The sequence below is a fragment of the Caulobacter sp. 602-2 genome (assembly GCF_011043625.1).
In the GTDB taxonomy this organism is placed as follows: Bacteria; Pseudomonadota; Alphaproteobacteria; order Caulobacterales; family Caulobacteraceae; genus Caulobacter.
Genome location: NZ_JAAKGT010000002.1, coordinates 452,931 through 508,779 on the forward strand (window position 1 = coordinate 452,931; position 55,849 = coordinate 508,779).

At 69.1% G+C, this 55,849-nt stretch carries 51 protein-coding genes and 1 pseudogene (2 of these 52 only partly in view); 18 read left to right on the forward strand and 34 right to left on the reverse strand.

Annotation, left to right across the window (positions count from 1 at the left end; genetic code table 11):
- Positions 1-882 carry the 3' portion of a sensor histidine kinase gene (locus G5B46_RS06490; RefSeq protein WP_165257105.1) on the forward strand. The gene continues 483 nt to the left of window position 1, outside the view, so the window shows 882 of its 1,365 coding nt (coding positions 484-1,365); its start codon lies beyond the left edge, outside the window; the stop codon is at positions 880-882.
- On the opposite strand, the gene G5B46_RS06495 is transcribed toward G5B46_RS06490, so the two are convergent.
- Genes G5B46_RS06495 through bcsA form a run of 5 tightly spaced genes read right to left on the reverse strand, consistent with a single transcriptional unit; the run spans position 879 to position 11,064 of the window.
- A complete protein-coding gene (locus G5B46_RS06495) occupies positions 879-1,202 on the reverse strand; it encodes a hypothetical protein (protein WP_165257107.1) in 324 nt (107 codons plus the stop codon). The two genes, G5B46_RS06490 and G5B46_RS06495, sit on opposite strands and share 4 nt — an antisense overlap.
- 32 nt (positions 1,203-1,234) lie before the next feature.
- The gene (locus G5B46_RS06500; protein ID WP_165257108.1) at positions 1,235-2,239 is read right to left on the reverse strand and encodes a glycosyl hydrolase family 8; all 1,005 of its coding nucleotides are present in this window, start codon (positions 2,237-2,239) and stop codon (positions 1,235-1,237) included.
- A gap of 10 nt (positions 2,240-2,249) precedes the next feature.
- On the reverse strand, positions 2,250-2,723 hold the full coding sequence (gene bcsD, locus G5B46_RS06505) for a cellulose biosynthesis protein BcsD (protein WP_165257110.1): 474 nt from the start codon (positions 2,721-2,723) through the stop codon (positions 2,250-2,252).
- On the reverse strand, positions 2,720-6,682 hold the full coding sequence (locus G5B46_RS06510; RefSeq protein WP_165257112.1) for a cellulose biosynthesis protein BcsC: 3,963 nt from the start codon (positions 6,680-6,682) through the stop codon (positions 2,720-2,722). Before G5B46_RS06510 ends, bcsD begins: the two co-directional genes overlap by 4 nt.
- Before the next feature lie 14 nt (positions 6,683-6,696).
- Positions 6,697-11,064, reverse strand: a complete 4,368-nt coding sequence (gene bcsA / locus G5B46_RS06515) for a UDP-forming cellulose synthase catalytic subunit (protein WP_165257113.1) — start codon at positions 11,062-11,064, stop codon at positions 6,697-6,699.
- A gap of 497 nt (positions 11,065-11,561) precedes the next feature.
- Here bcsA and kdgD point away from each other — a divergent pair, with 497 nt between their 5' ends.
- The 3 genes from kdgD (at position 11,562) to G5B46_RS06530 (ending at position 15,135) form a co-directional block, all read left to right on the forward strand.
- Complete coding sequence (gene kdgD, locus G5B46_RS06520; protein WP_165257115.1) at positions 11,562-12,479, forward strand: 5-dehydro-4-deoxyglucarate dehydratase; 918 nt, start codon at positions 11,562-11,564, stop codon at positions 12,477-12,479.
- Between the two features lie 124 nt (positions 12,480-12,603).
- Entirely contained in the window at positions 12,604-13,512 is a 909-nt protein-coding gene (locus G5B46_RS06525) for a LysR substrate-binding domain-containing protein (RefSeq protein ID WP_116487740.1), read from the forward strand.
- Between the two features lie 57 nt (positions 13,513-13,569).
- Entirely contained in the window at positions 13,570-15,135 is a 1,566-nt protein-coding gene (locus tag G5B46_RS06530) for a carboxylesterase/lipase family protein (protein ID WP_165257116.1), read from the forward strand.
- A 191-nt stretch (positions 15,136-15,326) separates the two neighbouring features.
- Here the strand turns inward: G5B46_RS06530 and G5B46_RS06535 are convergent, their stop codons facing one another.
- The 4 genes and pseudogenes from G5B46_RS06535 to G5B46_RS06545 form a co-directional block, all read right to left on the reverse strand.
- Positions 15,327-16,841, reverse strand: a complete 1,515-nt coding sequence (locus tag G5B46_RS06535) for a NosD domain-containing protein (RefSeq protein WP_165257118.1) — start codon at positions 16,839-16,841, stop codon at positions 15,327-15,329.
- A gap of 57 nt (positions 16,842-16,898) precedes the next feature.
- Positions 16,899-16,969, reverse strand: a pseudogene (locus G5B46_RS24300) (hypothetical protein); the annotation flags it as partial.
- 16 nt (positions 16,970-16,985) lie between these two features.
- On the reverse strand, positions 16,986-18,830 hold the full coding sequence (locus G5B46_RS06540) for a hypothetical protein (RefSeq protein WP_165257120.1): 1,845 nt from the start codon (positions 18,828-18,830) through the stop codon (positions 16,986-16,988).
- Positions 18,830-20,146: an MFS transporter gene (locus tag G5B46_RS06545; protein WP_165257122.1), complete on the reverse strand. Its 1,317-nt coding sequence runs from the start codon at positions 20,144-20,146 to the stop codon at positions 18,830-18,832. Before G5B46_RS06545 ends, G5B46_RS06540 begins: the two co-directional genes overlap by 1 nt.
- A gap of 340 nt (positions 20,147-20,486) precedes the next feature.
- On the opposite strand from G5B46_RS06545, the gene G5B46_RS06550 reads away from it, so the two are divergent.
- Positions 20,487-23,273 (forward strand): TonB-dependent receptor, encoded by a 2,787-nt coding sequence (locus tag G5B46_RS06550; protein ID WP_165257124.1) that lies wholly within the window; start codon positions 20,487-20,489, stop codon positions 23,271-23,273.
- 105 nt (positions 23,274-23,378) lie between these two features.
- Here G5B46_RS06550 and G5B46_RS06555 read toward each other — a convergent pair whose 3' ends face one another.
- The 3 genes from G5B46_RS06555 to G5B46_RS06565 all read right to left on the reverse strand — a co-directional run bounded on the left by G5B46_RS06555 (position 23,379) and on the right by G5B46_RS06565 (position 25,388).
- Entirely contained in the window at positions 23,379-23,939 is a 561-nt protein-coding gene (locus tag G5B46_RS06555; protein WP_165257126.1) for a hypothetical protein, read from the reverse strand.
- 182 nt (positions 23,940-24,121) lie between these two features.
- On the reverse strand, positions 24,122-25,030 hold the full coding sequence (locus G5B46_RS06560; protein ID WP_165257128.1) for a M56 family metallopeptidase: 909 nt from the start codon (positions 25,028-25,030) through the stop codon (positions 24,122-24,124).
- A complete protein-coding gene (locus tag G5B46_RS06565) occupies positions 25,020-25,388 on the reverse strand; it encodes a BlaI/MecI/CopY family transcriptional regulator (protein ID WP_058349304.1) in 369 nt (122 codons plus the stop codon). Before G5B46_RS06565 ends, G5B46_RS06560 begins: the two co-directional genes overlap by 11 nt.
- A gap of 98 nt (positions 25,389-25,486) precedes the next feature.
- Between G5B46_RS06565 and G5B46_RS06570 the strand changes: the two genes are divergently transcribed.
- The 7 genes from G5B46_RS06570 (at position 25,487) to msrQ (ending at position 32,218) form a co-directional block, all read left to right on the forward strand.
- Positions 25,487-28,375: a bifunctional [glutamine synthetase] adenylyltransferase/[glutamine synthetase]-adenylyl-L-tyrosine phosphorylase gene (locus tag G5B46_RS06570; RefSeq protein WP_240903358.1), complete on the forward strand. Its 2,889-nt coding sequence runs from the start codon at positions 25,487-25,489 to the stop codon at positions 28,373-28,375.
- Positions 28,376-28,558: 183 nt separating this feature from the next.
- Entirely contained in the window at positions 28,559-28,966 is a 408-nt protein-coding gene (locus G5B46_RS06575) for an EF-hand domain-containing protein (protein ID WP_165257132.1), read from the forward strand.
- A 34-nt stretch (positions 28,967-29,000) separates the two neighbouring features.
- Complete coding sequence (locus tag G5B46_RS06580; RefSeq protein WP_165257134.1) at positions 29,001-29,561, forward strand: RNA polymerase sigma factor; 561 nt, start codon at positions 29,001-29,003, stop codon at positions 29,559-29,561.
- Between the two features lie 31 nt (positions 29,562-29,592).
- Positions 29,593-30,036 carry a hypothetical protein gene (locus G5B46_RS06585; RefSeq protein ID WP_165257136.1) on the forward strand — a complete coding sequence of 148 codons (444 nt, stop codon included), beginning with the start codon at positions 29,593-29,595 and terminating at the stop codon, positions 30,034-30,036.
- Positions 30,033-30,551: a periplasmic heavy metal sensor gene (locus G5B46_RS06590; protein WP_165257139.1), complete on the forward strand. Its 519-nt coding sequence runs from the start codon at positions 30,033-30,035 to the stop codon at positions 30,549-30,551. The genes G5B46_RS06585 and G5B46_RS06590 overlap by 4 nt, the downstream gene beginning before the upstream one ends.
- Before the next feature lie 21 nt (positions 30,552-30,572).
- Positions 30,573-31,523 (forward strand): protein-methionine-sulfoxide reductase catalytic subunit MsrP, encoded by a 951-nt coding sequence (msrP, locus tag G5B46_RS06595; RefSeq protein WP_165257580.1) that lies wholly within the window; start codon positions 30,573-30,575, stop codon positions 31,521-31,523.
- On the forward strand, positions 31,523-32,218 hold the full coding sequence (msrQ, locus tag G5B46_RS06600) for a protein-methionine-sulfoxide reductase heme-binding subunit MsrQ (RefSeq protein ID WP_165257140.1): 696 nt from the start codon (positions 31,523-31,525) through the stop codon (positions 32,216-32,218). Before msrP ends, msrQ begins: the two co-directional genes overlap by 1 nt.
- Positions 32,219-32,368: 150 nt before the next feature.
- On the opposite strand, the gene G5B46_RS06605 is transcribed toward msrQ, so the two are convergent.
- The 3 genes from G5B46_RS06605 to G5B46_RS06615 form a co-directional block, all read right to left on the reverse strand.
- Positions 32,369-33,589, reverse strand: coding sequence for a dipeptidase (locus tag G5B46_RS06605; RefSeq protein WP_165257142.1), 1,221 nt, complete (start codon positions 33,587-33,589; stop codon positions 32,369-32,371).
- Between the two features lie 98 nt (positions 33,590-33,687).
- Entirely contained in the window at positions 33,688-33,849 is a 162-nt protein-coding gene (locus G5B46_RS06610; protein ID WP_165257144.1) for a JAB domain-containing protein, read from the reverse strand.
- Positions 33,850-34,498: 649 nt separating this feature from the next.
- Positions 34,499-35,281 (reverse strand): transglutaminase family protein, encoded by a 783-nt coding sequence (locus tag G5B46_RS06615; protein WP_165257146.1) that lies wholly within the window; start codon positions 35,279-35,281, stop codon positions 34,499-34,501.
- 254 nt (positions 35,282-35,535) lie between these two features.
- Here G5B46_RS06615 and G5B46_RS06620 point away from each other — a divergent pair, with 254 nt between their 5' ends.
- From G5B46_RS06620 to G5B46_RS06635, 4 genes are read left to right on the forward strand one after another with little or no spacing between them, the layout of a single operon-like run.
- Entirely contained in the window at positions 35,536-35,790 is a 255-nt protein-coding gene (locus G5B46_RS06620) for a hypothetical protein (protein WP_109101321.1), read from the forward strand.
- Positions 35,791-35,812: 22 nt separating this feature from the next.
- Positions 35,813-36,094 (forward strand): hypothetical protein, encoded by a 282-nt coding sequence (locus tag G5B46_RS06625; RefSeq protein WP_233247650.1) that lies wholly within the window; start codon positions 35,813-35,815, stop codon positions 36,092-36,094.
- A 27-nt stretch (positions 36,095-36,121) separates the two neighbouring features.
- The gene (locus tag G5B46_RS06630; RefSeq protein ID WP_109101322.1) at positions 36,122-36,304 is read left to right on the forward strand and encodes a hypothetical protein; all 183 of its coding nucleotides are present in this window, start codon (positions 36,122-36,124) and stop codon (positions 36,302-36,304) included.
- A gap of 41 nt (positions 36,305-36,345) precedes the next feature.
- Positions 36,346-36,552, forward strand: coding sequence for a hypothetical protein (locus G5B46_RS06635; protein WP_109101323.1), 207 nt, complete (start codon positions 36,346-36,348; stop codon positions 36,550-36,552).
- A 357-nt stretch (positions 36,553-36,909) separates the two neighbouring features.
- Here G5B46_RS06635 and G5B46_RS06640 read toward each other — a convergent pair whose 3' ends face one another.
- The 16 genes from G5B46_RS06640 to G5B46_RS06720 all read right to left on the reverse strand — a co-directional run bounded on the left by G5B46_RS06640 (position 36,910) and on the right by G5B46_RS06720 (position 51,138).
- Positions 36,910-37,926 (reverse strand): HWE histidine kinase domain-containing protein, encoded by a 1,017-nt coding sequence (locus G5B46_RS06640; RefSeq protein ID WP_165257148.1) that lies wholly within the window; start codon positions 37,924-37,926, stop codon positions 36,910-36,912.
- A 258-nt stretch (positions 37,927-38,184) separates the two neighbouring features.
- The gene (locus G5B46_RS06645; protein WP_165257149.1) at positions 38,185-38,379 is read right to left on the reverse strand and encodes a DUF3606 domain-containing protein; all 195 of its coding nucleotides are present in this window, start codon (positions 38,377-38,379) and stop codon (positions 38,185-38,187) included.
- Positions 38,380-38,412: 33 nt separating this feature from the next.
- Entirely contained in the window at positions 38,413-38,586 is a 174-nt protein-coding gene (locus G5B46_RS06650) for a hypothetical protein (RefSeq protein ID WP_165257151.1), read from the reverse strand.
- Positions 38,587-38,653: 67 nt separating this feature from the next.
- On the reverse strand, positions 38,654-38,908 hold the full coding sequence (locus G5B46_RS06655; protein WP_165257152.1) for a helix-turn-helix domain-containing protein: 255 nt from the start codon (positions 38,906-38,908) through the stop codon (positions 38,654-38,656).
- Between the two features lie 455 nt (positions 38,909-39,363).
- The gene (locus G5B46_RS06665; RefSeq protein WP_165257154.1) at positions 39,364-39,591 is read right to left on the reverse strand and encodes a DUF2274 domain-containing protein; all 228 of its coding nucleotides are present in this window, start codon (positions 39,589-39,591) and stop codon (positions 39,364-39,366) included.
- Positions 39,592-39,604: 13 nt separating this feature from the next.
- Complete coding sequence (locus tag G5B46_RS06670; RefSeq protein WP_165257155.1) at positions 39,605-40,810, reverse strand: TrbI/VirB10 family protein; 1,206 nt, start codon at positions 40,808-40,810, stop codon at positions 39,605-39,607.
- The gene (trbG, locus tag G5B46_RS06675) at positions 40,807-41,784 is read right to left on the reverse strand and encodes a P-type conjugative transfer protein TrbG (protein ID WP_165257156.1); all 978 of its coding nucleotides are present in this window, start codon (positions 41,782-41,784) and stop codon (positions 40,807-40,809) included. The genes G5B46_RS06670 and trbG overlap by 4 nt, the downstream gene beginning before the upstream one ends.
- Positions 41,781-42,548: a conjugal transfer protein TrbF gene (trbF, locus tag G5B46_RS06680; protein WP_165257157.1), complete on the reverse strand. Its 768-nt coding sequence runs from the start codon at positions 42,546-42,548 to the stop codon at positions 41,781-41,783. The genes trbG and trbF overlap by 4 nt, the downstream gene beginning before the upstream one ends.
- Positions 42,549-42,551: 3 nt before the next feature.
- A complete protein-coding gene (gene trbL / locus G5B46_RS06685; protein WP_346764881.1) occupies positions 42,552-43,910 on the reverse strand; it encodes a P-type conjugative transfer protein TrbL in 1,359 nt (452 codons plus the stop codon).
- Between the two features lie 15 nt (positions 43,911-43,925).
- Positions 43,926-44,651, reverse strand: coding sequence for a P-type conjugative transfer protein TrbJ (gene trbJ, locus G5B46_RS06690; RefSeq protein WP_165257158.1), 726 nt, complete (start codon positions 44,649-44,651; stop codon positions 43,926-43,928).
- On the reverse strand, positions 44,648-47,080 hold the full coding sequence (gene trbE, locus G5B46_RS06695; protein WP_165257159.1) for a conjugal transfer protein TrbE: 2,433 nt from the start codon (positions 47,078-47,080) through the stop codon (positions 44,648-44,650). The genes trbJ and trbE overlap by 4 nt, the downstream gene beginning before the upstream one ends.
- Entirely contained in the window at positions 47,074-47,355 is a 282-nt protein-coding gene (locus G5B46_RS06700; RefSeq protein WP_165257160.1) for a VirB3 family type IV secretion system protein, read from the reverse strand. The genes trbE and G5B46_RS06700 overlap by 7 nt, the downstream gene beginning before the upstream one ends.
- Positions 47,352-47,699, reverse strand: coding sequence for a TrbC/VirB2 family protein (locus G5B46_RS06705; RefSeq protein ID WP_205691510.1), 348 nt, complete (start codon positions 47,697-47,699; stop codon positions 47,352-47,354). Before G5B46_RS06705 ends, G5B46_RS06700 begins: the two co-directional genes overlap by 4 nt.
- The gene (gene trbB, locus G5B46_RS06710) at positions 47,699-48,700 is read right to left on the reverse strand and encodes a P-type conjugative transfer ATPase TrbB (RefSeq protein WP_165257162.1); all 1,002 of its coding nucleotides are present in this window, start codon (positions 48,698-48,700) and stop codon (positions 47,699-47,701) included. The genes G5B46_RS06705 and trbB overlap by 1 nt, the downstream gene beginning before the upstream one ends.
- The gene (locus G5B46_RS06715) at positions 48,697-49,095 is read right to left on the reverse strand and encodes a CopG family transcriptional regulator (protein WP_165257163.1); all 399 of its coding nucleotides are present in this window, start codon (positions 49,093-49,095) and stop codon (positions 48,697-48,699) included. The genes trbB and G5B46_RS06715 overlap by 4 nt, the downstream gene beginning before the upstream one ends.
- Before the next feature lie 9 nt (positions 49,096-49,104).
- On the reverse strand, positions 49,105-51,138 hold the full coding sequence (locus tag G5B46_RS06720; RefSeq protein WP_165257165.1) for a conjugal transfer protein TraG: 2,034 nt from the start codon (positions 51,136-51,138) through the stop codon (positions 49,105-49,107).
- Between the two features lie 977 nt (positions 51,139-52,115).
- Here G5B46_RS06720 and G5B46_RS06725 point away from each other — a divergent pair.
- Complete coding sequence (locus G5B46_RS06725; RefSeq protein WP_165257167.1) at positions 52,116-52,931, forward strand: DUF3313 family protein; 816 nt, start codon at positions 52,116-52,118, stop codon at positions 52,929-52,931.
- Positions 52,932-52,977: 46 nt separating this feature from the next.
- On the opposite strand, the gene G5B46_RS06730 is transcribed toward G5B46_RS06725, so the two are convergent.
- Positions 52,978-53,613: a ChrR family anti-sigma-E factor gene (locus G5B46_RS06730; RefSeq protein ID WP_165257168.1), complete on the reverse strand. Its 636-nt coding sequence runs from the start codon at positions 53,611-53,613 to the stop codon at positions 52,978-52,980.
- Entirely contained in the window at positions 53,610-54,170 is a 561-nt protein-coding gene (locus G5B46_RS06735) for a sigma-70 family RNA polymerase sigma factor (RefSeq protein ID WP_346764882.1), read from the reverse strand. Before G5B46_RS06735 ends, G5B46_RS06730 begins: the two co-directional genes overlap by 4 nt.
- 191 nt (positions 54,171-54,361) lie before the next feature.
- Here G5B46_RS06735 and G5B46_RS06740 point away from each other — a divergent pair, with 191 nt between their 5' ends.
- Positions 54,362-55,591, forward strand: a complete 1,230-nt coding sequence (locus G5B46_RS06740; protein ID WP_165257172.1) for a cyclopropane-fatty-acyl-phospholipid synthase family protein — start codon at positions 54,362-54,364, stop codon at positions 55,589-55,591.
- 154 nt (positions 55,592-55,745) lie between these two features.
- Here the strand turns inward: G5B46_RS06740 and G5B46_RS06745 are convergent, their stop codons facing one another.
- Positions 55,746-55,849 carry the 3' end of a pyridoxamine 5'-phosphate oxidase family protein gene (locus G5B46_RS06745; protein WP_205691511.1) on the reverse strand. It continues 403 nt past the right edge of the window, so the window shows 104 of its 507 coding nt (coding positions 404-507); its start codon lies beyond the right edge, outside the window; its stop codon occupies positions 55,746-55,748.

Below are 55,849 nucleotides of genomic sequence, written 5' to 3' on the forward strand. Positions count from 1 at the left end.
TTCAACTTCATCATCCTGCCGTTGCTGCTGGTGCTGGTCGCCGCGGCCCTGGTGATCCCGGCCGTGACCTGGGGCCTGGCCCCCTTGCGCAGCCTGACCGCCGACCTGACCCGCCGCGCCCAGTCCTCGCGGCCCGACTTCGCGCCGGTGCGCGACCTGGACGCCCCGGCCGAACTGTCGCCGGTGGTGGCGGCCTTCAACCACCTGATGCCCAGCCTGGAGCGCTTCACCAAGGCGCTGGAGCGGTTCTCGGCCGACGCCTCGCACCAGCTGCGCACGCCGCTGTCGGTGATCATCGCCAACCTGGCCCTGGTCGAGCGCTCGATCGAGACCGAGCCGCAGAAATCGCTGCTGAAGGACTCGATGGCGGCGGCGGCCAACCTGCGCCAGGTGCTCAGCCAGCTCCTGGCCCTGGCCCGCTCGGAGGCGGCCGCCGTCGAGGGGCAGAGCGACCTGCGGCTGCTGGTCGAGACGATCGCCGCCGAGGTGGCGCGAGACTATCCGGACGTGATCTTCCGCCGCCGTCTGCCCGAGACGGCCACCGCCGCCGGCAATGCGGTGCTGGTCGGCGAACTGCTGCGCAATCTGGTGTTCAACGCCTGCGCCTATGGGCGGGGCGCGGTGTCGCTGGTGGTCGCCGCCGAGAACGCGGGGCTCAGGCTGACGCTGTGGGACCACGGCCCCGGGGTCGAGCCCCAGGAGATCGGCGCCATCTTCAGCCCGTTCTTCCGGGGCAAGAGCAAGGCGGCGACCAACGGCGCCGGGCTTGGTCTGGCGATCGTGCGCTCGATCGCCCAACGGCTCGATATCGGCCTGGCCGCGCGCACGCGCTCGCCACGGCCCGGCCTTGTGGTGGAACTGAGGTTCGCCGCCGCCGACTAGGCGGTGGCGATCATGCGGCGGAAGATGTCGTCCAGGCGCGCGCCGGCCGGCTTGGCGGCGACGGGGGCGGCCGGGACGGGCGCCGGCTCGGGCTCGCAATAGGCCTTGAGGAAGCCGGACTCGACGGTCACCGCGTCCTCGTTGGCGGCCGGGGGGCAGCCGAAGACGTTGCGCAGGGCCAGGGCCATCGCCTCGCCTTCGCTGAGGGCGGCCTGGGCCTCGACCACCGGGGCTGCGTCGTCGAAGACCTGCTCGAACACCTGGTAGGGCAGGTTCGCCTGGTTGATCATCGAGAAGAGACGGTTGACATCACCAGCCATGGCTCGGCTCCACCGCTTCCAGCGGCACGGGGTTAAGGTCGTTTGCCTCCCTTCTCCCGACCCGCCATTTCGGCGAGCAGGACAAGGGCCGAAGAGTAGTACGTGCGATCCTGCGACGCTCCCCGCAGCGCCTGGATCGACGGGTCGTTCAGCGCCAGGGCGGCGATGGCGACACCCCCGCCAGATAGCGGAAAGTCGGCTTCATGACCGTCGGACATATTGACCCATGCCGGTGGCGCTTTTTGGGCTTGAATCTTTCCGCGCCAATACGCGGCGGTCTCGCGCGCCAGCGAATCTTCTCCCCCCCAGGCCAGATACAGGGGCACGCGAATGGCGTCGAAACCGAATAATGGAGGTTTTTCAGGCGCTAAGGCCAAGCCACCGTCAGCCCGCACCAGAAGCCAGTCGGGAGGCAGTTTCTGAGCGCCGAACCGCCCCTCCCGAGCCAGTTTCACCCCATCGGCGACCAGGGTGCGCCAAGGCGCCGCAGGGCCATCCTCGGCGGCGAAATCCTTCAGCGCCGGCAGCACGAAATAGGACGGGTTGACGACCACGCCCGCCGGGCTGCGGAAGCCTTCCAGGCCCGGCAGCAGCACGGTTCGGCCGCCCACCTCGACCACCAGCCGCTCGGCCACCGCCTCGCGCATGACCCTGGAGGCGGCCAGGTATTCCTCGCTCTTCCACCGCCGCCCGGCCCGCAACAGCGCCCAGGCCGCCAGGATGTCGCCGTCCGAGGCGTTGTTCTCGTCGGCGACGGCGGGCGTCGCACGAGGATCGTAGCGCCAGGCCAGCAGCGGCGCGTTCTTGCGGACGAGATTGGCGCGGGTCCAGCCCCAGGCCTTGTCGAAGACCTCGCGGTCGCCGTGCCCCTCGGCCAGCAGCATGGTCCAGCCCTGGCTCTCGCTGTGGCTGACGCCGCCGTTCTCGGGATCGATGGTGCGGCCGTCGGGCTGCACATAGGCCGTCTTGAACTGCGCCCAGCCGTCCGGCGGCCGCGCGCAGGCCCCCGAACCGCCGCCCGCCGCGACCAGCGCCACGATCAGCAGCCTAGACCCGGTGCTCGAACACCAGCGGCGAAGCCAGGGGATCACGGCAGGTGGTGACCCCGCCAGGGCTTCCCTGCGCCGCCAGCCAGGCGCCGTAAGCGCCCGCCAGAAGCTCGGCCATGAGCGGAGGCCAGGCGCGCTTGTCGTCGTCTTCGAGAACATTCGGACAGGCCCCATGGGTGATGAGGATGTGGTCTTCGGCCACGGCGAGCTGCACCCAGCCCCAGTCCATGGCGTCGAGGATCTCGTTCAGCCGCCCCTCCAGCTCGTCCAGCGTCTCGAGCTTGGGCAGGGCGTGGCGGCGGGCCATCCGCTCGCCCGTGGCGCACAGGAAGCGCTTGACCGCGCCCTGGTCGCCGACTGCCGCCAGCTCGTCGGCCAGCGACGCCAGGAACGGCGCCCACTGGCCGCTGACCCGCCGCCGGCGCAGGTAGCCGAGGTCCTTGGACCGAGGATCGAACTCGCTGGCGCTCATCGGCCGCCGTCTCCGCCGAGGATCTGCTTCACGCCCACGCTGACCGCGGTCTCGTTGTAGACGCCGAAGGTGTTGAAGTTGACCGCGCCGCCGATGCTGGCGCCGGGCCGGAACTGGTAGTCGGCCGACAGCCCGCCCGAGATCCCGAAGCCGCTGGCGCTCTGGGCCAGGTAGCGCGGGAAGACGTCGGCGTCGGCCTGGGCCAGCGTGGTCAGCTCGCCCTGCAGCGCCGGGTCCATCGGGAAATAGGCCGCGCCGGCCTGGTTGTAGGTCTGGTAGCCGGGCGCGATGGCGCCCTTGAACTTCCACGGCCCCTGCCTGGCCGTCACGCTGATCGGCGCGGTCAGGCTGGTGAAGGTCTTGGGGCTGAAATAGCCGCCATGACCCAGGCTGAAGAAGTTCTGGTTGTTGTCGAAGCCCTGCTGGTTGAGGTTGAAGCCGACCTGCACCTCGGTTTCGCCGCGGCGATAGGGCCGGATGTAGCCGCCCAGATTGACCTGGTAGCCGTCGTTGTCGGCGACGTGCTCGCCGTCATAGTGGCTGTAGCTGGCGTCGCCATAGAGGCCCGAATAGCCGTCGTCGTAGGACAGGCTGACCCCGCCGCCGGTGCGCATCACCTTGCCCCAGCGCTGGCCGGTGACCGGGTCGCGGGCGCCGGCATAGGCCACCACGCTGTCGGTGACCGGGCGACGCTCGATCCAGGCCTTGCCCTGGCCATTGGAGCCCAGGCGCGGCGAGAAGGTCACGCCGCCGGCGACGTCGACGTCGCCAAAGCCGATCGGGGTCGTGCCGATGTCGGCCTTCAGCGGTCCAGCTTCCATGGCTAGATTCACCGCCGCGCCCGAGGCGCTCTGCGGCGAGGCGGCGCGATAGACCGGCGCGAACTCGCCGACGATGGCGCGGGCGTTGACGATCTGGTTGCCGCCGTAGCGCTGCTCGGCCGAGCTCGAGGGCGTGCCGCCGTCGATGCTGACCGGCGAGACCGAGGCGGTGAACCGCACTTCGCCCAGGTTGGCGGATGCCGAGGCGGTGGCCGACAGCTCGTGCAGCCGGCCAAGGCCCGCCTCGCCCGAGCGGGTGCGGATCTGGGCCGAGCCGGCGACCTGCGCGGCGGTGCGGGCGGTGATCTCGGCGATCTGGCGATCGATGTCGCCGACCACCGGATCGCGAGCGGCCGGAGCGACGAAGGGATTGCCCGGCGCGGGCGCGACGGTGCTGGCCGGACGCGGCGAGGCCGCTTCGCCCGCGCGGCCGTTGCGGCCGGTGAACGGGAAGGCCAGGCCCGCGAAGTTGCGCTCGCCGTTGGTCGAATAGGTGGGCGCGGACGCCGGCGCCGCCGGGGTCAGCACGCCCGCCAGCTGGTCGCCGCCCGAGGCCACGTCGACGCCCATCAGCGGCGCGGCGGCGGCCGAGCCCATCAGGTCGTAGCGGCTGGCCGCCACGGGCAGCACCGGCGAGACGCGGGCCGGGACGCCGCCGCTGGTGAAGGGATTGGGGCCCAGCCCCCCGCCCGGCGTCGCATTGGAGCCGCCCGGCGCCAGCACCGCGTCGAGGCCCGAGCCGAAGGTCGGCCGACGTTCGCGCAGCAGCTTTGCAGTGCGCAGGGCCTCCAGAGCGCCGCGCTCGTTGCCGGCCTGCCGCTCCACCCTGGCCGAGGCCAGATAGAGGTCGGCGTCGCGCGGCGAGGCGGCGATGGCCTGGGCCAGGGTGCGGCGGGCGCCGGCCAGGTCTCCCCGGCCGGCCGAGGCGTCGGCCAGGCCGATCAGGGCCTCCTTGTCGCCCGGCTTGGCCCGCAGCAGCGCGCCATAGGCCTGGGCGGCCTCGTCGTACATCCGGCCGTCGACATAGACGCGGCCCAGCGGGGCGAGCAGGCGGGTGTTCTTGGGGGCCACGGCGAAGGCGGCCGACAGCACGTCGAAGGCGCTGGCCAGGTCGCCGGACGCGCGCAGGCGGTCGGCCCGCTCGGCGCCCAGGGTGGCGGTCAGGTCGGCGACGGCGCGGGAGCCCTCGGGCGAGTTTCCGGCGCGGGTGGCGGCCTGGCGGATGATGGCGGCGGCCTCGGCGTCGCGGCCGGCCTTGGCCAGCACCGCGACCATGCCGTCATAGCTGGCCGGCGTCTCGGTGACGCCCTCGACCAGGGTGCGCTGGGCGATCGAGAGCGCGGTCTGGCGGTCGCCGAGGTCGTAGAGCGCCGAGGCCAGCCGGCCCTCGGCGTCGACCGACAGGCCCGGACGGGCCGCGAGCGCCCGCAGCGTGGCGACGCCCCCGCCCTCGCGCGCCTGGTCGATGGCCGCGTCGATCTCCAGCCGGCCGCGCAGGGCCGTCATCTCCGGCGTCATCCGCCCGACCGGCGCGCGGTTCAGCTGAGCCAAGGCCTCGGCGGGCCGTCCCTGCTGGTCGGCGAAGACGGCCGAGGCGTGGATCTGCTCCAGCGAGGTTCCGGTCGCGACCTGGGACATCAGCCCCTCGGCGGCCTGGGCCTCGCCCTGTCCGGCCAGGAAGCGGGCGAAGTCGAGCCGCACCCAGGGGTCGCTCGGCGCTGAGGCCAGGGCGCTCTCGAAGGCGGCGTTGGCGCCCGACAGGTCGCCGTTGGCCCACAGCTGGTTGGCGCGCTCGTGGTCGATGCGGCCGCGCAGCACGTTCTGGCCGCTGGCGTCGGGGGCCAGGGCCGGCGAAGCGGCGGCGACGGTCTCGGCCTCGGCGGTGCGGCCCTGGTCGAGCAGCACCTGGACCAGCCCCTGCTGGGCCTCGGCCTGGGTCGGGGCGGCGGCCAGGATCTGGCGATAGACGCTCTCGGCGTCAGCGGCCTTGCCCTGCCGGCGCAGCGACTCGGCCAAGAGGTTCGAGGCCAGCAGGCGGTCGGGATAGGTCTGGGCGGTCAGCGGCCGCAAGGTCTGCTCGGCCTTGGCGGCCTGGCCCTGGTCGAGCGCCGCCTGGGCGGTCTGCAGGCCGGAATAGAAGCGGGCGCTGGTCAGGGCCTCCTTCCAGCGGCCGGCGCTGGCGGGGCTGGCGCGGCCGGCCCGGGTCAAAAGGTCGGCGGCCTCGGTGAACTGCTGGGCCTGCAGGCGCACCAGGCCAAGCCCGCCCAGGGCGTCGGCGTCGCCCGACCGGCGCGCCAGGGCCGCCTGGAAGCGGCGCTCGGCCTCGGCGGCGTCGCCGGCCTGCAGGGCCTGGAAGCCCTTGGCCCGGTCGCCGGCCGACGGATCGACGGGGGCTGCGGCGCTGGCCTTGGGCGCGGTCCTGGCGGCGGCCAGCTTGCGCGAGATCTCCGCATCGTTGGGACGGGCCGCCAGGTAGTCGCCGAACAGGTCGGCGTTGCGCGGGCTGTCGTCCATCCAGGTCAGGGCCTGGCGCCAGGCGCTGGCGGCCTTGCCCGACACCGCGCCGCCGCCGCCCGCCAGGCGGGCCAGCAGGGCCACGCCCTCGCGGCGGCTGCCTTCGCGATAGGTCAGGGCCTGGCCCAGGGCCAGCTGCACGTTCTGGTCGCCGGGCTTGCGGGCGGCCAGGGCGCGCAGGCCCGCCTGGGCCTGGGTCGCGCCGCCGGGGGCGCCGGCCAGGGTCTGGTAGTATTCGAGCGCCACCGCGTCGGGCGGGGTCGCGCCGCCGAACGCCTGACGATAGGTGGCCGCCGCCGCGGCGCTGTCGCCCTTCTGGGCCAGGGCCCGGGCCCGGGCCAGGTCGCCGCCGCCGGCCGCCGCCGGGGCGCTGGCGCCCGGACGCTGCGGGGCGTCCAGCGCCGCCAGGCCGCGCTTGGCCGCGGCGTTGCCGGGATCGGCGGCCAGGGCGCGCTTGTAGGCGTCGGCGGCCAGGTCCTTGCGGCCCTTCTGGCTCCAGAAGTCGCCCTGGCGCACCAGGGCCGACACCGCCGCCCCGCCGGACGCCCCGCCCGTCTGGGCCTCAGCCACGCTCGCCGTCCCGCCCGCCATCAGGATGGCGGCCAGGGCGGCCTCTACGGACATGCGACGCAGGGTCTTCACTTGTGGCTGCCCCCTTCGAGGCGACGGCGCGCGATGGACTTCAGCGCGAAGATGAGCGGGAACGACAGGGCCAGACCCACGCCGAAGATCGAGACGGCCAGCAGCAGCGGACGCTGGCTGAGCCACCACATCATGTAGACCCACCACGGCAGGTCGCCGGTGTGGAACTGCTTGCCGACCTGGAAGCTGGAGAAGCCGTCCTCGGTGACCACCGCCAGGTCGCCCTGCACGCGGGCGTTCTGGGCCGGGTCGTCCAGGCGCGCGAGCACGGCGGGCAGGCGGGCCGGATCGCTGGCCAGCACCGCCACCACCGCCCGGTCGCCGTCGTAGGGCGAGCGGAAGCTGACCAGGCCCTCGAAGCCGTCGCCGGCCACCAAGAGGTCGTCGGCGTGCTCGCGGGCGGCGGACGCCTCGCCGTCGGCCATCAGGAACACCCGCTCGGCCAGGGCGGCGGTCTTCAGGCGCAGGCGGTCGGCCTCGAAGGCCACCGGCGCGCCCGCGAACAGGCCCGGAAGGCGCCGCGCCGTCTCCGGCCGGCCGATCACCAGCACGTCGCGCCCCTTCAGCGCGGCCTCGTCGCCCCCGCGCGAGATCGCCACGCGAGTCACCGGCGCGCCGGTGACGTCGCCGAAGCGGCCCATCAGGTTCAGGAACGCCTCGATGTCGGCCAGCGCCGGGGCCGCGTCCAGCACCACGGTGGTCTTGTCGAGGTCGGCGTTGCGGGTGAACGGGAAGCCGGCGCTGGCGAAGAAGGCCAGGTTCGGCAGGGCCGCGAAGTGACGGCCGCCGCTGAGATCGATGGTGCTGTCGGGATCGACGCCGCTGTGGACGTTGGTCGGCAGTTGGCCCTGGCAGGCGCCGGTCTTGTTGCTCTTGATGTCGAAATAGAACTGCAGCTGGCTGGCGCCGAACAGCAGGTAGGGCGGCAGGTCCAGGCTGTGCTCGTTGCGGGCGAAGCGGTTGAACAGGCCGCGCACCTCGGCGGTGCGGTCCTGGGCGCTGAGCCGGTAGGAGCGCAGGTACTGGCCGTTCAGCGACACGTCCAGGCGCGACTGCTCGCGGTCGAACCACGGCCCCTTCGGATAGCGATAGCGCACGCGCATCGGCGCGCCCTGCACCGGCCACAGGAAGAGGTCGGGCGCCACGCGGAACGGCACGTTTACGGGGGCCGGCGACAGGCCCGGCGCCTGCAGCAGCTGGGCGTCGACCAGCTCGCCCATGCGCACCGGACGGTCCATGCGCAGCCAGCGCGGCGCGTCATAGGGCGCGCGCGGGGCGATCAGGGCGGTGTCGACCTGGGCCATGGCGCCGCTGAGGCCGCCCTGCGAGATGCTGAGCGCCAGGGCGGCGCGGCGGATCTCCGAGGAGTCGCGGCCGATCACCAGCAGCAGGCGGCGGTCGGGCGCCAGCGGATTGGCGACCACCGCCAGGGTGGGACCGCCCACCTGCGGCAGGGTCAGGCCGTCGATCGTCTGGCCCGACTGGCCGAACACCACGCCCTCGCCCTGCGGCAGGGCGCCGATCAGGGTCGGGAAGGAAAAGCCGCGATAGCTGGCCCGCATGCCGAAGTACGAGGCCGCTGCCCCCGCCCCGCGCAGCACCGCGTCGGACGGCGTCTCGGCGAACACGAACGGCAGCACCAGCTTGCCGCCGCCCTTGTCGAAGAACGGCCCGGGCAGTTGCGACAGGTCCGGCTGGCCCGGCAGGCGCGAGACGGTCAGCTCCAGGCGCGAGCGCTGGTTGCTGACGTTCATCCACAGCGACGAGTGCTGCGGGTCCTCGCAGGCGCGGGTGTAGTGGCCGATGAAACGGAGATTGAGGTTGTTGTCGCGCAGGAACAGGGCCGGATCGATCGGGATCGACCATTCGGTCCCGGCCGCGCGGTCGGGGGTCAGCATCACCGTGCCGGCGGGCTCGCCGTTCAGGGTGACGGCCAGCTGCGACAGGTCGCCCAGCAGCGACGGCGAATAGGCGCCGTTGACCACCAGGCGCGCGCCGGTGACGACCTCGTCGCGACGCAGGGTGAAGTCGACGCCGGCCTCGCCCTGAACGCCGCGCAGGCGCAGCGACTGGCCAAAGCCCAGGTCCTTCAGGGTCAGCACCCGCACCTGTCCGGCCGGCGCGGGCGCGGCGGCCTGGACCGGAACCTGGGCCTTGGCCTGTCCGCTCCAGCCCACGGCGCCGGCCAGCAGGGCGCCGGCCAGGATCACCGCCGCGCCGCCCTCGGGCCCGCCGGTCCGCGCGCGCGGCGTCAGCGAGGCCGGCTTGGCCGCCCGCCACCAGAACAGGATGCTGGCGCTGGCCCGCACCAGGCCGGCCAGGGCCGCCAGCGGCCGCACCGGCGCCCAGTGGGCGTTGGGCTGCCAGGCGTCGGCGCGGCCGACGACGTTGCGCACCAGGTCGCGGCGTTCGGCAAAACCGAGCGGCAGGAACTGCACTCTCAAGACCCCCTTGTCGAACATGACGGCGCGGGCCTTGAACTGGCGGGCGCGCTCGTCCTGCAGGAATTCAACCGTGTCGATGTGGCGCTCGTTCCCCCAGAAGCCGTCGGGAACGATCGCCGAAAGGCCGCCCATCGAGACCTCGCGGGTCTCGACGTCCAGCACCTCGCCGTTGGTCAGGCGCAGGCGGGCCGGCAGCAGGGCCTCGATGCGGACGTGCTGGCGCACCTGGCGGGTCTCGCGGCCGACGGCGATGGCGGTCAGCAGCACCAGCAGGCTGAACAGCGTCCAGAAGGTGTTGAGCACCAGGGTGCCGACCAGCACGAAATCGGGCTCGGCGGTGACCAGCTTCCAGACCCCCCAGCACATGCCGGCGATCAGCAGGCCCGCGACCACCACGTGCGGCCACATCAGCGACCAGTCGAAATAGCCCTTCTCCAGCCGCCCGCCCTTGTCGGTGACGTTGAACTTGCCGCGCTTGGGCGCGAACAGGGTGACGATGGTCGGGGCCACCAGATGGAAGGCCAGCAGCGTCTCGTAGATCTCGCCCCAGAACGCCATGCGTTCCTCGCCCTGCATGCGGTTGTTGGTGACGATCGAGTGCACCAGGTGCGGCAGGGCGTAGACGAGGATCACCGGCGCCGAGGCGCTGATGATGTTGAACCCCAGCAGCAGGAAGGCCAGCGGCGAGGTCAGGAACACGATGCGCGGCAGCGGGAATTGGAAGTGCAGCATCGCGTTCAGGTAACAAAGCCGCTGGGCCAGGGTCAGGCCCTTGCCCATCAGCGGATTGTCGACCCGGAAGATCTGGGTCATGCCGCGCGCCCAGCGGATGCGCTGGCCGATGTGCAGGGCCAGGCGCTCGGTGGCCAGGCCGGCCGACAGCCGGATTTCCAGGAAGGCGGTGTTCCAGCCCTTGCGCTGCAGCTTCAGCGCGGTGTGGGCGTCCTCGGTGACGGTCTCGTGGGCGAAGCCGTGGGTCTCTTCCAGCGCCGAGCGGCGGATCACCGCGCACGAACCGCAGAAGAAGGCCGCGTTCCACAGGTCGTTGCCCGGCTGGACGACGCCGTAGAACAGGTCGCCCTCGCCGGGGATGTCCTTCACCGTCTGGATGTTCCGCTGCACCGGATCGGGCGAATAGAAGTGGTGCGGCGTCTGCAGCAGGGCCAGGCGCTGGTCCTCCTGGAACCAGCCCAGCGTCATCTGCAGGAAGGCGCGCGTGGGAATGTGGTCGCAGTCGAAGATGCAGACCAGCTCGGCGTCGGTCTGCTCCAGGGCGTGATTGAGGTTGCCGGCCTTGGCCCCGAAGTTGTCGGGGCGGGTCATGTAGATCGCGCCGGCCTTCTCGGCGAAGGCCTTGAACTCAGGGCGGCGGCCGTCGTCCAGCAGGTACACCTTGAAGCGGTCGCGGGGGTAATCCATGCCCAGCGCGGCCAGCACCGTGTCCTGCACGATCTCCAGGCTCTCGTTGTAGGTCGGGATGTAGACGTCGACCCGCGGCCAGGTGTTGGGCGCGCCCTCCAGCGGCCGCACCGGGCGCTGCAGCGGCCAAGCCGTCTGCAGGTAGCCGAGCAGCAGGATCAGCCAGGCGTAGATCTCGGCCAGGTAGAGGCCCGTGCCGAAGAACGCCTCGCCGGCGTTGCGGAAATGCAGGGTCTCGGTCGTGCGCCACCACAGATAGCGCGTGCTGACGATCACCGAGACGATGCACAGGGCGATGGTCAGGTGCTTGGACTGCGACAGGCGGTTGGCCACGACCACGCCGACGATGGTCGCGCCCGCGAACAGCGCCTGGTCCTTGAAGCTGAGCGGCACCACGATCGCCACGACGGCGACGGCCAGGAACGCCGCGATCAGCAGCGCCACCCCCGCGCGGAGCATCGCTCGTTCCAGGAACGACTTGGGCGAGGTCCCTGTCGTCATGCCAGCGCTCGCGAGTCTTGGCCCTCGATCGACGGCCATGGCTGCATTGCTGTCATCGCCGAAGAACCTTCCACTCTTATAGTCAAGCTTCCCAACGGGCGCGGACCGCCGATGCTATCTGTTACGCGTATGGGCCTACAAGCGAGGCCGTATGACTGATTGAGCAGCAGTTCCAGAGGGTGTCGCCGCGACCAAAGGCCGCATTACTTCTCATCATGGGAAGATGACGGTGTTGATAAGTGAATTACGTCTCGGATAGCCGCGGTATACTTTGCGGCAACTCCATCCACGAGTTCAGACCAGCGCTCACTCTCGAAGGTAGAATCCACCGCGAAGGGGGCGTTCGGGGAACGGTTTTCAGCGCCCGGGCATCGAGCCAATTCCGGTATCGGTCGATAGCGCCTTTGGCTTAGACCCCGGCAGGCCGGCTCTCTACCGTCAGCCTCAAGAAACGGCCCCCGGCGTTCGGGAACAGGCCGTCGCTCGGAGAGGACTTCATGAGCCAGATGTCGCCGACGGACGTGGCCCGCCAGCTCGGCGGCGGCCTGCTGTCGTTCCCCGTCACCCATTTTGACGCCCAGCACCAGTTCCTGGAAGCGCCCTACCGCGAGCACTGCGCCTGGATGCTGGACCACGAGCTGGCCGGCCTGTTCGCCGCCGGCGGCACCGGAGAGTTCTTCTCGCTGCGTCCGGACGAGGTGGGCAAGGTGGTGCGCGCGGCGGTCGCCGAAACGGCCGGCAAGATCCCGGTCATCGCCGGCTGCGGCTACGGCACGGCCATCGCCACGGACCTGGCGCGCGACGCCGAGGCGGCCGGCGCCGACGGCCTCCTGCTGCTGCCGCCCTACCTGACCAACGCCACCCAGGAGGGCCTGGCCGCCCACATCGAGTCGGTCTGCAAGGCCACCAGCCTGGGCGTCATCGTCTACAACCGCGACAACGCCATCATCAACGAGGACACCCTCGAGAAGCTGTGCGACCGCAACCCCAACCTCGTCGGCTTCAAGGACGGGGTCGGCGACCTGGAGCTGATGATGCGGGTCTATGCCCGCATGGGCGACCGCCTGACCTATATCGGCGGGCTGCCGACGGCCGAGACCTTCGCCCTGCCCTATCTGGAGATGGGCGTGACGACCTACTCGTCGGCGATCTTCAACTTCCTGCCGCAGTGGGCCCTGTCGTTCTACAAGGCCGTGCGCGCCCGCGACCGCGAGACGGTGATGACCGGCCTGCGCGACTTCGTGCTGCCCTACATAGCCCTGCGCAACAAGGGCAAGGGCTACGCCGTCTCGATCGTGAAGGCCGGCATGAAGGCCGTCGGCCGCGACGCCGGCCCGGTGCGCCAGCCGCTGACCGACCTGACGCCGGCCGAGTTCTCCGAACTGCAGGGCCTGATCGCCCGCGTCCAGGGCTGACCCTCTGAACGCGCTGACCCCCGTCCGGCCGCCGGCCCTTCTTCCCGGGAAGAAGGCGCTGGCGATCGGCCCCAACGAACGTCTAGCCTCGCGACTCCAGGGTGTTGTCGACGGGCGCTTTCCGATGTTCGAACTCAGCCAGCTTCGCTGCTTCGTCGCCACGGCCGAAGAGCTGCATTTCGGCCGTGCGGCCCAGCGGCTGAACATGACCCAGCCGCCGCTGAGCCGGCAGGTGCAACTGCTTGAGCGCATCCTGGGCGTCACCCTGCTCGACCGCACCAGCCGCTCGGTGCGCCTGACGCCGGCCGGCCGCGCCTTCCTGCTGGAGGCCCGCCGCATCCTGCGCCTGGCCGAGAGCGCCGCCCTGGCCACCCGCCGCATCGCCAGCGGCGACGCCGGCCAGATCGCCATCGGCTTCACCGCCGTCTCCGGCTACAGCTTCCTGCCGCGCCTGGTGATCCTGTCCAACGCCCGCCTGCCCAACGCCGACCTGACGCTGCGCGAGATGGTCACCCGCGAGCAGGTCGAGGCGCTGCTGACCGGCCGCATCGACATCGGCCTGGTGCGCCCACCGATGGACCGCGCCGAGTTCGCCACCGCCCGCGTGCTGTCCGAGCCCCTGGTGGCCGCCCTGCCCAACGGCGACCCGCGCCTCGTGAAGGCCAGCCTGACCCTGGCCGACTTCGACGCCGGTCCGCTGATCATGTATTCGCCCGAAGGCGCGGGCTATTTCTACAACATGCTGACGACCCTGTTCGACGCCCACGGCGTGGCCCCGAACTACGTGCAGCACGTCACCCAGATCCACTCGATGCTGGCCCTCGTTCACGCCGGCCTGGGCGCGGCGATCGTGCCGGAGTCGGCCATGAGCCTGCACTTCGACGACGTGCAGTTCCGCCCCGTCGAGACCACGCCCGACCGGCCGGTCGAGCTCTACATGGCCTGGCGCAAGGACAACGAGAGCCCGATCCTGCAGACCTTCATCGACCTTTGCCTGGCCGAGGCATCGCCGGCGGATCCGGACGAGCGCTGACGCGCCCTCCTCCCGTCGGCCGTCCCACGGCCCAACGATAAAAGACGGGAGAACGCCATGACCCTCGATCGACGCGCCGTGCTGGGCGCCGCCGCCGTGCTGGCCATGCCGCTGCAGGTGAACGCCGCCGGCCGGGCCGCGCCGGTCGCGACGACCACGGCGGGCCGGGTTCGCGGCGCCGAGGTGGACGGGATCAAGGTGTTCAAGGGCGTGCGCTACGGCGCCGACACCTCCGCCCGCCGCTTCCAGCCGGCGCAGGCTCCCCAGCCCTGGAAGGGGATCGCCGACGCCCTGGCCTATGGCCCCGCCAGTCCACAGCTGAAGACCGACGAGCCGACCAGCGAGGACTGCCTGTTCCTCAACGTCTGGACGCCCGGCGTCGCCGACGGAAGGAAGCGGCCGGTGATGTTCTACGTGCATGGCGGCGCCCACGCCAACGGCTCGGGCTCCAGCCCGCTCTATGACGGAACCTGGCTGGCCCGGACCTATGACGTGGTGGTGGTGACCGTGAACCACCGCCTCAACGCCTTCGGCTACAGCTACCTGGCGCGGCTGGGCGGGGCGGAGCTGGCCGATAGCGGCAATGTCGGGAACCTGGATCTGATCCTGGCCCTGCAGTGGGTGCGCGACAACATCGCAGCCTTCGGCGGAGACCCCGGCAACGTCACGACCTTCGGCCAGTCGGGCGGCGGGGCCAAGTGCGTGACCCTGATGGCCATGCCGCGCGCGGCGGGCCTCTACCACAAGGTCGCCACCATGAGCGGCCAGCACGTCACCGCCATGGGGCCGATCCACGCCACGATCCGCGCCCGCGCCTTCATGGACAGGCTGGGCCTCAAGCCCGGCGAGACCGACAAGCTGAGGACCCTGCCCGCCGCCCAGCTGGTCGAGGCGCTGAAGATGCGCGACCCGCTGGAGCGCAAGGGCGGCGTCGTCTTCTGGTCGGTCGTGGACCACGGCGTGCTGCCGCGCCACCCGTTCTATCCCGACGCCCCGCGCGAAAGCGGGCATATCCCGATGATCATCGGCAACACCCACGACGAGACCAAGGCCTTCCTGGGCGGTGATCCGAAGAACTTCGCCCTGACCTGGGACGAGCTGCCGGGCAAGCTGGAGAACGAACTGGTCCTCGACATGTCGCCCGAATACCTGGTCGGCCGCTATCGGGCGCTCTATCCGCAGGCCTCGCCGTCGGATCTCTTCTTCGCCATCACCACCGCCGGACGCTCGTGGCCGGGCCATCTGATCCAGGCCGAGCAGAGGGCCCGCATCGGCGCGCCGGCCTGGATGTACCAGCTGGACTTCGGCGCCCAGACCGACCCGAAGATGGGCGCCTACCACAGCTACGACATCGCGCTGGTGTTCGGCACGCTGGCCGCCAAGGGCTCGATGACCGGCACGGGACCGGCGGCGATCAAGGTGCGCGACCAGCTGAGCGCGGCCTTCGCGGCCTTCGCCCGGACAGGCGATCCCAACTGCGCGGCGATCCCCGCTTGGGAGAAATACACCCTGCCCCGCCGGCCGACCCTGGTGGTCAACGAGACCTCGGCGATGGTGGACGATCCGCGACGGGAGGAGCGCGAGATCTTCGCGGTCGCGCCGTTCATGAAGGAAGGGACGTAGCTTCGCTCAAGGAACCTCCCCCTGTGGGGGAGGCGATCGCATAGCGATCGGTGGGGGGAAGTTGCTGATAACTCCCCAACGCCCCGGCAGCTGAAAACGTCCCCCCTCCGGCCCTCCGGGCCACCTCCCCCAGAGGGAGAGGATCCAAGGCGGCGGGAGCTGTCGCGGAGCGACTGAGAGGGGTCTTCCCCCTACCGCCCCAACCCCACCGCCGGCGAAAACGCCGAAGTCGCCCCCGCCGCCGTGGTCGTGGTGGCGGTGATCGCCGAGCCGGCGGCCGCGCCGTCGACCTGGCCTTCGAACACGGCCCGGCCCTGGCCGTCGGCCACGCCCTTCACCACGCCCAGATAGCGCTCGCCCTCGGTTCCGCCCTTGGGGCTGGCGAACAGTTCGACGAACACCACCCCGCCGGCCGGGGCGGCCGCCTCGCCCTTCACGGCGGTCTTGCCGCCCACCGCGCGCGCCGAGATCACCTTCGGCGGCAGGAGCCCGAACTGCGGCGTCGCGTGGCACTTCTCAGGCGTGTTCGGCGCCGTGCAGACCTGGGCCGCGCCGGCCTTGTCGAACACCACGCCCATGCCGCGCGAACCGACGAAGCTGGCGTGCTCCAGCCCCGGCGGGCCGATCACCACGCCGCCGCGCGCCATGGCCGGGTCGCACGAGCCGCCGGCCGAGCACAGCATGATCGGCTTGCCGTTGCCGGCGATGGCGTTCTGGCTGATGCGGTTGGCGGCGACCTTGGCCTCGGGGCGCACGGCGACGCCGATGCCGTTCCCGCGGATCTCGTTGCCGGCGATCATGTTGTCGGCGCCGCTGACGCTGATCCCGAAGGCGTTGCCGGTGAAGACATTGGCGCCGATGTAGTTGCGCGCGCCCCAGTTCAGCTGCAGCCCGTCGGAATAGTTGGAGAAGCGGTTGCGCACGACGGTGTTGTCGTTGCCCCACAGGATCTCGATGCCCTGCGAGGGCTCCAGGTTGTCGGTCCCGCCGTCGAAGCTGTTGTCGGCGATCAGGTTGAAGGCCGCGCCCCGCGTCAGCTCCAGGCCGTCGCCGTTCTCGACGAAGGCGTTGCGCAGCACCTTGTTGTCGAGCGTGGTGTGCGAGGTCGAGCCGCCCTTGCCGTCGTCGCCGCTGAGCATCACGCCCGCGCCGCCGATGTTCCGTACGATGCGGTTGTCGGCGATCACCGCGTTGGAGGTGCGCAGCACCAGCACGCCGATGCAGAAGCCCCGGATTTCCAGCCCGCGCAGGCTGACGCCCCGGGTGTCGACCAAAGCAAAACCGGGATTGCTGGCGGTGCGGACATTGGTCCCGTACTGGCCCTGCACCATGCCGGGACACGACTTCAGGTCACGCGGCAGATAGCCCGAACCGTCGATGACGTTGTGACCCCCGGACCGGGCGAAGGCCTGGCCCTCGATGGCGACCGGCCCCTTGATCGGCGGCAGGGCCGATTTCAGCACGATGGCCGGCGCGGCGATCTCGATGCGATAGCGGCCGGGCTCGGCGTTGCTGGTCTCGATCGCCCAGCGCAGCGAGCCCTTGGCCCCGTCGTCGGCATCGCGATCGACCAGCAGAAGCTCGGTCGCCGTCGCGCCCTGGGCCGGCCCGCCGGCGGCGACCGCAGCGATGGGCTTGGGGTCCTGGGCCAAGGCGGGCGAAGCCAGCAGGGCCGCGACGATCGCGGCGGACGCTACACGAACCATCGGTCCCTCCATTCAAAGTCCACAACAGGCGTCATCCCGGAAAGCCCGCAGGGCTTATCCGGGACCCAGGGGCGGCGTAGTGCGGTTGCCCCTGTGTCCTGGCTCTCCGCTTCGCTGCGGCCGGGATGACGAACAATGGGGGCTCTACCCCACCCTGTCCCACGGAAAGCTCAGCGTCGGCTGGTTGACGTGGCGCTTCATCTTCAGGGTCAGGCGCGCGCCCGAGCCCGGCGCCAGGCGCAGGGTGAAGGCCGAGGCGTCGACCGCCTGGGGCGCGCCCTCGCCGATCGCCGCGCTCTGGATCTGGTGCTCGCCATAGGCGCCGCCCTGGATCGTCACCGAGCGCGAGGCGACCTGGCTGAGATTGACCAGGCTGACCACCGTCTCGTCGTCGCTCAACCGCTCGACCAGGGCCGCGACGTCCTGCGGAACGCCGGCCCGGCGGCGCTGGGGATCGAAATAGCGCAGGCGCGCGTAGTGCAGCGCGCCGCCCTGCGAGGGCGACGACTTCGACCACGGCGGCCGGGCGATGTGGATGCCGCCCTCCATCAGCTGGATCAGAGCGGTGACGCTGGCCGGATTGATGTCGAGCGCGGCGTCGGCCAGGCGGGTGTCGGGGGTCGAGGCGTCGTCGCGCTGGGCCTGGGCGCGGGCGCGCACCCGTTCCAGGTCGCCGCGCAGCGTCTTGGCAGGATAGGAGGCATCCTTTCCATCCAGCCAATCGAGCCATGGATGGGCCGCCGCGCGGGCGCGGTCGGACGGCTTCATCGACAGGTACCAGATCTCCAGCCCGTTCAGCTGGTACTCGCCGGGCGCGAAGCTGTACCAGCCCTTGGCCCCGTACATGCGCGGCGTCGTGACCTTGCCGCCCTCGACCTTCTTCTGGGCGTTGATGACGTCGTTCTGGCGCCGCCACACGTCGAGATACTTGTCGTCGCCGGTCAGCAGGTAGGCGTTCATGAAGCCGACGATGGCGCGGGGCACGCGGTTGCGGTCCTCGCGATGGCCGGCCTGCGGCACGACGGGACTGAAGCCCCAGCCGTAGGTTCCGCTCCACCAGCGGTCCTTCGGGACCTTGCCGTCCAGGCCGACCTTGCTGGGGATCACGTCGCCGTTGGCCCGCGCCCGCTCGATCCAGCCGTCGACATATTTCAGGATCCAGTCGCGGTACTTGGCCTCGTGGTCCAGCATGTAGGCGTTCATCACCAGGCTGGTGGCCTGCAGGTTCAGCGGGCTGTCGCCGACCACGTCGCCATACTCGTCGTAGTGGCGCAGGGTCTCCTCGTACGAGCGCTCGCCGTGCTCCATGAAGAAGTGGGTCACGTCGAAGGGGTCGCCGGCCCAGTCCAGGGGCGTGGCCTTGCGCAGCATCGGCCCCCGGCTGCCGGTGATCATGCTGCGGATGATGTTGAGCTTGGGATCATAGTTGGGCGTGGACGGATCCTCGCCGGTGTAGAAGCCCGAGAACCTTTTCGCCCGCTCGCGGAAGCGCGGATCGTCGGGCGCGGACAGCCCCAGCAGGTTGAACACCGACAGCCCCTCGGACAGGTGCTGCCAGTCGCTCATGACCGGGAATTCCTTGTAGTACATGCCCTCGCGCGCGAACGGCACGTCCTTGGTCCTGGCCGCCGTGTACTGGCGCACATTGCCCTCGAAGGCCTTCTGGGCCAGCGCCAGCACGCGGTCGCCGGCGCCCAGGGCGTGCAGGGTCGGCCAGTCGTTGACGTTCTCGATGGCGTCGTCGGGACCATCGTTGGCGCCCCAGCGCTCGAAGGCCAGGAGGTAGCCGCGCTCGTCGAAATAGCGGGCGAAGAAGGCCTCGCAGGCCTCCTCGTTGGCCTTGAGCAGTTCGCGCTGCAGCAGGGCCCATTCGGGCGCGACCATCGGCGTCGTGACGGCCAGGGCGGCGGGCGCGGCGCTGGCCTTGCGGCCGAGGCCCGCGAGGACCAGGGCCGAGGCGCCGGCCAGGACATGGCGTCGAGAAAGCATCAGGCCGCCTTCAGCTGCAGGCGCTGGATCTTCCCGACGATCAGGAAGTAGGCCAGCACGGCGATCAGGCAGTGGGCGCCGACGAAGATCAACGCCCCGTCGAACGAGCCGGTGGCTTTCACGATGTAGCCGATGACGATCGGGGTCACGATGCCCGCCGTATTGCCGAAGGTGTTGAAGACGCCGCCCGTCACCCCGGCCATCTCCTTGGGCGAGGTGTCCGACACCACCGCCCAGCCCAGCGAGGCCACGCCCTTGCCGAAGAAGGCCGCGGCCATGATCACGATGACCAGCCACTCCTGCTCGACGTAGTTGCAGATGACGATGCAGGTGGCCAGGATCATGCCCAGCAGCAGCGGCGTCTTGCGGGCGATGTCGAGATTGCCGGTCTTCTTCAAGAGGTGGTCGGAGATCATCCCGCCCAGCAGGCCGCCGGCGAAGCCGCACAGGGCCGGCAGGGCGGCGGTGAAGCCCGCCTGCAGGATCGACAGCCCCCGCGCCTTGACCAGGTAGATCGGGAACCAGGTGACGAAGAAGTAGGTCAGCACGTTGATGCAGTACTGGCCGATATACACACCCAGCAGCATGCGGCTGGTCAGCACCTGCTTGACGTTGGCCCAGGTGAAGGCCGCGCCGGCGTTGGCGGTCTTGTCCTCCATCCGCACCAGGCCGCCGCCGGCCTCGATGTAGTCGAACTCGGCCTTGCTGATCTTCGGGTGCTCGACCGGGCTGTGGATCAGCTTGACGAAGAAGAAGGCCGCCACGATCCCGATCGCGCCCATCACGAAGAACACCGACCGCCAGCCGAAGTCGTGGGCCAGCCAGCCCATCAGCGGCGCGAAGGCGACCAGCGAGAAGTACTGGGCCGAGTTGAAGATCGCCGAGGCGGTGCCCCGCTCCGAGCCCGGGAACCAGGCGGCCACGATGCGGGCGTTGGCCGGGAACGACGGCGCCTCGGCAAGGCCCACCAGGAAGCGCATGAAGAACAGGGCCACGGCCGCCGCCAGGCCGGTGAAGATCCCCGAAAAGCCCTGCAGCAGGGTGAAGCTCGACCACAGCACCAGGGCCGCGGTGTAGATCTTCTTGGAGCCGAAGCGGTCGAGCAGCGCGCCGCCAGGGATCTGGCCCAGCACGTAGGCCCAGGCGAAGGCCGACATGATGTAGCCCATGGCCACCGGATCCAGGCCCAGCTCCTTCGACGCCGACTGGCCGGCGATCGAGAAGGTGGCGCGGTCGGCGTAGTTGATCGTCGTGATGATGAAGAGCGTCGCGATGATCAGCCAGCGCACGCGGGTACGCCTGGTGGTGTCGGTCATTGACGCTCTCCCTTGGTCGCCGCTCTGTCGTCGGCGCTTTGGAAGGACGCTAAGGGGCGTTGGGGCCCAGGTCTAAGTCAAATCGCCTATGGACCGATCCACGGGCGACATGGATCGAACCGCGGTACGCATCGAAACCCAAGGCTGTCAAAGGATCGCCCGCGCGCGAGCCGACAGGCGCCGCTGCGGAAACCTGTGGATCGGTGCACATCGCGCATAGGTCCATACCTGATTGGGATTGGCCCTCCGTTCGAACCCGTCCCTATGGTTCAGGCAACGAAGAAGCAGGCTCGGCCGGCTTCCAAAAGCGGCCCGCGCAGACGGGCATCGGGAGGGACAGATGACGTCCAACAGGAATCCGCGCCTGCGCGCCGTGCTCGGCGCCAGCGCTTCGGCCTTCACCATTCTCGCCGCCGGCGCCGCGATGGCCCAGGAGGCCCCGCCGCCGGCGGCCGAACCCGCTTCGGACGAGGTCGAGGCCATCGTCGTCACCGGCTTCCGCGCCAGCCTGCAGAGCGCCATCAACCTCAAGCGCAATGAAAGCGGCGTGGTCGACGCCATCAAGGCCGAGGACATCGCCCAGTTCCCCGACCTGAACCTGGCCGAGTCGCTGCAGCGCATCCCCGGCGTGTCGATCTCGCGCATCAACGGCGAAGGCCGCCAGATCACCGTCCGGGGCCTCGGCTCGGAATACACCCGCGTCCGCATCAACGGCATGGAGGCCATCTCCACCACCGGCGGCACCGCCAACAGCGGCGGCACCAACCGCGGCCGCGGCTTCGACTTCAACGTTTTCGCCTCGGATCTCTTCAACAGCATCGCCGTGCGCAAGACCGCCTCGGCCGACGTCGAGGAAGGCTCGCTGGGCGCCACGGTCGACCTGACCACCGCCAAGGCCTTCGACAGCGGCAAGCCCCAGCTCGTGCTGTCGGCGGGCGCCAGCTACAACGACCTGGCCCAGAAGACCACGCCGCGCATCTCGGCGCTGGGCAGCCGCACCTTCTTCGACGGCAAGCTGGGCGCCCTGCTGTCGGTCGCCTACGAGGAGCGCCGCCTCAAGGAGGAAGGCGCCAACATCACCCGCTGGGCCACCGGCGCCAGCAACGGCGGCTTCAACAGCGCCTCGACCATCCCGGGCTACACCCTGGCCCAGATCAACAGCGCCGACCTCTTCGCCCCGCGCATCCCCGGCTATGTCAGCTACGACATCGAGAACAAGCGCCTCGGGGTGGCCGGCTCGCTGCAGTACAAGCCCAGCTCCGACACCCAGATCACCTTCGACGCGCTGTACGCCTATCTGGCCGGCACGCGGAAGGAAGCCCAGCTGCAGGCCCTGGGCCTGTCGCGCAGCGGCGCCGGCAAGCCGCAGACGATCATCCGCGACGGCGTCGTAGAGAACGGCAACCTCGTCTACGCCCGGATGGACAATGTCGATCTGCGCACCCAGGCCGCCTATGACGAGCTGAACACCGAGTTCAAGCAGTTCACCCTGGCCGGCACGCACGACTTCAGCAGCAACCTGCGGGTCGGGGCCCTGATCGGCTACGCGGACTCGACCTTCACCCAGCCGATCTCGACCATCGTCACCTTCGACCGGGCCAACAGCCAGAACTACGTCTACGACTTCCGCAAGGGCCGCGCGCCGCAGATCCTGCTGGGCTTCGACGCCACCGACCCGGCCAACTGGTCGGCGGTCAACGGCACCTCCGAGGTGCGGATCCGGCCGCAGTTCGTCGAGAACCAGTTCTCGACCGCCAAGGTCTATGGCGAGTGGGACCTGAACGACAACCTGCGCCTCAAGGCCGGGGTCGACTGGCGCAAGTTCGAGTACGACAGCTACGGTGCCTATCGCGCCAGCGAGACCACGGTTCAGACCCTGACGCCCGCCCAGCTGGCTTCGGTCTCGCGCGTGTTCAGCGGCCTGGGCCGCAACATGGACCTGCCCGAAGGCAACTTCACCGCCTGGCTGGTGCCCGACATCGACAAGTACGCCGCCCTGCTGAACATCTACAGCAACCAGGGCATCTACGCGATGACCGACACCAACAACACCTCGGCCCGCGGCCAGTACGGCGCGGTCGAGGAGCAGGACTACGGCGCCTACGTCCAGGCCGAGTTCAAGTTCGACGCCTTCGGCCTGCCCTTCCGCGGCGACGCCGGCCTGCGCCGGGTGCACACCAAGCAGGAGTCGGCCGGCTACGCCGCCGTCGCCGGCGCGATCCAGCGGGTCGAGGTCAAGCGCGACTACGACCTGACCCTGCCCTCGTTCAACCTGGCGGCCGACGTCACCGACACCATCGTGGCCCGCGTCAGCGCCGCCCAGACCATCGCCCGTCCGGGCATCGGCTCGCTGTCGCCCGGCGGCGACGTGGCGGTGCAGGGCGCCAACCGCAACTACAGCTCGGGCAACCCGTACCTGAACCCGACCAAGTCGGACAATCTGGACCTGTCGCTGGAATGGTACCCCTCGCAGGGGGCGATGATGGCCGTCGGCGTGTTCTACAAGCGCATCGACACCTTCGTGGCCACCCTGCGCCGCGAGGCCGTCTACAACACCCTGGGCCTGCCGGACTCGCTGCTGACCGGCACCGGCGCCAACTCCGGCGAGGTGTTCCAGGTGACCCAGCCGGTGAACAGCGACGGCGGCGACCTGAAGGGCTTCGAGGTCAACGTCCAGCAGCCCTTCACCTTCCTGCCCGGCTTCTGGCGCAACTTCGGCGTGGTGGCCAACTACACCTTCGTCGACTCCGAGATCGACTATCCGACCTCGCAGACGGGGGCCACGCCGCCGATCCGGGAATCGCTGATCGGCCTGTCCAAGCACGCCGCCAACCTGACGCTCTACTACGAGACCCCGACCTGGAGCGTCCGCGGATCGCTGGCCTATCGCGACGGCTACCTGTCGCAGGTGCCCGCCAGCGACGCCAACATCGTCCAGGGCACCAACGAGACCCTGAACGTCGACATGCAGGCCAGCTGGAACATCCGCGACAACCTGAAACTGTCGATCGAAGGCGTGAACCTGACCGACGAGTTCAACGACCAGTACGTCGGCTACAGCGACCGACTGAACGTCTACACCCACAGCGGCCGTCAGTTCATCGTCGGCCTTCGCTACAACTTCTAGGCGCGATCCTACCTCCCCCCGGCGCCTAGACAGCCCGCGTCGCTCTCCTTCCAGGGCGGCGCGGGCCTTCTTTTTGGGGGATGGGGACAAGCCCCGGTCCGCCCCCTACTCCCTCGGCATGGTCGTCGCCTGGCGGCGCACCACCCGGCAGCGGGTCTGGCCGAACTTCGTGGCGCAGAAGCCCGTCTCGTCAGAGCCCTGGCGGATCACCGCCCAGCGGTCGCGGTCGCACTGATGCCAGGTCTCGCGGAAGGCGCCCTTGTCGTCATAGGCAAACACCGGCGTGTCGCCTTGCGTGTAGAACCGGGTCATGCCGGTGAAGCCGCCGAAGCTGGTCTTGCCGTTGACCACGCCGCACACCCGGCCGGTGCGCATCATCCACACGCCGCCGAACTCCAGCTCGCGCGACTGCTTGAGACGGGCGACCAGGGCGGGATGCACCACCGCCCAGCGTCGGGCGGCCTGACGACGGGCGGGCTCCAGCGCCCCACCCTTGGCCTGGGGCAGCGGCCCCATGGCCCGCTCGAACCGGATGAAGTCGAAGATCCCGTAGGCCAGCGCCGCCAGCAGCGAGACGACCATGACCAGGCCCAGGATCCGCCAGGCCAGCGCCGCGCCGCGCTTGCGGCCGACATGGGCGTCGGGAACGGGCAGCACGAACGACATGGTGATCTTCCCCCCTCTGACCGAAGGAAAGATTACACGCGTAGTTTTAAAGTTCAAGTGGACGCGCCCTGCGTCCTTCGAGGCCCGCTGCGCGGGCGCCTCAGGATGAGGGATTTCAGTGCAAGACAGTCCTCATCCTGAGGTGCGGGCCGAAGGCGAGCCTCGAAGGACGCAACGAGCCCCTACCGCGCCTCGGCGCTGCGGTTCAGCGGCGGCGGGGTGACGCCGTCGACGAACAGCCGGGCGCTGGCGCCGGGGATGCGGGTCGAGGGCGGGGCCGGCCCGCGCGGCGCCAGGCTCCAGACGCCCATGACGATCATCACCGTCAGCGCGCCCAGGGTGACGGCGGCCGTCAGCCCCTCGCTCGAGACCGGGGCCGGGCCGGCGATGACCCGAACCCGCGACAGCAGCGGGTGGCGGCCGAAGGCGCAGGCCAGCGGCGAGGCGGCGGTGAAGGCGTGGGCCTTCATCAAGGTCTCGGCGTAGCGCTTGCGGGCCTTGGGGTGCAGGGCCACGACGTCGCCGTCGCAGGCGATCTCCTGGTCCAGGCGGGCGACGGCCGCGCCCAGATGGACGACAGGGTTCAGCCAGCCCAGCGCCTGGCAGGCCGTGATGATCAGGTTGCCGCGCGGGTCGCCGCGCCGCATGTGGGCGCGCTCGTGGGCCAGAACCAGCTCACGCTCGGCGGCGGTGAAGCGCTGGGCGAAGTCGCGCGGGATGACCAGGCGCGGGCAGAACACGCCCATGACCGCCGGACCTTCCAGGCCGGCGCGGGCGCGCTGGCGGAAAGCCCGCTCCGACAGGGCGATGAAGCCGGCCAGGCCGACGACGCCGGCCAGCCAGACGACCAGGAAGGCCACGGCCAGCAGGCGCTCGGGCGGCTGTTGCGCCGCGCCCGCGCCCAGGGCGTCCGACAGGCTGGGGAAGACGCTGGCCAGGGCCGCCGCCGGCGCCAGGCGCCACAGCTTGTAGGCGGCTTCCGATCCGACCAGGCGACGCACCGGCACGCGCAGCGCCAGCACGACCAGCACGCCGACCGCGGCGGCCAGCTGCGCCCGCAGCAGGGTTATGGCCAGCAGTTCAATCAGCATCGTCCAGCTCCGCGATCAGCTGCTTCAGCTGCTTGACCTCGTCGGGCGACAGCGAGCGGTGCTTGGCGAAATGGGCGACCAGCGGCGTCAGGCGGCCCTCGAACAGGCGGTCCAGCAGGCCCTGGCTCTCGGTCTGCAGATATTCGGCGCGGCTGACGATCGGCACGTAGCGGACGCGGCCGTCGATGCGGCGCGACTCGATGGCCTTGCGCTTGAGCAGGCGGTTGATCAGCGTCTTGACCGTCGCCTCGCCCCAGCCCTGCGGGCCGGCGACGGCCTCCAGAATCTCCTCGACGGTCAGGGGGCTCTGGCTCCAGAGCGCTTCCATGACGTGGCTTTCGGCGTGGGTGATGCTCATGGCTGTCCGCTGCTCTACTGACCTGAATGATTACGCCCGTAAATGAAGCCGTCAAGCGATGCTTGGCGGACGCCGCCGGTCGTTTAAGAGTGCGCACCATGACTCTTCTGCTCGCCCCTCGCCTCGCGCCCTGCGGTCCGGTCGTCGATCCCAAGGCCGCCGAGCGCGCCCACGAGATGATCGCCAAGCGGGCCGGCGAGCGGATGAGCGTCGTCGACGCGGCCTGGCCGGCCCTGGCGCCGGTGTTCGCCGCCAGCGCCTATCTGGCGGGCCTGGCCCGGCGCGACGGCGTGCGCCTGCCGACCATCCTCGACAGCGATCCCGAACAGCGCCTGGCCCAGATCCTGGCGGCCGCCCACGCCGTCGCCGCCGAGCCCGACTTCGAGACGGCCCGCAAGACTCTGCGCGAACTCAAGGCCGACCTGCACCTGCTGACCGCCCTCGCCGACCTGGGCGGGGTGTGGGACCTCGACGCGGTCACCGGGGCCCTGACCCGCTTCGCCGACGCCAGCCTGCATGCGGCGCTCGCCCAGGCCGCCCGGGTCGAGGTGGCGCGCGGCGCGCTGACCCATGTCGGCGACGGCGCCGACGGCCCGATCCCGGGGCTCTTCTGCATCGCCATGGGCAAGCACGGCGCCTACGAGCTGAACTATTCCAGCGACATCGACTTCTCGATCTTCTACGCGCCCGAGACCCTGCCGGTGTCGGAAGGAACCGAGCCGCAAGGGGTCGCCGTGCGCCTGACCCAGCACCTGGGCCGGATGCTGGCCGAGCGCACCGCCGACGGCTACGTCTTCCGCATCGACCTGCGCCTGCGCCCCGATCCGTCGTCGACCCCGCCGGCAATGCCCATCGACGCGGCCCTCGACTACTACGAGAGCGTCGGCCAGAACTGGGAGCGCGCGGCCCACATCAAGGCCCGCATCGCGGCCGGCGACATCGCCCGCGGCGAGGCGTTCCTGGCCGAGCTGCAGCCCTTCATCTGGCGGCGCAATCTCGACTTCGCCGCCATCGCCGACATCCACTCGATCAAGCGCCAGATCCACGCCTACAAGGTGGACGAGCGACTGGAGGCCAAGGGCGCCGACCTGAAGCTGGGCCGGGGCGGCATCCGCGAGATCGAGTTCTTCGTCCAGACCCAGCAGCTGATCCTGGGCGGCCGCCATCCCGACCTGCGCAGCCCGCGCACGCTGGACGCGCTCTCCGCCCTGCGCGACGCCGGCCATGTGACCCCGGAAGACTGCGCCTACCTGACCGCCGCCTATCACGACCTGCGGGCCCTGGAGCACCGGGCCCAGATGATCGCCGACGACCAGACCCACAAGCTGCCGGAGTCAGACGCCGACCGGAAGAAGGTCGCCGCCCTGTGGGGCCAGGGAAACCTGCGCAGCTTCGACGCCGCCGTCGGCAAGATGCTCAAGGGCGTCAACCAGCGCTACGGCGCCCTCTTCAAGGGCGAGGAGGAGCTGTCCTCGCGCTTCGGCAGCCTGGTGTTCACCGGCGTCGAGGACGATCCGGAGACCCTGGCCACGCTCAAGCGCATGGGCTTTTCGAGCCCCGAGCGCGTGGCCGCCACCATTCGCGGCTGGCATCACGGCCACATCGCCGCCACCCGCACCGAGCGCGGCCGCGAGCTTTTCACCCGCCTGGCCCCGCGCCTGCTGGACGCGGCGAATGCGACGGGCGCGCCGGACGCGGCCTTCAACCGTTTCGCCGACTTCTTCGCCTCGCTGAGCTCGGGCGTGCAGATCCAGTCGCTGTTCCTGGCCCAGCCGCGCCTGTTCGAACTGGTGGTGCAGGTCATGGCCTTCGCCCCGCGCCTGGCGACCACCCTGGCCCGCCGGCCGACGGCGCTGGACGCCCTGCTCGACCCGGCCTTCTTCGGGCCGATGGAGATGCCGTCGGAAGTTCCGTGGGATCCGTCCGAGTTCGAGCCGTCCATGGACGCGGCCCGCCGCCTGTTCCGCGACCAGGCCTTCCGCATCGGGGTGCGGGTGATGAGCGGCACGGCCGACGCCCGCGACGTGGGCCGGGCCTTCGCCGACCTGGGAGACCTGATCGTCGGCGGCCTGGCGCCCGCCGCCCTGGCCGAGGTCGAGCGGCTGGGCGGGGCCTTCCCCGGCCAGGTGGCCGTGGTCGCCCTGGGCAAGGCCGGCTCGCGCGAGATGACCGCCAAGTCCGACCTCGACCTGATGACGCTGTACGCCGCCGACGCGCCGGCGGCCCAAGGCGACGTCGTTTCGGAGATCAAGGGCTGGAGCGCCGACGTCTTCTACGCCCGCTTCACCCAGCGCCTGGCCTCGGCCCTGTCGGCGCCGACGGCCGAGGGCACGCTGTACGAGGTGGACCTGAAACTGCGGCCCTCGGGCAGCAAGGGGCCGGTGGCCGTCAGCTTCGCGGCCTTCGAGGACTATTACGAGCGCGAGTCCGAGACCTGGGAACTTCTGGCCCTGACCCGCGCCCGGGTGATCTGGGCCAGTTCGCCGGCCTTCAAGGCGCGCGCGGAAGGCGCCATCGAGGCCGCCCTGCGCCGCCCGCGCGACGTGGCCAAGACCGCCGCCGACGTGCTGGACATGCGCGACCTGATGGAGCGCGAACGGCCAGGCAAGGGCCCCTGGGACCTGAAGCTGGAGCCCGGCGGCCTCGTGGACATCGAGTTCATCGCCCAGTTCCTGCAGCTGGCCCACGGACCGGACGGCGGCCCGCTGGCCCAGAACACCGGCGAGGCCCTGTCGGCGCTGATCGAAGCGGGCCTGGCCGACAAGGCCTCGCTCAACGCGGCCCTGTCGGCCTGGCGGCTGGAGCAGGACCTGTCGCAGCTGATCAAGGTGGCCCTGGAGAACGGCGACGACCCGGAAAGCGAGCCCAAGGCCTTCCGCGCCCTCCTGGCCCGCGCCGGCCACGTGACGCAGTTCCGCTCGCTGAAGGCCAAGCTGGTCAAGGCCAAGGCCGAGGCCCGCAAGGCGTTCGAGGATGTGGTGAGGTAGACCCCCTCAGTCGCTCCGCGACAGCTCCCCCAGAGGGGGAGCATCTTGGCGCTTTAGATCCTCCCCCTCTGGGGGAGGTGGCCCGAAGGGCCGGAGGGGGCCTGCCGCCCCTCGCGACGGAAACCCCGCCCTGCCCCGTTGAAGCTCCAGAAGGACGGGCCATACCCTCACCCGGAGCATTCGATGAAGACGTTCACCACCCTGGTCGCCGCGACCGCGATCGCCGCCTGCGCCCTCCCGGCCCTGGCCCAGACCAAGCCGGCCGGCCAGCCCCTCGCCGCGTTCCAGGCCGACCGCGCCGAGCAGATGCTGGCCAAGCTGGACGCCAACAAGGACGGCAAGCTGTCCAAGACCGAGTTCGAGGCCATGCGCCAGAAGAAGCCCGACGCCGCCAAGGCCCAGGGCGCCAAGGCGGGTCGGGGCGAACGCCTGTGGGGGCGGCTCGATGCCGACAAGGACGGCTTCCTGTCGCGAACCGAACTGCAGGCCATGGCCGGCAAGCGCTTCAAGCGGATGGACGCCGACGGCGACGGCGTGCTCACCTCGGCCGAACGACAGGCCGCGGCCGGCAAGGCCAAGGCCGCGATGTGACGGCCGGCATGGGCTTGGCGTGACGAGGTGAGGCTTGGCGAGCGAGGGGGAAGACCCCGACCTGGCGTTGCTGGAGGGCGTGGGACGGGGCGACCCGGTCGCGGTGCGACGGCTGCTGGACGCTCGCCTGCCCCGCATCCTGGCCTTGGCCCGGCGGCTTCTGGCCGACCCGGACGAGGCCCAGGACGTGGCCCAGGAGACCTTCCTGCGGGCCTGGAAGCAGGCGCCCTCGTGGCGCCCCGGCCAGGCCCGCTTCGACACCTGGCTGCACCGCGTGGCGCTGAACCTGTGCCGCGACCGGCTGCGGCGACGGCGGGAGACGGCGATGGCGGAGCCCCCGGAAGTGATCGACGCGGCCCCGACCGGCGAGGGCGCGCTGCTGGGCGTCCAGATCGGCGGCCGCATCGAGCGGGCCCTGGCCGCCCTGCCCGAGCGCCAGCGCGAGGCGATCGTGCTGTGTCACCACCAGGGCCTGGGCAACAAGGAGGCCGCCGCCCTGCTGGAGGTGTCGGTCGAGACGCTGGAAAGCCTGCTGGGCCGTGGACGGCGCGCGCTGCGCGCGGCCCTGGCCGACCTGATGGAGGCGGTCCGATGAGCACCGGGACGATGAAGGAGGGCGCGCGACCATGACCCCCGACCGCTTCGCCGAACTGGCGGCCGCCCACGGCGGCGACATCGGCCGCTGGCCCCAGGAGGTGCGCGAGGCCGCCCGCGCGGCCCTGGCCGCCGATCCGCACGGCCTGGGCGCGCTGCTGGCCGCCGAGGCCGACCTCGATCGCCTGCTCGACCTGGTTCCGGCCCAGGCCGCCGACGCCGCCCTGCTGGGCCGGCTGCTGGAGGCCGCGCCCAAGCCGCGCCGCTCGGCCGGCGCCTGGTGGGCGGGGCTGGCCGCGGGCCTGGGCCTGGCCGTCGCCACCGCAGCCGGGGTCGCCGTCGGCGTCGCCTCGGGCGCGGGCGAGCGGCTGGATCGCCGCGCCGACGCCATCCTGGCCGCCGCCTACGACCAGCCCGAGCCCGACAACGCGGCCGAAGCCCTGCCCGAGCTCCAGGACGAGGCGACCGACCTATGAGCGCCAACCGTTCCCTGATCGTCGCCCTGGTGGTGTCCGGCGCGCTGAACCTCTTCCTGATCGGCGGCATCGCCGGCGCGGCCTGGATGCGTCAGGAAGCCCGCCGCGAGGCCCCGATCGCCGCCGCCCTGGCCCAGCGCCCGCCGCTGTGGACCGCCGGCCGCGACCTGCCGCCCCAGCAGCGCCGCGCCCTGCGCCGCACCCTGCGCGAGGCCGCCCTCGAGAACCGCGCGGACGCCCAGGCCGCCCGGGCCGAACGCCGGGCCGTGGTCGACGCCATGCGCGACGGCCGCTTCGACCGCGCCGAGGCCGAGCGCCGCATGGCCGCCGCGCGGACCCTGGAAAGCGGCGTGCGGGCCAAGGTCGACGGCCGCCTCGCGGCCTTCGCCGAGGGCCTGCCGCCCGAAGAGCGCAAGGTGCTGGCCGAGGGCCTGCGCCGGGTCTACGCCCCGCGCCAGAGGCCCCGCGAGGAGCGTCCCGAACGCCCGCGCGGAAAAAACGACGCCCAGCCATAACCAAATCGCCTCGGGCTCCGTATCTTCGACACTGAAACCGGAGACACGCCCGTGCTGATCCGCCACCGCCCCGACCTGACCGACAACGACGTCACCGACCGGGGGCTCTATCTGCGCCGGCGCGAGTTCATCACCGGCGTCGCGGGCCTTGGTCTCGCGGGCCTGGGCGGCATGGCGAGCGCCGCGCCGCTGGCGTTCAGCAAGGGCTTCTCGACCACCGAGAAGCCGACGCCCAAGGACGACGTCACCAGCTACAACAACTTCTACGAATTCGGCGTCGACAAGGGCGACCCGGCCGAGAACGCCGGACGCCTGAAGACCCGCCCCTGGACCGTCCGCGTCGACGGCGCCTGCGAGGCCCCCAAGACCTTCGACATCGACGCCCTGATCAAGGCCAACAAGCTGGAGGAGCGCATCTACCGCCTGCGCTGCGTCGAGGGCTGGTCGATGGTGATCCCGTGGGTGGGCTTTCCGCTGAAGGACCTGATCGCGGCGGTCAAACCCACGTCCAAGGCCAAGTTCGTCGCCTTCGAAACCCTGATGCGGCCGTCCGAGATGACCGGCCAGAAGTGGGACGTGCTGCAGTGGCCCTATCGCGAGGGCCTGCGCATCGACGAGGCCGTCCACCCGCTGACGCTGATCGCCGTCGGCCTCTATGGCGAGACGCTGCCCAACCAGAACGGCGCGCCGCTGCGTCTGGTCGTGCCGTGGAAGTACGGCTTCAAGAGCATCAAGTCGATCATCCGGATCAGCCTTGTCGAGCGCCAGCCGCCGACGGCCTGGAACCTGTCGGCGCCGCGCGAGTACGGCTTCTATTCCAACGTCAATCCGGCCGTGGACCACCCCCGCTGGTCGCAGGCCACCGAACGCCGCATCGGCGAGTTCCGGCGGCGCGACACCCTGGCCTTCAACGGCTACGGCGAGTGGGTGGCGGATCTGTACCGCGGCATGGATCTGAAGAAGTTCTACTGATGAACAGGCCCCCTCAGTCGCTCCGCGACAGCTCCCCCAGGGGGGGAGCATCTAACGCGCCGACCAGATCCTCCCCCTCTGGGGGAGGTGGCGCGAAGCGCCGGAGGGGGTCCGCCCGCGACAACCTCGTCTACGCCGCCGTCTGGCTGGCCTGCGCCGCGCCGCTGGCGTGGCTGGCCTTCCGGGCGTTCACCGGCGACCTGGGGGTCAATCCGATCGAGACCCTGGTGCGCCAGCTGGGCGTCTGGGGCCTGCGCCTGCTGCTGGTCGGCCTCGCCGTCACGCCGGCCGCCGTGATCCTGAAGAAGCCCCGCCTGGTGCGCTTTCGGCGGACCATCGGCCTGTTCGCCTTCGCCTATGTGACGCTGCACCTCTTCAGCTACATCGGCGTCGACCTCTATTTCGACTTCGGCCAGCTGGTGAAGGACATCCTCAAGCGGCCCTTCATCACCTTGGGCATGGCGGCTTTCGTGATGCTGGTCCCGCTGGCGGTCACCTCGACCAACGGCTGGGTCATCCGCATGGGCCGGGCGGCCTGGAGCCGGCTGCACTGGCTGATCTACGTCATCGTGCCGCTGGGCGTGGCCCACTACTACCTGCTGGTGAAGGCCGACCACCGCCCGCCGCTGGTGTACGCCGCGATCCTGGCGGCGCTGCTGGGCTGGCGGGCATGGCGGAAGCTTGCGACCAGATAGGAACCTCCCCCTTTGGGGGGAGGCGATCGCGAAGCGATCGGTGGGGGGAGTGACCGCGAATTCGGCCAGATCAGCGCAAGCTGAAAACATCCCCCCTCCGGCCCTTCGGGCCACCTCCCCCAGAGGGGGAGGATCCTGGTAGGCGGGAGGTTACTTGGCCGCGCCCTTGGCATAGGCCTGGGCCTGGCCCAGCAGGCGCAGCACGTTGCCGCTCCAGATCGCCTCGATGTCGGCGTCGGAATAGCCGGCGGCCTTCAGGCGAGCGGTGATCTTGGGCAGGTCGGCCACGTCCTCCAGGCCCTCGACGCCGCCGCCGCCGTCCCAGTCGGCGCCGACGCAGACAGCCTTGGCGCCGCCGATCTTCAGCACGTGGTTCATGCTGTCCATGAAGGTGTCGAAGTTGGCGCGGACCGGCGGGAACTTGGCGTCGACCTCGGCTCGCTTCTTCGCATAGGCCACGACCTGCGCCTGGGTGGCCTCGTCGCGAGGCGGCTTGCCCAGGGCGTCCAGCGCCGCCTTGCGCTCGGGGCTGTTGGTCGAGGCGCGCAGATAGACCGAGTTGATGCAGATCGCCCCGCCGCTCTCGGCGATCTTGCGGATATGCGCGTCGTCGAGATTGCGCGGATGGTCGAACACCGCCCGGGCGCCCGAGTGCGAGGCGATGACCGGAACCTTCGACAGGGCCACGGCCTGGTCCACGACATCGTCCGAGGCGTGGCTGACGTCGATCAGTATGCCCAGGCGGTTGGCCTCGGCCAGCCAGCGCAGGCCCAGCGGCGAGAAGCCGTTCCAGATCTTGCCCTTGGGGTCGGTCGAGCTGTCGGCGAACTGGTTGTTGCGGAAGTGCACCGGGCCCGCCATCCGCACGCCCGCGCCATAGAAGGTCTCCAGCAGGGTGAGGTCCTCCCCCATCGGCCAGCTGTTTTCGATGCTCTGGAAGGCGAACTTCTTGCCCGCCTTGCTGATACGGATCGCGTCTTCCGGCGTATAGGCCAGCTCGAACTTGTCGCCGTGCGCGGCGACCATCTCGCGGATCTCGGTCGCGCGGGTCAGGGCGAAGTCGCGGGCCCAGCGATAGCCCTCGGCGGTCAGGTCGCCCTGGCCGGTGTAGATCACGAAGAACCCGCCATCGAGGCCGCCGTCGTTCATGCGCGGCAGATCAACCTGGCTGAAGTCCTGCGGCACGCTGTGACGGTCGACCATGCTCCAGCCGGGCCGGGCGAAGTGCTCGGGCGTGTCGAGGTGGGTGTCCAGCGTCAGGATGCGCTCGTGCAGCGCCTTATCCGCCTTGGAGACCGGCGCCTCGGCGGCGTGGGCGGCGGCGCCCATGAGGGCGGCCGAGCCGAGGAGGACTGACAGCAGGCGACGCATGGAACACTCCGGAACAGCTGATCCGGCCAAGCTCGGAGGAGCCGCGTCCTGCGTCAAGGACATTAGATTTTCTCGCGCCCACTTTTCGCGAATGAGCGTCAGATCAGCCCCAGCGCCTTGAAGCTGGCCACGCCGTCGCGGCCGACCACCAGGTGATCGTGGACGACGATGCTCAGCGCCTTGCCGGCGGTGATGATCTGCTTGGTCATCTCGATGTCGGGACGCGAGGGGGTCGGATCGCCGCTGGGATGGTTGTGCATCAGTCCACCATCCACTTCATCCCATTGTTTTAAATAAATTTTCTCTGAGCGCGCTGTTCACTGGAGCCGTTAATTGGAGCTGATTTTGGAGCATCCCTTTTCAGCGCCATTTTCGACCAAAGGAACACACATACACGGCCAGTCGGACACGCACACTAAACACAGGATGCGCCTCGACAGCAGACATCAACCGATTGCCCTTTTAGATGGACCGGCAGTGATTTGCCGCTCCGCGCCAGTTGCCGACGTTGGCACCTCTCCAAGAACACGACTTTTAGCCCGCCATGCGTACGGGCGAGATCGACCTTTAACGGCCCTTCCAATTGGCGGCTGCTGAGATGGAGGCCATAAACGCTTTCAGGCCTAGCCCGCCAAAATCGTGTGGTTCGCGAACTTCTATCGTGGTCTGCGCTCACATCCGATCCGCCACCCCTCGCCATCTTGATCGACCTGCGTCACCTCGAACTCGGCGTCGTAACAGTCGCGGGTCGTCAGGGTGATCGCATCGCCGCACGCCGGCAGCGGCGCCCCGGCGGGCGCTCGGATCAGGACTGTGCCAAAGCGCCCAGCCTGACCGGGCCGAAACTGATAGTGGAATGGCCCGAGCGTATCGGGCAGGCCCCGGTGGCTTCTGCGCGCAGTCACGACCTCACCCGCCGACCCTGTCGATGCTGAAGTGCTGCTCGACGAGCGTCGCGGCACCGAAGATCGTCATGAACGCGATGTCCGCAGCGTCACGGCCTGTCGCGACCCGAACAAGACCCTCGAGCGGAGCAAGGCCGGAGGGGTCGACCAATCGCCAGCGGCCACCGAGATAGATCTCGGCCACGGCATGGAGATCGGGCGGCTCCAGCCTCCACGCGTACCCGCTGACAGCTCGAGCCGGGATATTGCCCGCCCGACAGAGCGCGATCGCCAAATGGCTGAAGTCTCGGCAAACGCCGGCGCGGTCGACGAGAGTGTCGACCGCTGTCGTCGCGGCGTGACTGACCCCGGCGCGATAGTCCACATGCTCGGCGATCCAGGCCAGGATCGCGGCGACCTTTTCCCCGCCGCGCAAACCGCCGACCTCCCGCTCGACGAAGCGCATCAGTCGATCCGAGGGGCTGTAACGGCTGGCCCGAAGGTAAGGCAGCACTTCACTCGGCAGGTCTGCGATCGCCGTTTCCTCCGCGCCAGCCAGCCCATGATCGGACGCCGCCGTCTCGACCGTGGCGCGATAGAGCGCGTTGATCCTGCCCGAAGCTGCGAACACCGTACGGCGCTCGCCTGTCGACGGGTCATCGATACGGCGGGCCGGTGCGGGCGGCCAGAAGGTGAGCGCATCCGACGTCACCCGCTGGTCCCGCCCGTGCGCGGCTTCGACCAGCAGAAGAACTTCGCATGGCGCTGCAAAATCGTAGGTGAGGGAGGCTTCGACCTGGAAACGCATGCACGCCCTTCAGGCGGCAACGCCGCCGCTCACGCGATGCCAGCGCGAGTTCAATGAAAATAAATAGAGGAAAGGATCCGGTCGATCCTGGCAATTCCTTCAATATAATTGTATGATACGAAAATATAAGGTGCGGCGATGATTTTTCCGCCGCGCCATAACATCGCCGAAAATTAAACGGGATCGCTGGTAAATCCTTCGATAACAGGGACGCGTCATTCGGTTTCACCTCTTCAAGGGAAGGAAACATCCAGATGCTGTCTCACCATCAGCGCAATCTCCAAGTCATGATGCTGTCTCATGACCTTCAGCGCCTGGCTGATCGATTTCTGCCCGATCCCAACGCGGCTCGGTTCCTGGTCCACGAGACCCTGATCGACGCCTTCGCTGCGCCATCTGATGCCCGGCCGATGGCCGCCCGAGGGCGGGATCTGCGCCGCGCCATGATCGCGCGTTTGCGGGCCAGCCGCAGCCCATCACGGCGCCCCGGCCATCAACAGCGTCGCTGAGCTGCGACACCAGGAGTCGCAGATGCCCGAACCCGTAGACCTCACCGCAACCTCACAGGTGCTGAGCCTTGTGCCGGACGCCGCGTGCGACACTGGGCCCAGCCAGCTGTCGCTAGGTGCCTACCGCGCGCTTCGCCAGTTGGAGCGTCGCCTGCGCACCGGAGCGCTCGATGCGGTCAATATCCGGCACGTCCAAGAGCTGGCCGTGCTCGGCCTTGCGCACCATGGCCGTGGTGGCTGGCGCCCGACTAACGACGGCCTGAACTACCTTGGCAAGCACCAGGACCGGAACGGTCCGGACTGAAGCCGCAACCGCTTGGCGAGGTGATGCATGAGCGAGGACCTGCTGCGCCTTCGCGACGAATGCGACCAGCTTCGCCAGCGCTGCGATGAACTTCAGCGCCAGTTGAACGACCTGACGTCGCAAGTTGGCGGTCTGACCGACGAGCTTGGGCGTCGTTTTTCCGACGAAGCGTTCAACGCCTCGCGCCCTTCCCGGCATCGCGATGCCTAGTGCGGTCGCCAGCCACTATCGGCCCCGACAACAGGACACCCATGAAACAGCCCCCGATCGATCGCATTGTCATCACGGTCTGCCGCAACGACGGCCTATGGGCGGCGGAAGAGGCAGGTCTCTTCTTTGGCGCCTCGCCCGACAAGGATATCGCCAAGGCTTCGGCCATGCGTCGGGCCAGAAAGCGAATTGAGGAAGGCCATGCCTGCCAAATCCGGATCTCCGGCGAGAATGGTTTCGCGATCTAAAACGGAAGAGCTTTGCAAGGTAGCGCGCCAGCTACATGTGCTAAGTCATCGCGCCGTCGACTTCCGCTGCGTTGCTGTGAGGTGCAACTCTGATCTTGCCCTTACAGCCGGCGACCTAACCGTTCTCACCAAGAGGTGAGCCAATGTCTTGAAGTCATCCGCTTGGCCAGTGAGCGATGGCAACTTCCATGCCATCTCACGCCAGTTGCGGTCGGTGGGACAGTTCCGAGGACTGGACGCTCCAACCGGCCGTGAAGCACCATCCTGCCTGCGGCCGTGCTCAAAAACATGCGCTACCGTTTCGCCGTAGGGGCGCGCCCTTCTCGGGCCTGGCTTTCGCCGCATGATCTCAGCTTTCTAGAAAGCCAAGCCGCGAGGATCTTGCGCAACTTTCAGTATCGGCGTCTCGCCATCTTCTGAAAGCGGGAGAGTTATCACGCAGCATACGCCCGACGCGGCAAAATCCAGCCGAGCCTCGCCGCGGGCGTCGGCGAAGACCCGCGACAGAAGTCGAGCCCCAAATCCGCGCCGTTCAGGAGGGCTCACTGGCGGCCCCCCAGATTCCCGCCAAAGAAAGTTTAGGAAGCGCTGCCCTACGCCATCGTGAGCGTCGGTCCAGCTGACCTCAACCCGGCCGCCGGGGCGGTTTAGCGCTCCGAACTTGTTGGCGTTGGTGGCCAGTTCATGCAGCGCGAGCGAGATCGCGACCGCGAGGTTGGGGCTCAACCGGACAGGTGGACCGGAAATCCCGATAACAGGCTCAGCGACCTGAAACGGCGCAACAGCCTTGCCGACCACCTCGGCAAGATCCGCGCTAGCCCAGCTCTCCTGGGTCAGTACGTCGTGAACTTTGGAGAGCGCCATCAGCCGTCCAGTCAGGCTCTGCCGCGTGCTTGCCGCGACGCCGCCGGCGCGCAGGGTTTGCTCAGTCACCGACTGGACGGTCGCAAGAGTATTCTTGATCCGATGGTTGAGCTCGTTGAGAAGGAGAATGCGATGCTCGGCGGCCAGCTTGGCGGGCGTCTCGTCACGCATGATCTTCAGCAGCGCGCACTCTCCCGCATGCTGGAACGGCACCATGACCCCGTTTGCCCAGAACCATTCCTTATCCCGCCGGACATGCCAGCGGCTGTCCTCGGCGCGGCCACGGTTAAAGGCCGTGCTGATCTCGAGCGCGCCGGCGCCCGCCGCAAGATCCGGCGCCGTCAGGAGAATATCGACGCTTTGACCGATCGCCGCACGGGGCGTGTAGCCAGTTATTCGCTCGGCTCCCGGACTCCAACTGGTGATCATCCCATCGGGAGTCAGCGTAAGGATAGCGAAGTCCCGTGCATTCTCGATAATCAGGGCCGCGAGAGCCGGGTCGGTGAGCACAGGTGAGCCGATCATTTTAGGGAACTGGTTTGACAACGCTTGGATGTGGCTTCGGCCCCATCATCTCTCGGATTTTGCGATTAAAGGTCCGCGATTATCTCCCGAGCCCGCAATATTGCCGCCAGCCGTAGAACTTCTCGCGACAAGGCCAACGAGCTTAACTGCCCCGCGAGGCCAACCATCAACGGCCCCGCCCGCGAGCCGCGGCGCATACAGTTCGGCGAACGCCTCGGCGGCCTTGTCCCGCTCAGCCTCTCGTCATCCGCCGCCCGCCGAACTTGATTTGAGGTGAGCCTGCACGGCTTCGGCGTCGGCACCAACTAGCTGGATAGCCTTCAGTAGGCCCTCCTCGGTGACGTTGAACCGCTCAGTCCAGTAGCGGACCTCCATCGGCTCATTGGGCTTGATCCTCGCCCGATCGCCTGCGCCGCTGAAATCGATGTTGTCGCACATGGGCGCGGCCTTTCGGGCAAAGAGTTCAGAGGTTCAAAAAACGCGCTTGTCGCGTTCGCGAGCCAGACAGCTTGCGCGCCACGCGCCCTCGTGGACTGTCACGCTGACCACCTCGAATTCGCCGTCCAGGCATAACAACGTGGCCAGCAGGAAAAGGTCCCCCTCGGCAGGCGCGGGGGCTGCGCCCGCAGCTTCGATGATGACCATACCGGACCGACGTCGCCCACGGCTTCGCAGCCGCCAGGAAGCGGACCTTCCCAACGTCAGCGACGAGTCAGCTATGTGCCCTCGGCTTGGTATCCCGATCGGACACACGTCGGCGCCCCACTACCTTTGCGTCGTCGCACGAGACGAGATTGCGCCGATCCCAAGCCTCGAGCTCGTCAACCGGGTAGAGGACGGCTTTGCCCACCTTCAAGAATGGCGGGCCAATCCGCCAGGTCCGCCAGTTTTCCAGCGTACCGACTGAGATTTGCCCCCGATACCGATCTGCGACCTCCTCGGTCGTCAGGAATTTTTGTTCGGACATGGCTGCGCCTCATCGAGAACTAGCAGGTGTTCGCCCACTGCCTCATCGGTGGCTGTCGCTACATCTTGATCCGAAGACAGCCGGCCTTCAGGCCCAGAAGCCGGTGCCGCGGCACAGGTGGCTGTGCGCCCATCCGTGCGCAAGCCCCGCCTCCAAAGCAGGATCGCGCGTTCTCCGCTGGCGTCGGGCAACAGCGCTGCTTCGACCTTCGCCGGCAACGAGGGATCATCGAAGACGACGCGAAGCATCGGACGCGGCGGCACGGTGCGGGTACGGGCTTCCCACGCATCCCCCACTTGGGCCCACCCGCGCATCACGCGAAAGGCGGGCGCCTTTGAACTTCTTCTGTCGTCGTTGGGCTTTAAGCACAGCGGTATGGTCAGGAGGAGGCTCCTTATTTCCCCCTCCCACCCACCTGACCTACTGGGGCGAAAGCGACCTATGACGGCCATCGCTTACCCTCCCGCCGACTTCGACCGTAGGGCCTTTTGAAACTCGCGATCGCCCGCGAGAAACTCGGCCAGCATGTAGGGCGCGAGGTCGGCCGCGGAGACCTGCTCGCCGTGCTCCTGGCTATGAAGACCAGCATAGAGCCGTAGCTGGTCATCGAGCTCGGGCGACAGGTCGAGCGTGATTTTGGCCCGGCTGCGATTGGGCAACTTCCCGAGTTTGAGCTCCGCCATGGAAGGTCTCCTTTCAAGGCTTGCGCCAGGGGCGCAGCGTCAGGTCCTTGTGAACGATGATCCGAAGGGGCGAACCTGGCGCCACGCGCAGGGTCGGCTGAACGTCCATCTGCTTGTCGACGATCTGCTGCCCGGCTTGTGAGGCGCTCTGCTGCGTGGACTGCCGCACCGCACGGACGAGTTCGCTATCATCGTCCAGCGCCAGTTCCGCCCCAACGCCCATCAGCGTCGACATGGCCACGCTCTGCAGCATCGCCCAGGTGTGGTTGTCGACCTGTCCCTGTAGTCCGGCATAGCCGGCCGGATCGGTAGCCGTCAGGTTGTCGAGCTGGATCGAGGAGCCGTCCGGAAGGGTCAGACGCTGCCAGACAACGAGCGCGCGCGTCTGTCCGAACGCGACCTTGCTGTCGTAGGCGCCCAGCAGCCGCGAGCCTTGCGGAATGAGCAGGAAACGACCCGACACCGTGTCGTAGACATTCTCGGTAACCTGCGCGGTCACAAAGCCCGGCAAATCGGAATCCAAGCCGGTGAGCAGCGCCGCCGATATCACCGTCCCGAAGAGGACCTGATAGGGCGACGCGGGCAATGTCAGCCGGGTGGAATTGTCGACGACTCCGGCTGGTGGCGCCGTCAGAAACGAGCGCTTCGCATCCTGATCGCCATTCGACGTGAGGACTTGCGCCGGCAGCGCCACAGCCGAGGCGATCGCCGGTGGCTCGGATATGTCGATGGTGGGCTCGGCGGAGCGTCCGGTGGTTTGAACCATCACCGAGGACTCGCGCGCCTGGCGCATCTGGGCGGCGATGCGATCGCTCTCCACTTTGGCCGTCGGATCTGGAGGCTCGCCGGCACTAGCTACCGAAGGACCTCCTCGCCGCTGGTTGTCCAGGATCGCCCGCCCAAGATCCCCGGGCAGCGGCGGCCCAAGCACGGGCGGCTTTACTTGGCTGTAGTCCTTAGGCAGTGCGGCGAGGGCCTCACCCCCTCCTCGCGCCCCGGGGATGGAGGGCGCCTCTTGCGGCAGTGACCCAGAGACCCGAGGACTCAGGGCCAGCCAGGCGAAGCCCGCCAATCCGAGCGCGCCGAGCGCGGCGGCGCCGATCAGCACCGGACGGCGGAAGCGGGCGATGGCTCGGGGGCGCGCCCGGAGCGCCAGGGCTTCCGCCGACGCCTTCTCGACAGGAGGGTCGGGCGCCGGATCGGCGACGTTGGCGCTCATCGCCTCGCCCCCCCGCCTTCGGTGTCAGTTCGGACGATCCGCACTACCTGCTGGGGCTTGTCGCCCATGCGGAGCTCGGCGGCCGCAAACAGCCGATCCACGATGTAGCGGTTGCCTTGGACGCGGTAGTTGACGAGTTGGTGTTCACCTAGCGGGCCGACCACGAAAAGAGGCGGCGCCTCGCCCTGGTCCAACCGGGCGGGAAACTCGATGTAGACCTTGCGGGAGTCGTCGAACACACGGATCGGGCGCCAGGCTGGCGAGTCGCCAGCTATGGCGTAGCGAAAGCGCAGTTGGTCGACGGCGACCGGCCCGCTCGCCTGGGCGACGGCGGATTCCGCCGCCTGCCGCCGGAGAGACACCAGCTGGTCCTGGGGATAGGTCCAGGACAGGGCGGCCATCGCGGTCGCGTCGGTGCTGACGAGCGCCAGGTGGTAGGCTCGGCGGTCGGTGGCGATGACCATGTTCGTGGAAAGGCCGGAAGCGAATGGTTTGACCAGCACATGGACACGGCGCCCTTCCCCCGCGCCGCTGGTGGTGTCGCCGATCGTCCAGCGGACGGTATCTCCCGAGGAGACCGCGACGAGCTGTTCCCCAGCCTCGAGCGCGATATCGGTGACGTGCTGGGGAGCCGCATACAGCCGATAAAGCGCGCCCTCGCTCCAGGGATAGACCTGCACGGCATTGACGTATCCCGCGGAGGTCGGTTCTCGGATCGCGGCCTTGTTGGCGGCCGACACCCGAGCCGCCGGCGAAGCCACCTCGAGCCGCACGCTCGGCGCCGGCAGAAGCTGTCCGGGCAGCGGCAAAGGCTTGGGCGTTTCGACCACCACGACCGGCGCCGGCGGCTCGGGGATCACCTTCGCCTCCTGGAACTCTGCGGGATCGAAAGCGACCTTCGGCGGCGGAACGCGGTCGGCGTGCGAACAGGCGCTCAGCACGGCGCCGGCCGACAGGATCAGAAGACGGTTCATGGCTGGACGGCTCCTTGGCTGGAGGTGGGTTCGAGCGACGGAAGCGCCTGGGGAACGACGACCGGTTGCGCGGGCGGCCGCGCCTTGACCTGTTCCGACCAGGCGATGCTGTCGATGTAGAAGCCGAGAGGATTGCGCTTTAGCTCGGCCTTGGTCTTCGGCTTGATCCGACGAAGGGTGAGCGTAGCCGTCCACCGCTGGGTGTCCGCCAGGCTCCCGCGCTCGAAGACCTGCTCCTCCCAATCCACCCGGAACGAGTGCTCCGAAGCACGGACCGTGCTGATCGGCTGAACGGAGATGGTCCGCTCCCCGGCCGTGGCCGCAGCGCTGGCCGTTCTTGCATAGGGATCTAGGAAGACCCGGCCCTGTCCGGTGACCATGTCGTAGGCGTCGAGCCAGCGATCACGAACGACGACGGGATCCGCGGCCAGAGAGCGGACATCGACGATGAACCGCTCCAACGTTTGCGCCAGAACGCCGTCGCCAGGTTGCCAATCCTGTTCGGCGGGGCCGATGCTCCGAGCCTCGCCCAGGCGATCAACCTCGACGACATAGGGCGTGACCCGGCTCTGCATCGACTGCCAGACGTTGCCGGCGACCGAACCTCCGAGCACCGCCAAACACCCGAAGAAAGCCAGGCGCCAGCTATAGGCCTGTGCCAGGGCGGACCCCATCCGAGCGTCCCAGAGCTGACCGGCGCGCTGGTAAGGCGTCTCCGGCGCGGGCGTCAGTCCGTAACGCTGCGGCGATCGAGAGAACCGCATGGCTTAAGGCTCCTTGCTGGAAATGTCGGGATTGGCGGCGCCGCCCTGGCGGTCGCCTTCCTTGATGGTCTGGACGACTGCGTGGCGGCCCATGTCGCTAGACGAGCGGGGTCGCATGCGCTGGGCCCAGGCTGGCGGGGTCGCATCCGATGCAGCGCCAGAGGCGGCAGGGGCCGGGTCCGGCCCGCCACCGGAGACGGGGCTCGTGCCGCCTGTCGCGCGCCATGCGGCGCGGCGTCCCTTGGCGGCGCTTTCGCCGAGAGAGCGCCTGGCGCGGTCGGCGAGGTCGGAGACGGTGTTGGACGCAGCGCCCCCGGCCGCCTGGGCGACGCCCGACAAGCCAGCGCGCATGCCGGCAGCGCCGGTCGCGCCACTGGTCGCTTGCGCCAGCTGGTAGGAGGATGAGGCTGCGGCTCCCAGGGCGGTTCCGGCGCGCATCGCGGCCATCCCGCCAGCGGCGGCGCCGGCCAAGGCTCGCGCACCGAGCGCCGCGCCTCCGCCGACCAGCATGGCGGCGCCCGCAGCAGTGCCGACGGCCGCCCCCGCGCCCAGTTGGGGTGCGCCGGAGACCAGGCCCGACGCGATGCTAGGCCCGAAGATCGACATGGCGGTCAGGGTCAGCGCCGCCAAGACCAAGGTCATGCCGTCAGACAGCGAAGGGTTCTCGCCGAGCAGGCCGACGAACTGGTCGAAGAAGCCCGCGCCGATGCCCACGATGATGGCCAGCACCATCACCTTGACGCCGCTGGCCACGACGTTGCCGAGCACGCGTTCGGCCAGAAAGCTGGACTTACTCCAGAAGGCAAAGGGGACGAGCGTGAAGCCGGCCAGGCTTGTCAGCTTGAACTCCAGGATGGTCACCAAGAGCTGGATCGACATCACGAAGAAGGCCAGCACGATCAACAACCAGGACAGAAGCAGCAGCGCGATCGTCGGAGCGTGGACGAACATCTCGGGAAAGCCCGTCAGCTCATTGGCCTTTTCCAGGAGGGGGTGGGCGGCCGAGAAGCCGACACCGGCGATGCGGCCTGGCCGCAGCAGGTCCGCCGATGACACCCCGCCGCCACCGGCCGTAATCCCTAATGACGCGAACGACCTGAACACGACGTCGCTGAGCGTCTGAAAGTTGATGAGAATGAAGGCGAAGGTGCCGATGTAGACGACCTTCTTGATGAGCCTCCCCAGGACATTGCTGTCGCCCTCGTTCAGCCACCAGATCGCCGCCAGCGTAACGTCCAGAGCGATGAGGATGTTGGACAACGCCCCGACCGACGGCCGCACCAGTCCAAACCCGCTGTCGATGTAGGTGCTGTAGGCCGCCAGCAGGCGGTCGATCACGTTGAGGTCCGGCGCGATGTCCACGGCGAGGCCCCCGCGCTAGTTCGGCGTATAGGCCTGCCCGTCGCCGATGAAGCGGCGGGCGGCGAGCTTGCCGGCCTCGAGCACCTGGGCCTGGCGCGCCCGCTCGAGCGCGTCGGCGCGGCCTTGGGCGGCGATCAGGGTCTGCAGCTGCTGATCCTGCTTGATGGCCAGGGCCTGCAATTGGTTGGCCGCCTGCTGGGCTTGAAGCCCACCGGTGGCGCCCTGGCTCTGCCCGACCAGTTGGTTGATCAGGGCGGCGTCGCCCTGGACGTTCTCGACGACCTGCGACTGAACCTGCAGGGCCTGGCGGTAGGCGGACATCGCCGCCTTGGCCTGATCCTTGGCCAGAGCGACGAGCTGACCGGTGGAGGCTGAGCCGTCGAGGCTGGCGGGGAACAGCTTGTCGAGCGTCGCTTGGGTGGACGACACGCTGAACGCCACCCCCTCGGCCTTGGCCATCAGCTGGTCGATCTTGGTCAGGGCGGAGCTGATCTGGCTGAGCGAGGAGTAGTCCAGGCTCTTGAGCTGCCGGGCCTGGTTCTGCAGCATCTGCGCTTGGTTCTGCAGGGCGGTGAGCTGATTGTTGACCTGCTGCAGGGCCCGCGCCGCCGACAGGAGGTTCTGGGCGTAGTTTTGCGGGTCGAACACCGCCAGCTGCGCGGCGGCCGGTGCCGGCGCGGGCGGCCAGGTCCCCGCGATCAATGCTGCGGACAAGCAGGTGGCCAGACGGGGTCCGGTCATGAGGCGTCTCCTTCTTGGTGCGAATAATCGACGGCGAGATCGGCCGCCCACGGTAGGCCGCGCGCGTCGAGCAGCCGGGCGGCGAAGGGCAGTGTCGAGGCCGCGCCCAGCAGGCGATCGATCAGGTTCTGGGCCGCTGGATCGGACGCTCCGCAGATCGCCAGGGCGACAGGTCCCATGGCGAGCTGGAACAGGCGATTGCCCTGCCGCGATTGCAGATAGTAGTCGCGCTTGGGCGTGGCCCGCGCGATCAGCTCGATCTGGCGATCATTGAGCCCGAACCCCTCGTAGGCTTGGCGCGACAAGGGCTCGATAGCCCGGTCGTTGGCCAGGAAGATCCGCTGAGGGCAGCTTTCGATCAGAACGGGCGCGATGACGCTATCGGCGATGTCGGCCAGAGATTGCGTTGCGAAGACCACGCCGACGTTGCGTTTGCGCAGTTCCTTCAACCACTCGCGGATGCGTGCGGCGAACACTGGATTGTCGAGGAAGGTCCAGGCCTCGTCGAGGATGACGAGGGTGGGACGGCCGTTGAATCGGGCCTCCAGCCGATGGAACAGATAGGTGAGGACCGGGCCGACGGCCGACGGCGTAGCAACGAGATCGTTGGTTTCGAAGCACAGGACGTCAGCGAGCGACAGCTCGTCCTCGGCGGCGTCGAGCAGACGGCCGAATGGTCCGTCGAGCGTGTAGGGCGCCAGCGCCGTCTTCAGCGTGCGCGATTGCAGCAGCATCGACAGGCCCGTCAGGGTGCGCTCCTGCGGCGGCGCGGCCGCAAGGCTTCCGAGGGCCGACCACAAGGCCTCCTTGGCTTCGGATGAGACGCCCACGCCCTCCTGAGCCATGAGATCGGCGAGCCACTCGATCGCCCAGGTCCGCTCGGCCGGGTGGTCGATGTGACGGAGAGGCTGGAAGGCCAGCCCCTCGCCCGCCGCCAGCGGGAAGTGGCGTCCTTCCATGGCCAAGACGATCGCCCTGGCCGACAGGCGCTTGTCGAAAATGTAGACTTGGGCGCCCCGGTAGCGACGGAACTGCAGGGCCAACAAGCCCAGCAACACCGACTTGCCGGCTCCGGTCGGCCCCACGATCATCGTGTGTCCGACATCGTCCACATGGGTGGAGAAACGGAATGGCGTGGCGCCGCTGGATTCGGCGAGGAACGTCGGCGGACCGGCGAGGTGCGTATTGGCTTCCGGCCCGGCCCAGACCGACGACAGCGGCGTCAGGTGGGCGAGGTTGAGGGTATGGACGATGGGCTGTCGGACATTGGCGTAGACCTGTCCCGGCAGTGAGCCGAGCCAGGCTTCCACGGCGTTGGCTTGCTCGCGGATGGTGGAGAAGCCCAGTCCGCCGAGCACCCGCTCTATGACGCGGATCTTGTCCTCGGCCGCGCCCTTGTCGGCGTCGGCGATGGTGATCGTGGTCGTCAGGTAGCCATAGGCGACGAGGTCGGCGCCCAGCTCCTGGAGCGCCATGTCCGCATCGGCGAGCTTGTTGTCGGCGTCGCTGTCGGTCAGCGGCACGGGCTCGTTGCTGAGCACCTCGCGCAGGATTTGAACGACGGACTTTCGCTTGTTGAACCACTGGCGACGGATCCGGGTCAGGACCTTGGTTGCATCGGCTTTGTCCAGGGCGATGAACCGGGTCGCCCAGCGATAGCCGAACGCAAGATGGTTCAGCGCGTCCAGCAGACCGGGGCGCGTGGTGTTGGGGAAGCCAAGCACCGTGAGGGTCCGCAAATGCCGGTCGCCCAGCCTCGGCTCGATGCCGCCGCTCAGCGGCGTATCGACCAGGACCCCGTCCAAGTACATTGGCGTTTCGGGAACGGCCACGGGATGGCGGCGAGACGAAATCGTCCCGTGCAGGAAGGTCAGGGTCTCGGCGTCGCCGAGCGGCCGAACCTCAGGCATGACGCCGGCCAACAGGTCGAAGATCCGGTCGCTGGCCCCGATAAAGGCGCCCAGTTCCTGACGCCAGTCCCGACCCGTGACCGCGTCGGCGCGCTCGATCAGGGCGTCCTCCGCGCGTCGCACCTGATCGGCCGGCGGAAGGTAGTAGAGCGTCAGGTGGCAACCGCTCTCAAAGTGATCGCCGCGCCGGCCATCGAAGGCCGCGCGCCGCTCCTCGTCGACCAGCCAGGAGGCCGGATCGGGAAAGGCGCTGAAGGGATAGTCGAGCGCCGGCGCCCGCTCGCAGTCGAAGAACAGGGCCCAGCCCGAGCCGAGCCGACGAAGGGCGTTGTTGGCGCGCGCGCAGAAGCCGACCAGTTCGGCCTGCGTGGCGCTTTCCAGATCCGGGCCGCGGATTCTGGCCGTGCGCTGGAAGCCGCCGTCCTTGTTGAGCACCACGCCCGTCGCCACCAAGGCGGCCCATGGGACGTGGTCGGCCAAACGGTCGGCGGTCTGGCGATACTGGCGCAGGTTCAGCATGCCAGCCACCCCCTCTGGCGCAGGTGGCGCATCAGCACCGCCGCGAAGTCCGGATCGCGCTTGGCGGCGAACACCGCCAAGCTGTGACCGATCAGCCAGAACGCCAGGCCCGCGACCCATTGCTGGAGACCAAGCCCCAGAGCGGCGGTCAGGGTGCCGTTGAGAATGGCGATCCCGCGTGGCGCGCCGGCCAGCAGGATCGGTGTCGTCAGGCTGCGATGCAGCGGCGCCTCGAAGCCCTCAACCGTCCCTGGCGTTCTGGCCGGGCCGCTCATGCCACCAGCGCTCCGCCGCCGAACGAGAAGAAGCTGAGGAAGAAGCTGGAGGCGGCGAAGGCGATCGACAGGCCGAAGACGATCTGGATCAGCTTGCGAAAGCCGCCGGAGGTTTCGCCGAAGGCCAGGGCCAGGCCAGTGGTGATGATCACCAGCACCGCCACGATCTTGGCGACCGGCCCTTCGACCGACTCCAAGACCTGCTGCAGCGGCTCTTCCCAGGGCATGCCCGAGCCGGCGGCCTGGGCGGCGATCGGCGCGAAAGCCGCTCCGAAGGCCAGGGCGAGCACGGCTTGATTGAGGGGGATTGGCGCGCGGACGCGCGCCGTCATGAACAGCGACATCAGCTGTCTCCTCTGAGAACTTTCAGTTGCGGTGGGTCGAGGTCGGCGAGCAGGTAGTCGCCGGTGGCGTCGAGACCGCTGACCCGGACCACGGTCTCGACGCAGCGACTGGACCCGCGCCCGCGGAGGAAGACGACGAGGTCGACAGCCTCGGCGATCAGACGCCGCGGCGCGACCGCGACGACCTCCTGGACCAGCTGTTCCAGCCGATAGAGGGCCGCCCGCGCCGAGTTGGCGTGGACGGTCGCAAGTCCGCCCGGGTGTCCGGTGTTCCAGGCCTTCAGGAGGTCGAGCGCTTCGCCGCCACGAACCTCGCCGACCACGATGCGGTCCGGCCGAAGGCGCAATGTCGAGCGGACCAGGTCGGTGAGGCTGACGAGGCCAGGCCGTGTCCGCAGCAGGACACAGTCCTTGGCCGCGCACTGCAGTTCGAGCGTGTCCTGCAAGATGACGACCCGCTCGTCCTGGCGTGCGACCTCCGCAAGCAGCGCATTGGCCAGGGTGGTCTTGCCCGAGGAGGTGGCCCCGGCGATCAGGATGTTGGCCCGCTCGCCCACAGCCGCGCGCAAGAGCTCAGCCTGGACCGGCGCCATCACCCCACCCTCGACATAGTCGGCCAGGCTGTGGATGCGAATGGCGGGCTTGCGAATCGAAAAGCACGGGGCCGGCGCCACCGGCGGCAAGACGCCTTCGAACCGCTCGCCCACCAGGGCCTCGCCACGGGCGGGGAGCTCGCCGCTGACGATCGGAGCCTCGGCGTGGACCTCGGTCCGGACGTGGCTGGCGACCAGTCGGATGATGCGTTCGACGTCGCTGGCGCTGAGCGTCCGACCGGTGTCGCAGCGCCCCTCCCCCAGACGGTCGATCCACAGCCTGCCGTCGGGGTTGACCATCACCTCGACCACCGCCGGATCGGCTAGGGCCTGGGCTATGGCCTCGCCCATGGCGGTGCGCAGCATGGCGCTGCGGCGATCGAGGGTTTCGGCGCGCGCCAGGCTCATGGCTCGCCCTCCACCGCCGCCGGGAAGGCCGAGCGGCCGGCGGCGAGCTGGCGACCGACCTGGTCGACGAAGCGCTGGAACCGCTCGCGGCCGATCGCCTGCGCCGCCTTGTCGGCTTCGGGCAGGGGCGCAGTGACGGTCAGCTGGTAGCGGACGAACAGCGCAAGGCTCTCCAGCAGCACCTGCTGGTCGCGCTCGAGCCGGCCAATAACCCTGGTCATGCGGTCCAGGCGCAAGCGCAGCATGTCGTCGACGGCGCTGCCGGCCCGGCGCTCGAAGAAGGTGCGTAAGGCGTCGGCGACGATCACGGACTTGGTCGCGCCAGGCTTGGCGCCGAGGCGGTCGAGCTCGGCGCCAAGCGCAGGATCGAGCCAGATTTGGTGGCGGGTCTTCATGGCGCGGCCTCAGAAGGCCGGCAGGAGGTCGTCGCCGCCGCGATCCTCCACCTCGTTGAGGGCGTGCGCCCGAACCACGGCCTGACGTGAGGCGGCCTGATCGAGGGCGCGCTTGTCGGCGCCGGCGTCGCCTTCGTCGTCGAGACCGAGCCCCCAATCCTCGTCCTCGACGGATGGGCGAAACTCGGCCTCCTCGGCGAGGCCCGGATGGCGCTGCTGCAGGCCGCCTTCGTCCTCGAAGTCGGCGCCGTCGGAGAAGGCGGCGGCCAAGCCGGCATGCGGCTCGCGCACTAGTCCCGTCCAGTCGTCGCCGCGCGGCGGCGGGCGATCGCCGTAGGGCCCGCCGACAAGCTTAGGTGGAGGGACGACCCGGCCGGTGAAGTTGCGATCCTTGTAGTAGCGCAGCTTCTTGCCGCGGATCGGCGCCAGGCCCGACACCAGGACCAGGGCGTCGTCCGGCGGTAACTGCATGACCTCGCCGGGCGTCAGCAGCGGACGAGCCGTCTCCTGGCGGCTGACCATGACGTGGCTGAGCCAGGGCGCCAGGCGGTGGCCGGCGTAGTTGCGCTGGGCGCGCAGTTCGGTCGCCGTGCCCAGGGCGTCGGAGATCCGTTTGGCGGTGCGCTCGTCGTTGGACGAAAAGGCGATCCGGACGTGGCAGTTGTCCAGGATGGCGTTGTTCTCGCCATAAGCCTTGGAGATCTGGTTGAGGCTCTGGGCGATCAGGTAGGCGCGGATGCCATAGCCGGCCATGAAGGCAAGGGCGGTCTCGAAGAAGTCCAGACGCCCCAGGGCGGGGAACTCGTCGAGCATCATCAAGAGCTGATGCTTGCGGCTCTTGGCCGGATCGCCTTCCAGCCGCTCGGTCAGGCGCCGGCCGATCTGATTGAGGACCAGGCGAACCAGCGGCTTGGTGCGGGAGATGTCGGAAGGCGGGATGACCAGGTAGAGGGTGACCGGCGACGGCGCGTCGACAAGGTCGGCGATGCGCCAGTCGCAGGCCGAAGTTGTCTCGGCGACGGTCGGGTCCCGGTAGAGGCCCAGGAACGACATGGCGGTCGACAGGACGCCGCTGCGTTCGTTCTCCGACTTGTTAAGCACTTCGCGCGCAGCGCTGGCGACGACTGGGTGGACCACCGGCGCCTCGGCCGTGCCCAGATGGTTGGTGGCCATCATCCGCCGCAGGGTGTGGGCGAACGAGCGCTGCGGATCGGACAGGAAGGTGGCGACCCGGGCGAGGGTCTTTTCCTCCTCGGCGTAGAGGACGTGGAGGATCGCCCCGACCAGCAGGCTGTGGCTAGTCTTTTCCCAATGCGAGCGACGCTCCAGCGCCCCTTCCGGATCGACCAGAATGTCGGCGATGTTCTGCACATCGCGGACTTCGTCGGGCCCCTTGCGGACTTCGAGCAGCGGATTGTAGCGGGCTGAGCGGGCGTCGGTCGGATTGAACAGCAGGCAGTGGGAGAAGCGGGCGCGCCAGCCGGCGGTCAGCGTCCAGTTCTCGCCCTTGATGTCATGGACGACGCAACTGCCAGCCCACGACAGCAGGGTGGGCACGACCAGGCCCACGCCCTTGCCCGACCGCGTGGGTGCAAACGCCATGACGTGTTCGGGACCGTCGTGACGCAGGTAGCGCCCCTGCAGCCGGCCGAGAAACACGCCCGCCGGCTTGAAGAGGCCAGCCCGTTCGACTTCGGGCAGGCGCGCCCAGCGCGAGGATCCGAAGGTGGTGACGTGGCCGCTCTGGCGGGCGCGCCACAGCGAACCAACGACTGCGGCGGCGCAGCCCAGAAAGCCGCTGGCGCCGGCCAGCATGCCCGCCTTGTCGAAGACCTGCGGCGCATAGGCCTCGTAGTGGAACCACCAGTCGAAGAGCTGCCAGGGGCGATAGAGCGGCAGCCCTAAAACCTCCGTCCAGGGCGGACCGAGTGCGGCCTGGTAGCCGAGCATCTGGGCGGCCCATTGGGTGGCCGACCACACCCCCGCGATCACGATCACGAAGACGATCGCGATCTGGCCGATGAGGAGTTTGGTGGGCGTCATTGACCTAGCTCCGCCGCCCGGCGCTGTTCATGCCGGGACGGTCGAAGCCTCGGCCCGACGTCGAATTTCGCTTACGGCGCCTGCGCTGCAGCAAGGCGCGGTTTGGCCGCAACCGACCAACGACGCCCATCTTGGGCAGCGGATCATGCCAGTCGCAGAGGCCGACCCCCTCTTTCGAGGATTGCAGACAGCCGGCGGAGCGAACAGCTGTCGCCACGACCGGCGACCAGCTCGGCCATTGCCGCGAACAGCCGATGGATGGGTCTGCTAAGGGTGGCTTGCGGACGTTTGCGTTGGTCGCACCGAGCAGCTAGCTCGCGCCAGTTGTCGGTAGCGGCGGAGTTCCCCCGGTTCCAGGGCTTGAGGCTGGAGGTACGCCGCCGCTCGGGCGGGTTCACCCACATCCCGGTAACATCGACAAAGGGAAACAGCCCCTCATTGACGATCACGCTTTGTCGGGTTGCCTTGTCCGCTGCTGAGCGCGGCCACCACGTTGAGGCCGCAACCATCAACCGTCCCACTACTTCCACTCAAAGCCAGGGGGTCGCCGGAAGACCGTCCACTCAAACACAAAAGCGATCATTTCCCGCAATTCGGAGGGCGCGCCGGACAACGAGAGAGCAGCTGATCCCCAAAGGATCAGCCGCCCCGCCCTGGCGCTACTCGGCCGCCTACGCCCGATCCTAGAGCTTGGCCAGCAGCAGCGGCCCAAAGGCCGCGCGGAGCCTCGCTGCGGGGACGGTCTTGGCTGTCGGGCTGGCCCATGGCGATCCCCGACTGTCGGGAACGACTAAGAAGACCCTGCCCGCCCGTCTTCAACAGGCCGTCGGCAACGACAATCGCCGGGAATGAACGACCATCGAGCGGACCGGTCGCCGATGCGGCGCCGACCGTGGGTCCACGATCCCGCGGTCTGCGTCGATGGCGGTGATCCAGCATCCTCCCGCCGCCGTATCCAGCGCAACAGAGGAGGCGACATGTTCGACAAGGTCATCCGTACGGCCGCCGTGACAGGCCTGGCCGCCGCCTGCACGGCGTGCGCCGGCGGCGGCGTCTCGCAGTCCGGCTTCCTCGCCAGCTACGAGGGCCTGGGCAAGCGGCCCGGAACTGTTCGCGCCACGGTGTACGAGCGCCGCGACGAGGCGATGGCCGCGACCATAGAGCGGCTGTGGATCGCGCCGGCCATGAGCCATGCCGGCCAGACCCTGTCAGTCGACGACGACGATCGCCAGGCCGTGCTGACCGAGGTCGACCGGCAGGTCTGTTACGAGCTTAGCAAGCGCTTCACCCTCATCGATGCGCCCTCCCCCGAGGCCGGGACCGTCAGGGTCGGGGTGACCCGCATCGACCGCACCAATCAGGCCGGATCAGCCGCATCGGCGGCGGCCAACTTCTTCATTCCGGGTCCCGTGTCGGTGCGGGTCCCAGGCGGCGTGGGCGGCCTCTGGGCCGAAGCCGAACTCCTGACGCCCAGCGGCGCCCAGGCGGCCGCCCTGGTGTGGAGCCGCCAGGCCATGGTCCTGGGCGCCGACAAGCCTTCGCTGTCGCCGATCGGGGACGCTCATCAACTGGCTGAACCGTTGGGCGACGCCGTGGCGAGCGCCCTGGCGCCGCGCGAACGCAAGCCCCGTCCGGTGACGACGCCGGATCCGTGCGCGCGCTTTGGCCCGCGGCTGCGTCCTGAGGGGCTGATCGTGCGCATGGCCACGGGGCTCTATCAGCCGGCGTTGAGCGGGAGCAAACCTCAGGACCGCGATCCTCAGGACGGCCAAGAGCAAGCCCCGCCCAAATGACGACGGCCGGCCTCGATCGACAGCCGAGGTCGGCGTCACCCGACGCCTAAAGACGAACGAAAGGCGCCAGCAGCTTGCCCAGCCTGCCGGGCAGCAGGATCTGACCGTCGAGAGCGGCGACGCAAAGGCACGGCTCCTTGGAGACCACCTTGGGCTGGTGCGTCACGCTTGGATCGGCCTCTTCGAAATCCCCCTGCGAGAACACTCCGTCCTCGGTGGCGTAGGCGCCGTCGATCACGCAGGTCAGCTCGACGCCCCCGTGGGTGTGGCGGGGCGCCGATTGCCCCGAGGCGATCTTCAGCAGGATGACGCGGCAATCGCCTTGCCGGGTTCCGAGCACGTCGCGAACGTGCACGCCCGGCCCCAGCCAGCGCCAGGGCCCGAGCGCGAACTGGTCGAGCGGCGCAGGCAGAACAGGGTCGGCCGAGGCCGGCCTGCGCTTAGCCTCTGGCTCGACGGCGTCAAGCCGCGCCATGACTTCCCGCCGCGCCTGCGAACTCAGCGCTTCGGGAGCCTGGTCGTCGAGCAGCACGCCGCCCACGGCCGCGCCAAGATCGGCCCAGGGGCGGGTCGCCGGCCGCAGGCTGAGGTGTGCGGCCACGACGACGGCTTCGGGAAAGCTCAAGGTCCCCGCGGCGAAGGCCAGCAGCCGTTCTTCGCTAGGCTGTCGGCGAAGGCTCATGATGCGTCCCCCCTGTCCCTTTCGATGCAGGCCCGCAGCTTCATCATGCCAAACCGGATGCGCGCCTTGACCGTCCCAAGCGGTACGCCCAGCGTCCTGGATATCTCCGCATGGGTCTGTTCCTGGAAAAAGGCCATTTCGATGGCCGCGGCCTGGTCTGCGTTGAGGCTGAGCATGGCCGCCCTCACCCGCTGGGCGTCCTGCGCCCCGCTGAGGATGGCGTCGGGCTGGGCGGGCTCTTCGGCCTCAAGATGAAAATCCAGCTCGTGAAGCGTAACCGAGCCGCGCCGGAAATGGTCGATCCGCAGGTTGCGGGCGATGGTGAATATCCAGGCTGCGGCCGAGGCGCGCGCCGGATCGAAGAGGTGCGCCTTGCGCCAGACGGTGAGGAGGGTTTCCTGGGCCAGTTCCTCGGCGGCCGAGGCGCTGGCGCCGCCGCGCATCAGGAGCGCCTTGATCCGCGGCGCATAGTGGTCGAACAGGCCCGCGAAGGCTTCCCGGTCACGGCTTTCGCCGACCCTTACGACGAGCTCGTCGAGCGCGCGTGACGGGCTCACGGCGTGACGGCTTGCAGGGTGTGCGGATAGGGCCCGAGTCGCATGCATGGCGATGATACGGCAGAGCCTCACAGCTGGATCACCGGAAGCAAAAAATACCCCGCCCGCCCATCCGATCGCTGAGCTCGGCCGTAAGGCGTCGTGACATGCACGCCCACTGTGGGGCGCCCCTTGCAACGAGACCGCCTCAGATGACCGACACGTCCCTGGATTTCCTCATCGCTGGCCGCCCGCGCGGCTCGGCCTTGTTCGATTTCGTGGTGCGGCTGCTTTCGGCCCGCTGGACTTGGGGAGAGCTGACGATCGTCACCCCAGGCGGCGAGCGCCGTCATTTGGCCGGCGCGCTTCCGGGGCGGGCCGCAACGATCCTCGTGCGCGACGCCCGCTTCGCAGCGCGGGTCCTGGCCAACGGCGACATCGGTTTCGCCGAGGGCTTCATGGCCGGGGAATGGGAAAGCCCTGACCTGGCGACCCTGCTGACGACCCTGGCCAACAACTACGACCACATCCGGCGATTGTTCGATGGCGGACTGCCGATGCGGGTCGCCAATTGGGCGTTTCACCGGCTGCGAGCCAACACCCGGGCCGGATCGCGCCGCAACATCCACGCCCACTACGACCTCGGAAACGCCTTCTACGAAGCCTGGCTAGACGAGACTATGACCTATTCCTCGGCCAGGTTCGAACACCCGGGCCAATCGCTGGAAGCGGCCCAGATCGCCAAGTACGAACAGCTCGCCGCCCTGATGGACCTCAAGCCCGGGCACAGCATGGTGGAGATCGGCTGCGGCTGGGGCAGTTTCGCCCAGTTCGCCGCCGCCAGGATCGGTGCACAGGTCACCGCGGTGACCATCTCGCGCGAACAGCATGACTTCGCGCGCCGTCAGGTCTTCGAGGCTGGTCTGGCCGACCGGGTCGAAATCCGCCTGATCGACTACCGCGACCTCGAAGGCCAGTTCGACCGCCTGGCGTCGATCGAGATGCTGGAGGCGGTGGGGCGCGACTACTGGGGCGTCTACTTCGACAAGGTGCGCTCGCTGCTAAAGCCCGGCGGCCGGGCCGGGCTCCAGGTCATCACCATCCAGGACGCGCTTTTCGACGACTACGACGCCCGCACCGACTTCATCCAGCGCTACGTGTTTCCAGGCGGCGCCCTGCCTTCCGAGAACCGACTGGCGCCGCTGATCGCCGCCCGCGGGCTACGCTGGCGGCGGACCGAGCGGTTCGGCCAGGACTACGCCAAGACCCTGGCGCTGTGGGCCCAGCGCTTCGAGAAGGCCTATCCGCTCACCGCCCAGAGCTCCCAGACCTTCGACAGCCGCTTTCGCAAGCTGTGGACCTTCTATCTCGCCTATTGCGAGGCGGGCTTTCGCACCGGCCGCACCGACGTCATCCAGATGGCGATCGACAGGCACGGTTGAGCGCCCTGCGGCCGCAGCGATCTCGCCGTCCTTAAAGGCTAGAGTCGATGAACATCACCGACCCTAGTGCCGGCGGTGACCGGCGCCGGCCTCCGCCGCAGGCTGCAGGATCGAGCGTCGCCGCCTCGCGCGAGCGACGCTCGACGAGGTTGCCTCAGAGGTCGACCTTGGCGTTGTCGCCCATCTGCGGCGCGGCGCCCGTCACGACGGCGGCCGCCATCTTCACCAGCGCCACCGCCTTGCCAGGACTGTCCCACA

Excerpts from the sequence above, each read along its gene's own strand:
- G5B46_RS06665 (WP_165257154.1), bottom strand. The coding sequence starts at position 39,591 with ATGGCGGAGCTCAAACTCGGGAAGTTGCCCAATCGCAGCCGGGCCAAA.
- G5B46_RS06670 (WP_165257155.1), bottom strand. The coding sequence starts at position 40,810 with ATGAGCGCCAACGTCGCCGATCCGGCGCCCGACCCTCCTGTCGAGAAG.
- G5B46_RS06570 (WP_240903358.1), top strand. The coding sequence starts at position 25,487 with ATGACTCTTCTGCTCGCCCCTCGCCTCGCGCCCTGCGGTCCGGTCGTC.
- trbE (WP_165257159.1), bottom strand. The coding sequence starts at position 47,080 with ATGCTGAACCTGCGCCAGTATCGCCAGACCGCCGACCGTTTGGCCGAC.
- G5B46_RS06565 (WP_058349304.1), bottom strand. The coding sequence starts at position 25,388 with ATGAGCATCACCCACGCCGAAAGCCACGTCATGGAAGCGCTCTGGAGC.
- trbB (WP_165257162.1), bottom strand. The coding sequence starts at position 48,700 with ATGAGCCTGGCGCGCGCCGAAACCCTCGATCGCCGCAGCGCCATGCTG.
- G5B46_RS06560 (WP_165257128.1), bottom strand. The coding sequence starts at position 25,030 with ATGCTGATTGAACTGCTGGCCATAACCCTGCTGCGGGCGCAGCTGGCC.
- G5B46_RS06725 (WP_165257167.1), top strand. The coding sequence starts at position 52,116 with ATGTTCGACAAGGTCATCCGTACGGCCGCCGTGACAGGCCTGGCCGCC.
- G5B46_RS06615 (WP_165257146.1), bottom strand. The coding sequence starts at position 35,281 with ATGCGTTTCCAGGTCGAAGCCTCCCTCACCTACGATTTTGCAGCGCCA.
- G5B46_RS06535 (WP_165257118.1), bottom strand. The coding sequence starts at position 16,841 with ATGGTTCGTGTAGCGTCCGCCGCGATCGTCGCGGCCCTGCTGGCTTCG.
- G5B46_RS06700 (WP_165257160.1), bottom strand. The coding sequence starts at position 47,355 with ATGAGCGGCCCGGCCAGAACGCCAGGGACGGTTGAGGGCTTCGAGGCG.
- G5B46_RS06730 (WP_165257168.1), bottom strand. The coding sequence starts at position 53,613 with ATGAGCCTTCGCCGACAGCCTAGCGAAGAACGGCTGCTGGCCTTCGCC.
- G5B46_RS06645 (WP_165257149.1), bottom strand. The coding sequence starts at position 38,379 with ATGTGCGACAACATCGATTTCAGCGGCGCAGGCGATCGGGCGAGGATC.
- G5B46_RS06740 (WP_165257172.1), top strand. The coding sequence starts at position 54,362 with ATGACCGACACGTCCCTGGATTTCCTCATCGCTGGCCGCCCGCGCGGC.
- G5B46_RS06545 (WP_165257122.1), bottom strand. The coding sequence starts at position 20,146 with ATGACCGACACCACCAGGCGTACCCGCGTGCGCTGGCTGATCATCGCG.
- G5B46_RS06630 (WP_109101322.1), top strand. The coding sequence starts at position 36,122 with ATGAGCGAGGACCTGCTGCGCCTTCGCGACGAATGCGACCAGCTTCGC.
- G5B46_RS06575 (WP_165257132.1), top strand. The coding sequence starts at position 28,559 with ATGAAGACGTTCACCACCCTGGTCGCCGCGACCGCGATCGCCGCCTGC.
- G5B46_RS06590 (WP_165257139.1), top strand. The coding sequence starts at position 30,033 with ATGAGCGCCAACCGTTCCCTGATCGTCGCCCTGGTGGTGTCCGGCGCG.
- G5B46_RS06650 (WP_165257151.1), bottom strand. The coding sequence starts at position 38,586 with ATGGTCATCATCGAAGCTGCGGGCGCAGCCCCCGCGCCTGCCGAGGGG.
- G5B46_RS06510 (WP_165257112.1), bottom strand. The coding sequence starts at position 6,682 with ATGTCCGTAGAGGCCGCCCTGGCCGCCATCCTGATGGCGGGCGGGACG.
- G5B46_RS06620 (WP_109101321.1), top strand. The coding sequence starts at position 35,536 with ATGCTGTCTCACCATCAGCGCAATCTCCAAGTCATGATGCTGTCTCAT.
- G5B46_RS06715 (WP_165257163.1), bottom strand. The coding sequence starts at position 49,095 with ATGAAGACCCGCCACCAAATCTGGCTCGATCCTGCGCTTGGCGCCGAG.
- trbF (WP_165257157.1), bottom strand. The coding sequence starts at position 42,548 with ATGCGGTTCTCTCGATCGCCGCAGCGTTACGGACTGACGCCCGCGCCG.
- trbG (WP_165257156.1), bottom strand. The coding sequence starts at position 41,784 with ATGAACCGTCTTCTGATCCTGTCGGCCGGCGCCGTGCTGAGCGCCTGT.
- G5B46_RS06625 (WP_233247650.1), top strand. The coding sequence starts at position 35,813 with ATGCCCGAACCCGTAGACCTCACCGCAACCTCACAGGTGCTGAGCCTT.
- G5B46_RS06720 (WP_165257165.1), bottom strand. The coding sequence starts at position 51,138 with ATGACGCCCACCAAACTCCTCATCGGCCAGATCGCGATCGTCTTCGTG.
- G5B46_RS06530 (WP_165257116.1), top strand. The coding sequence starts at position 13,570 with ATGACCCTCGATCGACGCGCCGTGCTGGGCGCCGCCGCCGTGCTGGCC.
- msrQ (WP_165257140.1), top strand. The coding sequence starts at position 31,523 with ATGAACAGGCCCCCTCAGTCGCTCCGCGACAGCTCCCCCAGGGGGGGA.
- G5B46_RS06610 (WP_165257144.1), bottom strand. The coding sequence starts at position 33,849 with ATGCACAACCATCCCAGCGGCGATCCGACCCCCTCGCGTCCCGACATC.
- G5B46_RS06635 (WP_109101323.1), top strand. The coding sequence starts at position 36,346 with ATGAAACAGCCCCCGATCGATCGCATTGTCATCACGGTCTGCCGCAAC.
- G5B46_RS06540 (WP_165257120.1), bottom strand. The coding sequence starts at position 18,830 with ATGCTTTCTCGACGCCATGTCCTGGCCGGCGCCTCGGCCCTGGTCCTC.
- G5B46_RS06550 (WP_165257124.1), top strand. The coding sequence starts at position 20,487 with ATGACGTCCAACAGGAATCCGCGCCTGCGCGCCGTGCTCGGCGCCAGC.
- bcsA (WP_165257113.1), bottom strand. The coding sequence starts at position 11,064 with ATGACGACAGGGACCTCGCCCAAGTCGTTCCTGGAACGAGCGATGCTC.
- G5B46_RS06705 (WP_205691510.1), bottom strand. The coding sequence starts at position 47,699 with ATGTCGCTGTTCATGACGGCGCGCGTCCGCGCGCCAATCCCCCTCAAT.
- G5B46_RS06605 (WP_165257142.1), bottom strand. The coding sequence starts at position 33,589 with ATGCGTCGCCTGCTGTCAGTCCTCCTCGGCTCGGCCGCCCTCATGGGC.
- trbJ (WP_165257158.1), bottom strand. The coding sequence starts at position 44,651 with ATGACCGGACCCCGTCTGGCCACCTGCTTGTCCGCAGCATTGATCGCG.
- G5B46_RS06525 (WP_116487740.1), top strand. The coding sequence starts at position 12,604 with ATGTTCGAACTCAGCCAGCTTCGCTGCTTCGTCGCCACGGCCGAAGAG.
- G5B46_RS06495 (WP_165257107.1), bottom strand. The coding sequence starts at position 1,202 with ATGGCTGGTGATGTCAACCGTCTCTTCTCGATGATCAACCAGGCGAAC.
- G5B46_RS06555 (WP_165257126.1), bottom strand. The coding sequence starts at position 23,939 with ATGTCGTTCGTGCTGCCCGTTCCCGACGCCCATGTCGGCCGCAAGCGC.
- bcsD (WP_165257110.1), bottom strand. The coding sequence starts at position 2,723 with ATGAGCGCCAGCGAGTTCGATCCTCGGTCCAAGGACCTCGGCTACCTG.
- kdgD (WP_165257115.1), top strand. The coding sequence starts at position 11,562 with ATGAGCCAGATGTCGCCGACGGACGTGGCCCGCCAGCTCGGCGGCGGC.
- G5B46_RS06585 (WP_165257136.1), top strand. The coding sequence starts at position 29,593 with ATGACCCCCGACCGCTTCGCCGAACTGGCGGCCGCCCACGGCGGCGAC.
- G5B46_RS06655 (WP_165257152.1), bottom strand. The coding sequence starts at position 38,908 with ATGTCCGAACAAAAATTCCTGACGACCGAGGAGGTCGCAGATCGGTAT.